Source organism: Lysinibacillus sp. EB106-09-02-XG168 (genome assembly GCF_058791475.1).
This window is the reverse complement of record NZ_JBYTDN010000003.1, coordinates 230686-288356: the sequence shown is the minus strand read 5'-3', so window position 1 is coordinate 288356 and position 57671 is coordinate 230686. Positions and strand designations below refer to the sequence as shown.

Here is a 57671-nt window from a genome sequence, read left to right as displayed (position 1 = left end):
TTAGGGAGCTATATTCAATCAGGTGGGCAATACTTAATTAATGAACAGGCTCTGTTACAGAAAATCCGCAACAATTCTTCGTTTCATAATATTTTTGCTATATCTGATATAGGACAAATCCCTTTGGAGGATATGATTGCTCTAAGTGACAAACTTCAAAATGAACGCGTAAAATTAGCAACAGTACAAGGTGCTTCTACCGGCTTTGGTGGTATCTTTACACTGGCTATAGACATTCCTTTTATTTTAGGAATGGCTTTAAAAACATTGCAAGAGATTGCGATCATTCACGGCTATAATCCAAACGATAAAATGGAACGAATTTTCATCGTTAAATGTCTCCAATTCTCCACTGCTGATATTGTCGGCAAAGAAGCTATATTGAAGGAGCTTTCTTCTATGCATACGACGAATCATGCAGCGGAGGATATGATTTCACAACTGCAAGGCTGGCAGGAAGTATTTTTTACGTATCGCGATCAATTCGGCTGGAAAAAGCTGTTTCAAATGATTCCGGTAGCTGGGATGATTTTCGGTGCCTATGCAAATAAAGGAATGATTCAGGATGTTGCTGAGGCAGGAATTATGCTCTATCGTAAGCGGCGTATATACGAAAAAATCGATGAACTAGACAAGCAGTAACGCTAACTATATAAAAAAAGATGACTCTGCCCATATCAGAGTCTCTTTTCATCGCTTATTTTATATTTATCCCGCATTAACAGGCAATAATTTTTCTATACCGTATGCGAAGCTACAGGTTCAAGGCGCATAGTTCAGTGAAGACTAAATAATCAGTGGGAATAAATTAAAATTTCACTTTATATCTACTACCACATTTTTAAGGTACTTATCAAGATTCCCTTTATTTACAGCCTGCATAATAGCTGATGGTTCTTCCCTGTTTTCTAACGATTTAATTACTATATCCCCAACGTTTGGATAATAATGCAACCAATCAAAAAAGTTGTCCTCATTTGCCGTTATTTCATTCACACTATGGAAGCTATAAACGGTACCAAACACATCTACCATATCGTTCATCCATCTACCATAAGCAGCGTAACGATTATCATTATGCAAAATTGTTTGAAGCCGTTTTGCCGGCATCAATTCTGTAAAGACTACTAATTCTGTATTTGGGAATGCATCTTTTATAGCATGTAGCCTTTTTTTGTAGTCAGTATCGTACATAAAAGGCTTGGCTGACTCTGCTTTAAAATTGTTCTTAAATTTTTGCCATTCCTGCTCCATAGCATCGTTTGAATATGTAGTTTGTGCAATATTTTTACGTGTGTAACTACGAGCACCTTCGTAATGATTTGCTTTTGAAATAGCATAATTAAAAAGAGCATAATGCATCGTGCTTTCTGAAAATAAGGACTTTATTGCATAAAAAGGTGCCTCAGACGTCTCAATATAGGTTTGGGGCGGATTCAATGTACTAGTTTTTCCAGCATTCGCTGAATCAAAATACAACTCAATAAAAATTCTCTGAAACGGCTTACCATTTTTCTTTTCAGCATACTTCATATAAGGTAAATATTCTTTTATATGCAGCCCGCTCAATGAAAAGTTATAAACACTTTCTTTTTTAAAGACCCTCTCATTAAGATACGTTATCCTGCTCGTCCCAATTAACAAACTATCATAGTTGAAATCATGGCTATTAATATAGTTTGTTTTCAATTGTCTTTCATCAAAGCCAAGCTGATAGTCGTTAAAGTCATTCGCATGTGTGTAATTCCAAAGAGGATCAATATAATAATTGAATCCCATAATTCCGAAAACAGGTAATCCTATTACAATAAAAGATGTGGCAAATAATTTTACTAACCATTTTTTCGGATCCAAGTTCATTCACACCTTTATTTAGAAATTAAAATATAAGAATATACTATTTTTTTGCATATAGTAAATCGATACTAGAACTAACGCAATCATCAATTGCGTATAAATGATAGCCCCCCAATTAAATTTCATTTTATTCATTAATTGAATAGAATTTAAGGCCCTAAATGCAATAACAAGTGTGATTAACAGTCCCACAACAATCACTATTGGATTACTTAATGTTAATCCTACAATAGTAAATGCTTCCGCTTGAGCAAAATTCGTGTAAGGCTCCGTAAAGAAATTAGTTATAGATGTCATGTTTGGCGCAAACATTTTCGCTATAATGGTATTCGCTTGCTCAATACTTGTTGCGCGGAAATATACCCAAGCGATATTCACAAATTGGAAAGTCATAAACCACGAAAGTAAATACGGAAGCTTCATTCCTGTTTTACTAAAAAGTCTCACCACAACAGACGCAAAGCCATGCAGAAGTCCCCATAAAATAAAATTCCATCCTGCACCATGCCAAAATCCACTGATGAAGAAAATAATTAATATATTAATATAGGTTCTAAATGCCCCTTTACGACTACCACCTAATGGAAAATAGACATATGTAGTTAAAAACCGGTTCAACGTCATATGCCACTTTTTCCAAAACTCCTGAATATTACGTGCTTTATAAGGAGAGTAGAAATTTACTGGCAGTTTAATATTAAATAATAATGCTAATCCGATCGCCATATCAGAATATCCACTAAAATCATAATAAAGTTGCACTGTATACGATAATGAGGTAATCCAAGCTTCTATAAAGCTTAAGTTACTATAATTGGCAAAGCCTTCATTCGCCCATATACCCACCGTATCAGCAATAACAACCTTCTTGACTAAACCAATTGCAAAAATAAATAAACCTCGTGCAACATGTTCATGAATAACTTTACGATTTCCCTTCGCATCATACTGCGGAAGCATTTCATCATGCTGAACAATTGGTCCTGCAATTAACTGCGGGAAAAACAAGATGAACAGCGCATAATGACTAAATTTATAATGAGCTGTCCCATCACGATAACTATCAACAATAAAAGCAATTTGTTGGAATGTAATAAAACTAAGTCCTAATGGAAGCAATAAGTGCCACAGTGCAAAATTGGTACCAAATAAACTATTTATATTACCAATAAAGAAATCTGTATATTTATAGTAACAGAGAATTATAATATTGAAGATGACTCCAATTATCATATACGTTTTTCTCCAACGACTATTGGTATTACTAATCACTCTACTTAAAGCAAAGTTCACAACAATTGAGATTGTGATGATTGCTAAATAAGTTAACTTAAAATAGCCGTAAAAAAGCAAAGAGCTCAGTACCAACCAATAAATCGCATATTGCTGGTTTCTGAAACGATTTAATAAAAAATAGATAATAAATGTTATAGGTAAAAACAAGAAAATAAATTCAAAGGAATTAAAAAGCATTGCACCACTCCCCTAATAGCCATTCCTTTATATTCAAAATTTAAGACTCCTTATCACAACATTTCCGTTCGACTAGACGCTTACCTGAAGGCGTTCTCTTGCGCTCCAGGGATCTCATCTTTGACGCATTTTCAAAGGCCTTACAATCAACCTAAAACACGACATACGTTTGAAAAATATTTAGTGAATAGCCTATGTTTTACTATTATATTTACATCACTTAAATTAACCAATAACTCGTAAAATCTAAATGAAAATAATACATAGTTATATTCAGTATGTATTTAAAGAGGCCAAATATAATATTGTACTAAAAAGTTAACCTAAAACAAATAACGATATCAAAATAAGGTAGAGAAAGACAAAAATCTATATAATAATACCTCATTTTAACAATTGTTTAAAGGAAATTCCTGTTTGTTGTCGAAAAGTGAAGGGAGTTTTAATTAGGATTATACCTATAAATAAAGTGGTAATTCTTAGAAACAAATATAAGAATTTTTACTAGTTTGATTTGGGATCATCCACTCACAACAATGCTTTCGAGCTACAGGCTTTAAAATAAAAGTAACCTCTGTATAACGTGTTGGTCACTATACAGAGGTTACTTTTATTTTATATTTTAATTAAAATTTTCCCTTGATGCTGACGACTTTCCATCAAATCATGCGCTTTCCGCATGTCTTCTAATGCAAATATATTTGCAATTGGTACTTGGAATTTTTCATCCTTCAATAATGCAAATATCTCCTGTGCAACTTGTTGTAGCATTTCAGGCTTAGAAGCTCGAGTCGTTCCAAGGCTAAAGCCTTTCACATTGCGGCAGCTACTATGTAAATCAGATGTTTTTATATTCCCAGCTTTACCACCGCTATTTCCAAATTGCACGAGCGTACCAAACGGAGCTAAACAGTTAAAACTCTCTTCCGTAACACTACCGGCAATGGAGTCAAAAATAATGTTAACACCATGACCATCCGTATATTCATTGACTTGCGCATTAAAATTATCGTATGTCAGTACATGATGTGCACCTAGTTCATAGGCAATTGTCGCTTTTTTCATATCACTGACTGTGCCAATAATATTTTTAGCACCTAGCTTTTTCGCCATTTGAATAAGCATTGTCCCTGCCCCGCCAGATGCAGCATGAATTAGTACGCTATCGTTTGTACGAATTGGAGCAATTTGATGTGTTAAGAGGTAGGATAAAAACAAAACCGTTGGCACAGCGGCTGCCTTCTCCAAAGAGACATCATTTGGAACTTTGAAGACAAGCTGCTCTTTCGCTACCACATATTCTGCATATGCTCCATCTTTCGGGAATGCAATAACGACATCACCAGCTTTTAATGCACTATTTTCATCGAAAACCTCTTCAACTACACCAGCTACATCTAAACCGAGTATCATTGGAAAATTTGCTTTTGCTTTATTACCTGTTCTATTTTTAATATCGGCAAAATTCACACTCGTATATGTCGTACGTATTAATACTTCCCCTGCTGAAATAGTCGGCTTTGGACATTCTACGTACTTTAAAACATCAGAAGTACCAAACTCATTAATAATCACAGCCTTCATAAATTTCTCCCCCCTTGTTATAGTTAGATTATAAAATAAAAAAGTAATAAGTGGATGTATTTCCATGAAAATCAAACTAAAAAAAGAACAATACAAACAATATTCCATACAATTACTGTGATAAAGAAAGTGATAGGGTGTGCTTCATGTTCTCTGACACTGGCTATACGTATGAAAAACCACTTCTATATTATTCTACTGAGCTGATGCTGGAGCTTGGCTATGATGTAGTACAAGTATGCTATACGTTTGATTCGCAATAACTTGAACAGGAGCATAGGAAAATCACTCGGAACATTACCGATCAAGGTTTTTATTTACAGCGGGTGTCATCTGTTCCTTCTCGTTATGTACTTTTGACACCCCTATTGTCACTTGATCATGTGATGAAAAATTTGCTTGGAAAGCAGGCATTTTTAGCAATCGGTACTGCTGACCCTCATTTTTCTAAAGAAAGATTAGGACTACTTTCTTCATTTGAGCTTACTATTGTAGAGAATGCTGACCATTCTCTTGAAATAAAAAATACAGTAGAGTCAGTGATTCTTTGCCAATCACTTTTAACAGAGCTTACAACCTATCTTCAATAAGAATATCGGAATCATTTCTTAATTTATCGTAACGTTTTGAAAATTACCAAAAATACTTTACCATAATTAGAAACATATGCTACACTATCAAAAATACATTGAAGAGAAGAGTAAATAAGGCTGTTCTTCCCAGAGAGCTCGGAGTTGCTGAAAACGAGTAAGAACGAATTATTGAAACAAGCCTCGGAGTAGCGCATTGGATTTCTGTTTGAATGATGGTGCGACGGGAACTCCCGTTACAGAGAAACAGTATAAGCATACATATTTATGCCGTACTGAAAAGGCTATTATGGTGACATAGTAGTGAACTAGGGTGGCACCACGTGAGTATAAATTCCACAATCTCGTCCCTAAGACAAATCGTCTTGGGGGTGGGATTTTTTTGTTTTAGTTACTTGTCATAACTACAAGGGGAGGAATTTATATGGGCGTGAATAAATTAATTGAAACGTGGCGTTATCCGGTTATATTATTGTTTAGTATTGGTGTTTCCAGCGTCGGAAGCTGGATATATTTTATAGCTTTAAATCTAATTGTTTTAAACCTTACAGGATCCGCTATCGCTGTGTCTGGCTTATATATCGTTAGGGCTTTATCCAAACTTTTCACCAGTTTTTGGTCAGGTAGTTTGATAGATCGTTTAAATAAAAAACATCTCATGATTGTTCTCAACCTTTTCGAATCTTTACTAATTGTCACACTACCTTTCTTCTCTACTTTGACTTGGATATATTTCATGGTCTTTGTTATCACAATAGCTAGCTCTATGTATCATCCGACTTCCATGACCTACATTACGAAATTGATACCAGCGAAACAAAGAAAACGTTTTAACTCGCTTCGTAGCTTACTTGATTCCGGCGCATTCGTAACTGGTCCAGCTATTGCAGGACTGCTATTTACGATTGGATCGCCTAATATGGCAATTTACTTGAATGCTATTGCTTTATTTTTATCAGCTTGTATTACATTTAAAATGCCTAATATTGAGGCTAATCAACAATTGGCAAATAAAGCTGATGCGAAATTTTCCTACAAGGTTTTATTCAGTGATTGGAAGCTTGTTATAAGATTTAGCCTTAAAAACCCTTATATTATGACGGTCTATCTTTTATTTAGTGCAATGATTGTCATGATGACAGCGACAGATTCTTTAGAAGCTGCTTTTGCTACTCAAGTACTATCACTATCCGAAGGTGAATACGGAGTTTTGGTGGGCATAGCAGGTGCTGGAGTATTAGTTGGTTCTTTAATGAATACAGCCATCGTTGAAAAAATACCAACTGCTTGGCTTATAGGTTTGGGGTCATTAATAACAGCATTAGGCTATTTAATTTTCACCTCCTCTTATACATTTCTTATCGCTTCTTTAGGATGCTTTACTTTGTCCTTTGCGATGGCCTTTGCCAATACGGGCTTCTATACGTTTTATCAAAATAATATTCCTGTCGATAGCATGGGGAGAATAGGCAGTATTTATGGTTTTGCAGAAGCCTTGTTCATTATTATCATCACTGCCGTCATTGGGGTTGCCGCTGAAATTATATCTATACGATATGTTGTTGTATGTGCAGCCATTATTATGTTTGTGGTAGCGTTTGTACTGCTAATTTTTAATGTTCAACCTTCAAAAGCAAGATTCTATTCAAATATTTCTAAGCTTTAGAGAAGCACCTTGATAATAGTTCGGAAAAAACCCTTCTTCGCCCATGAATTTGATACGCAAATCAGCACACTAAGAATAGATAAAGACAACTTCTTGTTTGTATACAAGAAGTTGTTTTTTTGAAGTTTCAACAATAAAAATCATATGTTGTAACGTTCGTCTACCATTAATAAGTAGTTGGAAAGCATTTTACTTTATCTACTGCTTCCAATAATTTTTGTGTCACAACTTCCGATTCATCTATATGATCTGTCAGTACTTTATTTGTCTCGTCAAATAAAATCGTTGTAGTATTAAATTTATTCATAACATCTTCATTTGAAATTTTTTGACTTTTGATAAAATCAAGCAGTTCACTCACCTCACCTTGAACATTTGTAATCATCAGCAATAATGCATTTATTTGTTCAGAGGTTTCGGTACTCTTTTTTATGCCTTCTGTAACTAACTGCATATTGATCTTATTATCTTCATAGGCTTCTGAAATTTGCTCTTCTATTTTTTTCGTAAGATTGGTTATATCCTCTGTGCTAGTTTTTGTATTTTCTGCTAGTTTTCTTACTTCCTCGGCAACAACTGAAAACCCTTTTCCATGCTCGCCCGCTCTAGCTGCTTCTATTGACGCATTTAACGCAAGTAAATTGGTTTGATTGGAAATATCACTAATAACTTTCACAATTTCTGTAATTTGTTTAGAACGATCACTTAATTGGTTCATACTCGATGAAGTTTTTTGGGATTGTTCACCTAGAGAATCGATTAAATACTCCACTTCTTGGACAGCTTGTTTACTTTCAATTGAAAGTGTCACCATCTCATCTGATGAAGTAATTAGAGAATTACCTTTTTCAAGTGCATTTTCAGATATCGTGTTAGAGTGAATTGTGCTATCTTCTACTTTATTAAATTCCTCTAGAATTTTGGAAACCATTTTCCCTAAAACTACATGTTGATTATTGACTATATCATGTTGTTCAATAGTCGAAATAAGTTCTTTATGTAAGTCATTTAAAAATATTTGGAATTCATGATCCTTTTTATCAAGCTTTGCATTAAGCTCATCTATTTTTATCTTAAATTGCTCTATATCCTCTTTTTTTGATTGAAACATCGTTAACATAACTTATCACCTCTAGATAAATTTTCTTATATAACATGTATAAATTTTACTTGTTTTATAACGATTAATAAAGCAAATAACAAATTTATCCGGTTTTGTTTAAGAGATATTGCTACTTTCTTCACAATTCCACAGAAATACCTCAAATATAAAACCACCCTCACAGCAGACATTGTCCATTGCAAAAGTGGTTTTAATTGGAAAAAATATAAATTAATATGCTAAGCCGAATAGCGCTTTAATGTGTGTAAGATAGCGAATGTTAGACGCTTCTTTCATAAGTGTTGCAGGAAGGCCTTTAAGTTGTGTGTTGCTAGCACCGATCGTCGCAACAGCATCTTTACGACCTAAGCTTGCAAGTGTACCTGAGTTAATTGCAGAGAAAGGCTTCATTTCTTGGTTTTTGTATTGTGCGAATAAGTTGTATCCAGCGCACTCACCCATTTGCCATGCAACTTGTGCAGTTGGTGCGTATAGCGGACGTCCGCCATCAGCTGGTAATGCTACAGATGCATCACCGATTACGAATACATCATCATGAGATGTAGATTGTAAGAATTCGTTAATCGTAGCTTTACCGCGGTCTGCTGCAAGACCAGACTCGCCTACGATTGGAAGTGGAGCTACCCCACCTGTCCAAATAAGCGTATTGGCAACGATTGGTTCGCGATCTTTAAGAGAGATGACATTACCATCAACACCTGTTACAGGCGTGCTAGTAATGAATTCAACGCCACGTTTTGTTAAGCTTTCAGTAGCGCGTTGGATAAGTACATCCGGAAGTACTGGTAAGATCTTTGGACCAGCTTCAACAAGTTTAATTTTAAGGTCAGCAAAGTTAACACCGTGTTTTGCTGCGATTTTCGGGAAGTTGTCCACGATTTCACCAACAAGCTCTACACCTGTTAAACCGCCACCACCGATAACGATTGTTGCATCTGCTTCGTCTTTTGTTTGTGCATATGCTTTAATACGATCTTCGATATGTTTGTTAATTTTGTTTGCTTCGTTCACTGATTTAAGTACCATTGAGTTTTCTTCTAATCCTGGGATACCGAAGAATCCAGTTTGGCTACCTAAAGATACTACTAAAGTATCGTAATTTAAAGTATAACCAGTATCTAGGTCAACTTTTTTACTGTCTACGTTGAATTTTGTAACTTTAGCGATTTGTAAATCGATATCTAAACCTTTAAAGATTTTTTTAAGTGGTAAAGCAACAGCACCTTCAGCAATAGTACCACCAGCTAAACGGTGAAGTTCAGTGATGATTTGGTGTGTTGGGAATTGGTTTACTACAGTAATTTTAGCTTCATCAGCTGATAGATACTTACGTGCTGTTAATGCAGTTAAAACGCCAGCGTAACCAGCACCTAAGATGACGATTTCTTTTGACATGATTAATTAATCCTCCGTCCGTACGTTTTGAATATATCTCGAGTCGAGTCTTATTTAGCTTTACGTTCAGCGCTTACTTGTAAGAAAGCATTAACAAAACGGAAAACACCTTGAACTTGTGGGTCTTTTAACATTTTCATAAGACCGAATAAACCAATTACTTCTTGGCTTTCAGACGCACGGTCTTTCGCTTCAATTGCAGTAGCTGCAAGATTTTTAGCTGAGCCTACTACTGGGCCTGCCATTTCTGTTACCGCACCAACAGTATCATTTTTCAGTACTTCGTCAGTTGCAACAGCTTGAGCAAACTCATATGATTTTGTTAATAGCGTCATCATTTCAGTTAACTTTGGTAATTGTTCAACTAAAGTTGTAAGTGATTCCTGAACCTCAGGCTTTAATAATTGATCTAGCACATCCAATTGTTCTTGACTCACAGTTAATTGTTCAGACTGTGTTTGGTTATTCGTTTCTGACATTTTGAACTCTCCTTTGCCATCACTATCACTATTTTAATTTTTATTGCTTCCATGTAAAAAAGACCATTAAGGCACTTCTTAACAGTCGTTACAGCGCTTATATCTTACAAATCACCAGTCTCAAGAACTGGATAGCAATTCGTATAATTTGTTATTACAATGTTAACTTTATTTTGCAAAAAGCGCATCATAATTCCATCCTATCTTGTCTTGGTGGTGACGTTACAACCTCCATTATAAGGTTGTTTGTATATTATTTCAATGAGCTAAATCACAATTTCGACAATCTTTTCAAAATTCATTGATTTGTAACTATATATTTGTAATTAAGTTTGCTTTGTATCCCAAATACAACATTTTTAATCTCAAATTTATTAAAATACCTCTGATCTAAGCTTCCCCTAAATTGATTGTGTAATACTTATTTTATTTTCAGCATTAATACTACATAAAATGAAAGAAATCATTTTTCAACAGATTTCCAGAAAAAGTCTATAATTTCTCTCGCGGCCATAGCTTCTGATTGAAATATCCTTTTCCCTTCCCCATCTTTAACGTAGCCTACTGACATTAAAGCCATAAACGAATGGGCAAAAAAAGTAGCATTCCCCTTTCGAATCGTGCCTAGTTGCATTTCTAACTGCATCGCATGCTCTATCGTTTTATACATATTATTTTCTGATGCTTGCACTTCTTTTAACTGAGATTTCGATAAATTAATTGTCGCTTCTCTCATAAAATTTTTCATATCAATATCTACAGTGGCCGATAAATGAATTTCAACAAGCTTCTCCAACCGATCTTTAAATGATATTGACTCCTCCAATATCTGTAAAATAGAAAGTTTGATTTGATCCATCATTGCCAGCAACGCTGATGTATATAAATCCCCTTTAGTCGGGTAATAGTAATAGATAGTAGCCTTTGTAACGTTACAAGCTTTTGCTACATCAGCCATCGAAATATTTTTATAGCCTTCTTTGATAAAAAGCCTTGTTGCCGTTTCAAGAACAATATCTTTTTTTGGTTTCGCATTCTCATCATGGCGAGGTCTTCCGAGAACACGCGGTGACTGCTTCAACAAGTTCGCCCCCTTATAAAGGATTCATTTTAGACATAGTATAGCATATAATTTTTTTACAATTGATTAATTAACCTTCCGGTATATATAATTAAAATTACTTACATGAAACGGAGGAGGTCTTTAAATGAAAAAGCACCCACTAGAGCAATGGGGCTCAATGGTAACAAGTAAAAAAGGGCGTTTTTTAGCCCTTGCCCTTTGGATTTCACTTGTTGTTGTACTGTCATTTACCTGGCCACAGATTAATAGTATCAAGAGTGAATCTAGTAAAAATTTACCCGAAAGTGAAATGTCTCAGCAGGCAGCAACTATTATTGCAGAACAATTTCCGAATGATGCAGGTACACCATTATTACTCGTCTGGCATCGAGATAGCGGGCTAACTACTGATGATTTTGTTGCTATCCAAAGAGTTTATGGAGAGCTTAAAGCTAAACCTTTAGCAAATCAAACTGTTATTCCACCATATGATAACATGCCACCTCAAGCCTTTTTAGCGTCTGCATCTGACAATGGCACAACAATTGTAACTCCTGTTTTCTTTGAAAAAGGCGTGACTACGGATGCGTTGCGAGAGAGTTTAAAGACATTAACAAAAACAATGGATAAGTATAATATCCAACTAGATAAAGACTTAGTTAGTGACAATCTTCATGTGCGTTATTCTGGACCGGTTGGTATCGCTACGGATGCTGTTGGCTTATTCTCCCAAGCTGATGTTAAATTACTAATTGCGACAGTGCTCCTTGTTTTAGTATTACTAATTATTATTTATCGTTCACCGTTATTAGCCATTATTCCATTAATTGTTGTTGCTCTTGCCTACGTCGTTATAAGTCCAACGCTCGGTTTTTTCGCTGATCATGGATGGGTCGATAAGGACTCGCAAGCTGTCTCTATTATGACTGTATTACTCTTTGGAGCAGGTACAGACTATTGTTTATTTTTAATATCAAAGTATCGAGAGATATTATTTCATATTGAAGATAAGACTACTGCCATGAAGCTTACTATAAAGGAGTCTGGCGGTGCGATTATGATGAGTGCATTAACGGTTGTTATCGGTTTAGCTACTCTTAGCCTTGCCCATTATGGTGCATTCCAACGCTTTGCAATTCCGTTTAGCTTTGGTGTACTGGTGATGGGTGTTGCAGCGTTAGTTGTACTTCCAGCAATTCTTGTTATTATAGGTCGCGTTGCCTTCTTCCCATTCATACCACGAACAGAGGATATGGCTAATAAAAAAGGAAAAAAACAGCACAAACCAACACATAAAATAAGCCGCACAATCGGGCGCACTGTAACGCATAAACCATGGGTGGTCATTGTTGTCACTTTACTGTTCCTTGGTGGGTTAGCAGCATTCGTACCACGTATTCAGTATACTTTTGATCTATTATCATCATTTCCTGAGAATATGCCATCCCGCGAAGGCTTTAATTTAATAGAAGAAAATTTTTCACCTGGGGAATTAGCTCCAGTTCAGCTCGTCATTGATACTGAGGGTATAGATATCCGCTTGCAGCAGCAATTAGCTGAAATCTCTTATATTGATAGTGTTGCAGATCGCCGAATTGGAGAGAAAAATAATACTATCCAATTGTACGAGATTTCTTTAAACGCGAATCCTTATGCTAAGGAATCGTTAGCTCATATTCCAGAGCTTAAAGCAGCGGTTATAAAAATGCTTGAGGATGAAGGTATAAAAGATGCAGATAAACATATTTGGATTGGCGGCGAAACAGCTAGTCAATATGATACACAGCAATTAACTGTACGCGATGAAACTGTTATTATGCCAACAATGATTGCTTTAATTGCTTTATTATTATTCATTTATCTACGTTCCATAACAGCTACTGTTTACTTATTAGCAACAGTTATTATTTCTTATTTCGGGGCACTTGGTGCAGGTTGGCTAATTTTACACCATGTAATGGGGGCAGATGCCATTTCAGGAGCAATTCCACTCTATGCATTTGTATTTTTAGTGGCTCTTGGGGAAGATTATAACATCTTTATGATTTCGGAAATTTGGAAAAAACGCAGAACAGTGGATCATTTAACAGCTATTGAGGAAGGTGTCGTACGAACAGGAAGCGTTATTACATCTGCTGGTCTAATTTTAGCTGGAACATTCGCTGTCCTTGCTACCTTACCTATTCAAGTACTTGTTCAGTTCGGTGTCGTTACGGCAATTGGCGTGTTGCTTGATACATTCATTGTACGTCCATTGCTGGTACCTGCTATTACTACTGTTCTCGGTAAATATGCGTTTTGGCCAGGAGCATTATTTAAAAACAATGATTAGAATAATTGGCACGGACATTAGCGCAAAAAGTTAGGATATTTTAAAATATCCATCCACCCTTTAACTTTTGCTAATATCCGTGCTATTTTGATTCCCATACAACGATACGTATTGCTATAATGCATCAAAAAAACTCCCCTTCGATAAACAGATATTTTTCATCCGTCTACCTTAGGGAGCATATCAACTCATTATTATTTAGTTGTTTTTTTCAAATCCATTGAAGCCGCTGCGCTTTCAACTTTAACGCGTTTTAAGAAGAACGCAAGTACAAGTGCAAGAACGGTAATACAAGCCGCAATGAAGAATGAGTGTGTAATACCATCTAATAAAGCCGTTTGTTTAATCTGATCCAGCATTTGTTGCATTTGTTCTGGTGTTGATGCAACACCTGATTGCGCTGCATTGGCTTTTGCTTCTGCAATTAATTCTTCAGCTTTTGCTTTTGTACGGTTATTCATGAACGTTACCATCACGGCACTACCAATTGCCCCTGCTACTTGCTGTACAGTGTTATTAATTGCTGTACCGTGCGGGTTCATCATTTGTGGTAATTGGTTTAAACCGTTTGTCATAATTGGCATCATAACCATTGACAAACCAAACATACGAATTGTGTACAATGACACAATAAATGTATAGCTTGAATCTATTTCTAACTTTGTTAAACCGAATGACGCAATCGTTGTAATCGTTAAACCGATAATCGCTAGTACACGCGGTCCAAATTTATCGAATAGTTTCCCTGTAATCGGCGACATAATGCCCATTGCAAGTGCCCCAGGAAGCATCATTAAGCCCGCCTCGAATGGTTCAATCCCACGAATTGATTGTACGTAAGCAGGTGTTAAAATCATCCCAGAAAACATAGCCATTGAGACGATAACCGAGATAGCTGATCCCAACGCAAACATTGGATATTTATATATACGTAATTCTAGCAAAGGCTGTTCCATACGTAATTGTTTAAATATGAAGATGATTAAAGCAAGTAGACCAACTGAAATTGTGCCATATACCCAAGGACTTGACCAGCCTTTATCCCCTGCCGTACTGAAACCATATAGAATACCACCGAATGCAATTGTAGATAATAGCACTGATGGGACATCTAAATGTACTTCACGTGTATCCATCACGTTTTCTAATTTCCAAATACCAAATAATAAACTAATGACAGCAAATGGAATAATCATTTGGAATAGCATACGCCAATCGTGATGCTCAACAATATATCCTGATAATGTAGGCCCGATCGCTGGTGCAGAAATCATCACTAAACCGAAAATACCCATTGCTGCTCCGCGTTTTTCTTTTGGGAAACTAATGAGCATTACATTCATTAGAAGTGGTGACATACTTGCAGCCCCTGCTGCTTGCACCATACGACCTGCTAAAAGTGTACCGAAGTTAGGTGCAAATCCAGCCATAGCCGTACCAATTGTAAAGACTGACATCGCTACAATAAATAAATGTCTATTTTTAAAGCGCGTTACAAAGAATGCTGAAGCAGGTACTAAAATACCACTTACAAGCATATAGCCTGTTGCGAGCCATTGTACGGATGAATACGTTATACCAAAATCTTTCATGATTGTTGGTAATGCAACATTTAACAATGTGTTGTTTAGAAAAGCAACAAAAGCACCCACAAATAAAATACTAATCATGCCATAGGGGGGCTTTTTCAATGTTTGCTCACTATTCATTTATATCCCTCAATTCTTTCTTGTTATTTTCGATAAAACTTATTTTATACTCGCAGTCTATTTTTTTCAACAATTAAGTCTATAAAATTTAAAAAACATTGATATATAAGCGTTTTCAATATAGAATAAGAGTATAATATTTTTTAAAAAGGTGAGGTTATGAACAAAAGAAAAAGACAAATTATCACTGCTGCCCGTGCTCTTTTTATCGAAAAAGGATTCGTGGATGCATCGATGAACGACATCATTAGTGCAGCAAAAATTTCAAAGGGCACATTTTATAATCATTTTTCTTCTAAAAATGAATGTTTAATCGCCATATTAGACGAAGGACGCGAAGAGGCAAGTAATCGCCGCCACGAACTTCTTTATGGTAAAGATCCTACTGATTTAGAAGTATTAACACAGCAAGTTGCAGTACTCATGTATGTCAATCGAGAACATAATTTAATTCAAATTTTTGAATCGATTTTTCACTCCAAGGATATCGAATTAAAAAAAATAATTTTAAACTATTATTTACAAGAGTTGGAGTGGCTCGCCAATCGACTTGTGCAAGTTTTTGGAGAAGAAATTAGTCCAATTAGCTATGAATGCGCCGTGCAGACACTTGGTATGATTAACCTTACATTACGCGCAGTCTTAATTGCTGACTATAAATATATAAATCGAGAAGCCATTGTACGTGTAGCATTACGCAATATTAGCGTAATTATACCTGTTATGCTCGAATCAAAAGAAATCATCATTAGTACAGAAATGATCAATACGATTCAAAATGTCGCGAATTTTAAAACAGTTAATAAGGAAATGGTTATCGAGCAATTAACAGGCTTTAAAAAAGGATTAGCTAAGAACGAAACAGTTGAAGGGTTAGAATACGTGGAATTCTTATTAGAGGAATTACAGCGTGAGAAACCAAAGCTCTTTATTATCGAATCACTTCTTACACCTTTCCGTAAAGCATTCGTTGGAACCGTACACGCCGAAGAGGCACGTGACATCGCTAATAGCTTGTGGCGCTATGTAAAAATTGAGCGACCATCTGAGCGGTGCTTAAAATAACCACATAAACAAAAGGAGCTATATAGAAAGTCAAACATTCATGACTTTCCATCTAGCTCTTTTTTCCAGGCTTTTATGCTATTAAATTAATTTATTATGCGCATTTGATAAATCTATAAGGTAATCTTCGTTACGACTGGGCGACTCCTATGGGATTAGCGATAGAGGAACGGAAATCAACACACATACAATGATGAATACATTTATCACTTAATTTGACGATCTTTCGGTCCTATCCAAAAGCCAACCGCAATGCTAATAGCTACTACAAGAAAAGGTGCATACAAAATAATAAATTGATTCATTATAATTCCCCCTATGCATGGTGATCATGTTTACCGCAAGCATAATCACGATCAAACACAAACCATTTCATTACTAAATATAGTGAAGGGATGAGTAGAACTAATCCTCCAACAAACGCTATCACTAACGCAATTGCCATTGTTTCATTTGTAAAGCTATCATAGACCGACAAATACGGATACAGTAAATACGGATAATGTGAAATACCATAGCCGAAAAATGCAAATCCAAACTGGGCAACCATTAAAAAGACGGCTATGCCATAGTTTTTCTTTTTAAATAAAAGAACTAGTGTTAAAAGAAATAGCACACCTGAAATGGCGAAAAACCACCAAAGACTTAACATATTTTCATAATGCTCAGGCACATGTCCCTTTAACTCCACCATAATCCCTATTACACTTATTACGAGCGGCAAAGACCAACAGAGAGCATATTTTCTCATTAAATTAGAGGCATGTTCATCCCGCGCTCTTTTCCCATACCATGTTAAGAAAACGGCCGAAATATACAAAACTGCCACTATACTTAATAGCACAATAGACCAAGTTAATGGATTCGTGAAAAGTTTAGCAATTTGTAAATGCGGTTCTTCATTTATAATTTTTACAAATCCCCCCTCAGATATCGTTAACACAATAGATAGGGATGCAGGTATAAATAAACCAGTAATTCCGTACATCATTGTATAACCAATATGTCCACCTTTTTCACTGTAGGATTCAAATGCATAATAACTCCCTCTAATTGCTATTAATATTAATGAGATACTGACAGGCACTAGCAAAATTGTGCCGTAATAATAAGCTGTTTGAGGAAAGAAACCTACCATTCCAACAAAGAAAAATACAAGGAAGACATTTGTAATTTCCCACACCGGAGATAAATAGCGTTTAATAACATTGGCAAGTATTTGGTCTTTTCCAATCAAGACACTATACGCATTAAAGAAGCCCGCTCCAAAGTCTATGGACGCAACAATGACATAGCCGAATAGAAATAACCACAGTACTGAAATTCCTAATATTTCCAAACTCATTGCCCTGCACATCCTTCCACTTGCTTATGTTCTTCAATTTCACGTTCAATCGGATTGTTACGGAACATACGAATAAGTACAAGGATACTTCCTACCGCTAATACAATATACAGCCCCGCAAATAGTATTAGCATCGTATCGACTTGGCCACTTGTTGTAGCACCTTCCGCCGTTTTCATATATCCACGAAGTATCCAAGGCTGACGCCCTACTTCCGCAAACCACCAGCCCGCCTCAACAGCAATAAGCGATAGCGGACCACCTGCCACTACTATTCTCTTAAAACTTTTTGAAGAAACTATCATCCATCCTCGCCACTTACCTAGCACATAAATAGCTGCAACGACAATTAGTAAAGTTCCGATGACTACCATGATGTCAAACAAATAATGGATATAGAGTGGCGGCTGTTCATCCTCAGGAAATTGATCTAAACCTTTTACTTCCGCAAAAGGATTATTATGCGCCAATACACTCAATACATACGGTACTTTAATGGCATATTTCACCTCTTTCCCATCTAATACTCCAAATAGCACAAGCGATGCATCCTCTTTTGTTTCAAAATGCCATTCAGCAGCAGCTAATTTTTCTGGTTGATATTCAGCTAAATACTTCCCAGAAAAATCACCTACAATCAGTGCTGCTAGCGAAAACACTAGTCCAAGTTTTAATAAAAGATATAATGCTTTTTTGTGGTACATATGCTTCGATCCTCGCAGCATACGATAAGCTGCAATAGAAGCTAATAAAAATGCTGACGTCATATAAGATGTTACTAATACATGCGCTACCTTCGTTGGCATTGCAGAATTTAGCATTGCTAGTACTGGTTGAATATTTACAAGCTCTCCATCTACAAGATCAAAGCCCTGCGGTGCATTCATAAATGCATTCACAATCGTAATAAAAACGGCCGACATAGAAGCACCAATAGCTACTGGGACCAATAATAATAGATGTCGCTTTGGATTTTTGAATCGATCCCATGTATATAAATAAAGCCCTAAGAATATCGCTTCAACAAAGAACGCGAATGTTTCCATAAACAATGGTAATGCGATTACCTGACCTGCCAACTCCATAAAGTTTGGCCATAGTAGTGATAGCTGTAATCCTATCGCAGTACCTGTGACAACACCAATTGCCACGGTAATCACAAATCCTCTTGCCCATCTTCTTGCGAGTAATAAATAGTGTTCGTCATTATTTTTCAATCCAACCCATTGAGCAATCATAATCATCAAAGGTATACCGACGCCAATTGTTGCGTAAACGATATGGAAAGACAATGTTAACTCTGTTAAGGCCCGACTCCACATTACAGCTGAATCATTCATTTCATTTCATCTCCTAGGCACCAAAAAATCTTCCAATAATTGAAAGAAACATTATCCCTGCTACTAAAAAACTTATAATTATTAGTTTTTTTTCATGTGATTTATAGGCAGCCACTTTTTGTTTTTTCATCATAATAGATCAACCCAAATTTTAATCGCTGTCGCTAAGATGAGTACGGCTAAAATACTTTGCAAAATTTTTGTATTCATTTTTTTACCTACTTTTGCCCCAAGAGGAGCCGCCAGTAAACTTGCCACTATCATAATACCTGCGGAATAGTACTCGACTTGTCCTGTCATTAACTTACCGATTGTTCCACCGATGGATGAGATAAACGTAATGGCTAAACTAGTAGCTATCGTCATGCGTGTTGGAATCCCGAGTACTACAAGCATAATCGGAACAAGTAAGAAACCACCTGCAGCACCAACAATTCCTGAGCCAATCCCAACAATAAATGCTAAAATTGCTGCTAACGGCTTGTTGAAGGTTACTTCCTTCATCGGCTTATCATCAATTTGTTTCTTAGGAATAAACATCATCACAGCTGCAATCAAGGCTAAAATCCCGTATACGACATTCACACCACTTTCAGATAAAAACTGTGATCCGTAGCTCCCGACAAAGCTACCAGCTAAAATGGCTCCTCCCATATATAGAATAAGGGGCTTATTAAGATAGCCACCCTTTCGATATGCCCAAACGCCTGCAATCGAAGCAAAAAACACTTGTACCGCACTAATACCTGAAACTTCATGTGCAGAAAATGCCACTAAGCCAAAAAGTGGTGGAATATATAGTAGCATTGGGTATTTAATGATTGAACCGCCTATCCCCAACATACCGGACACAAAAGATCCAACGAATCCAATCAGGAAAATCACAATTATAAATGTTATATCCACTGTGCTTGCATCTCCTTTTATTTATGTGCTTTCAGTATAGTCCCGCTGTAATTCCAGACATATAGGGGTTTTCCACTATTAGCTTTACTCACTGTGACAATATTGAAAATTATTTTTAAAAAGTAAAAAAGATCACTCATCATTCGAGTGATCCCAACTTGCTGATAAAAATAAATTTAAAATGATGTGTATCAATAAACAAAGGTTGATTTTTACTCCGAGCTGGCCCTTCCCGCGGACTTGGCTTCAATCTATCCCGCAGGAGTCGCCACTCAGCAGCTCCAAGAAAGCGCTAGTAGGAACGTAAATCAACCCATTATTTTATCAAATAGACATATATTACTATAATCGTATTGCACCAAATCCTGACCGCAATACGCTGTTACATATAGTTATTTGCAAGCCCATACTGTATAAGCTCTGCTTTATTACTTAAATCGAGTTTTTGCATAATATTTGATTTATGATTTTCAACCGTTTTACTACTAATATATAGTTGCCCAGCAATTTGGACATTCGTATATCCTAGAACTGTTAACCTCATTATTTCCTGCTCACGCACAGTTAAAATGCATTGTTCTTCATGCCCTTTATGTTCAAACAATTTATTTAGCTGCTCCTGTGGAATACCCACGTCATAATATATACGGCCACTATATACAGCGCGGATAGCCTCATAGAGAACTCCACCTTGACTATTTTTTAAAATATAGCCATGAGCTTCAACAGCAATCGCTTTTTGAATATAAGCAACTTCATTATGCATTGTTAACATAATAATTTTCACGTTAGGCATTTGCTTATGAATCTCTTGAGTAGCCGTAAACCCATCTAACCCATTCGGAATAGATACGTCCATTAAAATGACATCCGGATTTAATGATATTGCCTGAGTGATTGCTTCCGCTCCATCACCCGCTTCACCTACAACCTGCACATCTTTATAATTTTCCAATAAAAGTACAATCCCTTTACGGATTAGCACATGATCATCTACTACTAAAACACGAATCATCTATAGTCATCCTTCCAATTAGGTACTTGAATGCTAATTTTAGTACCTTTATTGTGAGCCGAATTAATATTAAATGATCCCCCTAATAGTGTAATTCGCTCCTCCATATGTTTTAAACCGAGCCCTTCTTTTTTCACGTACTGCAAATCAAACCCTATGCCATTATCTTCTATATAAAGTGATAAATTTGTAGCTTTCTTTTCGAGGCGAATGACGACTTTAGTGGCCTTTGCATATTTAGTAATATTGTGTAAAGCCTCCTGCACGACGCGATAAATATTGATTTCTACAGATGGATGGCACCGTTCTTCAAAATCTGTTTCTAACGATATAGCAATATCAGGATGTACCTTTTGCACTGAATCGACAAGGGTGCTTAACGTAGGTGTAATTCCTAACTGATCTATACTATGGGGGCGAAGCTGATAGGAGTACAATTTAATATCATTCATTACTTGCTCTAGCTCATTGCGTACTTCTTCGATATACGTATTTAGTTTTTCATTGTCTTTGACATAAGATTCAACCGCCTGCAATGCAACAGATATTGTATATAATGATTGGCCAACGCCATCATGTAATTCTTGCGCAAGCCTTTTATGTTCTTCCTCTTTTGCCTCAATCAACTTTTTAATAATCAGCTTTGAAATCCGAGCCTCTTCTTCCTTTAACTGAAGGGTCTGATCGCGCAACACAAGAAGAAACGCTTGCTCGTTACTATCTGTATACATCAGTGCCGTGCTCATTTCAACATCTATCTTACTCCCATGATACGTCGGCATTTTCGATAAAAAATAAGGAACCTCATTATGCTCTATTAAATAACATGTATGTTCTTTTGGAGATTTTTGACGATTTTCGCAAAATGAACAAAAGGGCACTCGATCTCCTAATTCCCATCCCGATAACCGCTTCGCAGAGGGATTCATCATTAAAATTTCACGGTTTTGATTCATTATGATGATGCCATCTTGAATATATTGAAATATTTGCTGTAAATATTTATTTTTCAGTTGTTCTTTCTCCAATCTAAACACACTCCTAGATCAATTATACCTCCATAATTGCGTCCGGAATCGGTTTTGTGCTTAGGCCTGCGTGAAGGCCGACACGATGTCGGTCATTTCGGTAATGCCACAGGACGTGGCGTTTTTACCGATGCAGGTCAGATAGCCGTTATCGCATGAATGCGATGATTTTAGGCTAGCATCCTATGCGAACTCCTCTCCGATTCCATGACATCCGCCGGAGGCTTTAGGCCAATACGATGGTGGTCACTCAGTTGTGTGTTGCTGTCGCACAGATAAATTGCCACAGGACGTGGCGTTCTTAGACTGAGTTCCTATATTTCAGCGGATGTTTGGACACCCGCTGAAAGAAGTTAAAAAAGGCATAAAGCCCCCCTTTAGTTTACTTGTTACCCCAGCATAATTGACCCTATACTTTTTCTTCTATTAAGCTATAACTCCTCACTTCATGCCCTGCTTTCCGAATGATGCGAACACTCATATTTTTTTCTAGCTGTGTTGATGCAATGATATGAAGTGGTTTTTTGGGTAGTTCATGCATGTGACGTACTAAATAAGCAATTGGTAAATTTAATGCATTTGGTGTAGGTGATTTATAAGAGTCATTATAATCACGTACATCCACTATAGCCATTCCCACATGCAACTCTTGTAGTAAACACTCTTGTATTTGCCGTACCGGGATATGCCGTTTATAAATAATTCTACCAATAATAAGAAGGAATATACTCAAATTTACAATAATCATTTTTTAACCCCTTTTATCGAGAAAAAAGGTTGTCTAAATTCGTTTAGCATTTCATCGACGAATCTCATAACGCCTTACTAAACCTTATAAGCAAAGAAAAATAGCAGACTAGGATCCCTAGTATGCTATTTTTCTTTTAGAACAACCTCATTTATTTAGTCACTACCTCTTGTTGCCAAGCCATATAGCCACCTGTTAAATTTACAACGTCGTGAATGCCGTTTGCTTTTAGCACACTTACAGCAATTGCAGAACGAGCACCACCTTGGCATTGAACAACAATTTTTTTATTAGTTTGCAATTCATCTAAACGTCTAGCTAATGTACCAACCATAATATGTTGAGCATTTTCAATATGCCCTGCATCATATTCTGTTTGATTGCGCACATCAAGCACATGAACTTTTTCACTTTCAATGAACGACTTTGCTTCTAAAGGAGTTATATTTTCATAACTATCTAGAGAAGTAGCCTCTTCCAATACTTTCGTCACATCTCCATAACCAACAACATTGTCGATACCAATAGAACGTAATGCTATTAAAACATCATCTAGTTGGGAAGGATTAATTAATAAATATAACGGTTTTGTATAATCTACTAACCAACCAGCCCAATTGGTCAATGAATTATTGTAAGGGATATTTAGTGTACCTGCGATAAATCCTTGTGAGAAATCTCCCGCCAATCTAGTATCAATCACTTGCTTCCCATCCGCAAGAAGTTGAGTAATCTCTTCATAATTTGACACTGCCTTTACTGGTGGTAAGTTCTTAAGAAGTTCTATCCCTACTTTATTGACACGCTTCATAACAGCGAAATAATAAGGAGGTTCCGGCTGACCATTTAGTAATGCGTCAACAAATTTTTGTTCATCATCAAACTGCATAGCCCAGTTGAATTGCTTCTCATACCCAACTGTTGAAGATGGCACAGCGCCTAATGCTTTACCACAAGCACTACCTGCTCCATGAGCTGGCCATATCTGCATATAATCTGGTAAAGCCTTAAAGCGTTCTAATGATGTAAACATCGCTTTTGCACCAGATAGTGATGTACCTTGAATACCAGCAGCCTTTTCTAATAAATCAGGGCGTCCAATATCACCTACAAAAACAAAGTCACCTGTAAAAATCCCCATCGGCTTATCTGCTACACCGCCACGATCCGTTAATAAGAAGGAGATACTTTCTGGCGTATGTCCTGGTGTGTGCATGACTTTAAAAATAAGATTACCTATAGTAAATTCATCACCATCTTTTAATAATTGATGCGGAATTCCTTCAAGATTTTGATACTTCCAATCAGCATCCCCTTCGTCAGAAATATACATCGTTGTTCCAACACGGTCTGCTAACTCACGAGACCCAGCTACAAAATCGGCATGAATATGCGTTTCTAACGCGCCAACAATTTGCATCTTTTCTTTTTCTGCTAACGCAAGATATGGCTCAATATTACGCATCGGGTCAACAATGACCATTTCACCTTTCGCCTGACATCCCACAGCATAAGAAGCGTGCGCTAATTTTTCATCGTAAAAATATCGTAATAACATGTGTAAAACTCCCCTTTACTCAGTTTTTTTCTTTTAAAATATCTAGTGCAGATTGAACATAATTAAGTATTTTTTGAACAGAAGGATCTTTCGTCCATTTAATAATTGAAAAAACATTGATATGTTGAGGCTTCTCTTCTACTCTTTGCTGTACCATTCTGAAGAACTCCATACCCGTCTTACCTTTTTCAACGTAGGAATCGGTATAGCTCTTTAAGTTATTCATTGTATATTCTGTCGTTTGTTTATCCTGAAGTACCGCTGTACCAAAATCAATGATGTTTTCTAACTGATGAATGATTTGAACAAGCTTTGGCAACTTCTCCATCAGCTGAACAATAGCTATTATCGTTTCTGAGCCTACATTATAAGTAGAGACATATTGCTCGTATCTATCTATCGTCTTGTCATCAGTTAGTACTGCTTTTCCAAAACCCACAACATTTTCTGCTGATTCTATCGTTTGCTCTACATTCGGTAATTTTTCCAACAAGCGCTGTAAAGAGTCTCGAACTTCTGGCTTCTCAAGCGTTTCGATTATTTGATATAATTCCTTGCTCATACTTACCGTAGCATTAGCCATGCTTGTCGCCTCCCTTCATTCGTAATTACATAGTGCCTTTCAACATCCCATCCCAGTACATAATAGGTAGTAAATCCTTTTTCATAAAATACATACTGGATCTTTCCACCGCCTGGTTGAAGGGCATAGATTCAACAGGTTCTTTATTGTAATCAAACTCCGCCAATATCAGTTTGTTGTAGCCTGTTACAATTGGGCAAGAGGAGTAGCCATCATACGTTTGCGTCATTGGCTGTCGTCTCATTAAAGCAATAAGATTTTGTGCAACGACAGGAGCTTGCTTGCGTATAGCTGCACCCGTTTTCGATGTTGGTAGATTAGCGTTATCGCCTATTCCAAACACATTGCTATACTTTTTATGTTGCAAAGTAAACTTGTCGACATCTACCCAGCCACATTCGTCTGCTAATGCACTCGTCCGTATAAATTCGGGTGAACACATATAAGGTGTCACGTGAATCATGTCGTATTTAATCTCTTCTAATGTGCCTGTATCTAAATTTTCAAAAATAGCTATTTTTTCTTCAGCCTTAATTTCAATTAAATTACGACGGAATCGAGCATCAATCTTTTTCCGCTCTATGACCTTTTCCAGTGCATCACGATATTTCAAAACATCGAAAATCGCCGGATTGGCCGAACCAAAAATAACGTTAATATTGTCACGAACATTGACTCTATTAAAATGGTCTTCTGCTAAATGCATAATTTTTTGTGGAGCACCGCCACATTTTACCGGTGAGTTTGGATGTGTAAATAACGCTGTCCCTTCTTTAAAATTACGGATCGTTTCCCACGTATAATCAACATGCTTAAAAGAATAATTACTACATACATTTTTAGTCCCCAATGCCTCTTTCAGCCCTTTAATAGCACCCCAGTTAATTTCTATCCCACCAGCAACTACTAAAAAGTCATACGTGTATGTTGTACCGCCTAGTGTTATTACCTGGTTTTGACTAGGGTCAAAACTACTAACAGCCTCTTTTAACCAAACAGCTCCTTCAGGGATAACAGAAAGCATCTCACGTTCAGAGTCCCACTTATTTGCCGCACCCCCTCCCACCAATGTCCAGAGTGGTTGATAATAATGTTTTTCCGCAGGATCTATGATGGCAATCTCCCCTTGAAGTGAATGAGATTGACGAAGTAAGCGTGCCGCTACTGAAATACCAGCAGTTCCTCCTCCAACGATGACTACTTTAAAAGAAGTCTTCATGTGTGCATCCTCCTTATCATGCTGTCTTTCGTATACAACTTTTACACCTTAATAATAGTTTTAAGAGAGAGCCGTTCATATAGGGGTAATCCCCTAAAAAATTACACTCTAATGTTCAATATCACAAAAAGGGCAGTACAAGGTGAATGTTTCATCACTTGTACTGCCCTAAATAACAGTGTTTTACTTTACCTCTTCAATCAAAAACTAGCCATCTCCATAATGTGGCGTTGATTTCCGTTCCGACTGGGCGCTTTGTAGCTGCCGCTTCGCTTTCGCACAGAGCAGAGCTTCCTGGGGCGTCCGATGAGCCGCTTCGCTGCGCTGCAGGGTCTAGATGTCTTTTGCGCGAAAGCGTGAGTGCAATGTAGCGACAGCAACGTGTTTGTATGTACGAAAGCGAAGCGACAGCAAAAGATTTTGGACTGCGTGAAAGCGAAGCGGCAGCAACAATAGCACGATGTTGGTCACGAAGGCGTCGCCCAGCCTCCACTCCAACCAACTTATATACTGACATTCATTTTCACAAACGCCCCCAACTTTGAGGCCGAAAACTACTACTTACATGTAAACTTCAATATAAAAACTGTACCTTCCGCTCCTGATTGGACACTAATCGTACCTCCATGCAAATCAATTAACTGCTTAGTAATAGCCAATCCTAGACCTGTACCCGTTGTATCGTCTGTAGTATTTGTACCTCGATAATATCGCTCAAAGAGGTTATCAAGCTCCGCTTGGGGAATTCCCGGACCTTGGTCGGCAATTGTCAGCATAATTTCCTTGCCTATATTTTGCGCTTCTACGTTCACCTTTGTACCGTCAGGCGTATACTTTTTAGCATTGGTTATAAGATTATCCAAAATACGCTTTAATAAAAGCTCGTCAGCTTCAAGCACGACATCACCATAAACCTTTACAGACACTTGCTCATCTGCAAATTGAGGTAACCAGACAGCGAGTGGTATCAACACTTTTTCAAGCTGGATCGCTCTATTTTTTAATTGGTACGTATATGTTAAGTCTCGTATAAGGGCATCCATGTACGTTGCCTTTTCCTGCATCGTAGTTGCAAAGACGCGCATTTCTTCCTTCGTCCACTCATAGTCCTCAGAAGCAAGCATTGTTGAATAACCATAAATAGAGCTTAACGGTGTCTTTAAATCATGCGATAAGCCCGTTATCCATTCCTCACGTAATTGCTCCGCATGTTTAATCTGTCTTTCATTGGAGGAAAGGCGCTTTGATAAATTATTAATCGATTCATCAACTGGCTCAAATAGTTTAAATTTCCTTTTTAACTTCCCTGTCTTCAGATGGTGGATACTTTTATCTATTACTTTACTGTAGTCGAATTGTGCTAATAGCTCGATTCGAGATATTACATAAACAAGCGGGCGAACAAACTGACGGGAAATGCTAACCGATAAAAAAATAATCCCTATTAGCAATATAATATGTCCGCCAAAGAAGATGGAGATAAATAAAAGCATCGCTTTATTAAAAGGCTCGTCAAACGGCTTATACGCTGGATTGGGCATACGTACAACTAGTGTCGATCCATCCTCTAATAAAGCATTTCCCGTAAGCTCTTTGTACTCAAAAATATCGTAGTTTTCTTCGAGCAATTGAGGCTTATGAAGTTTTTTATAGCGCTCACCAATGACTTCTACACGATCCCACTGCTCATTATAGATTTCAACTGATACCTTCTTATCCTGTAAACGCTGGAGCAGTTCAGAAGGAATCTCTCCTTTATCTTTCCACTCCTGAACTACTTCCTCAAAAAACGGTTGGACAGGTAAAGCCGGGAGGAATAATAAATGGTATTTTGGAATCTCCCACGTGTGCATTCCTGGCCGTTTAAGAGTCGTTATTTCGTTATCTGGCATTCCACATAGTTCACAAGTTTCTCCCGTGTAATCAACAATGTCCATCGATCGATTGAACAAATATAATTGCCCTAAGTTCTCCTCGGCTCGCTTCACTAAATAATCCGCAATCTTAATGGAATCCCCTTTTTCTACGACAGCATCATCTTTAATTTCAGAGGAAGACATTATATGAATATCGTCACCGACATGAAGATTAATAAAGATTACAAAAAACACCAAACTTATAATAAAGCCTGTAATGATTAGTAAATAAAAAATGATGAAATAAGACACAAAACGAAGCGTTAATCTTCTAGCTGGCTTCATGAATGAACATCTCCAACAAGCTTATAACCAATCCCCCTCACTGTAATAATGCAGGTTGGTTTACCAGGTTTCTTCTCTATTTTTTCACGGAGTTTTCGAATATGTACCATCACGGTATTATCATCAAACAAACAGTCACCCCATACACGCTCGTAAATTTGTTCCTTCGATAATACTTGCCCCGCATTTTCACATAAGTATTTCAATAGGTGAAATAACCTACCACTAATAATTTCCTTTGTGCCATTTACTGTTACCTCTGCTGCATCGATATCGAATGTAAACCGACTACATGAAAATATATGACTTTCTGGCACATCTTTTTTCTTTATATATCTTGTCAGTTGCACCTTAACCCTCGCAACAAGCTCTAGCGGGTTAAATGGTTTCGTAATATAATCGTCTGCGCCATTCATAAAACCACGAAGCTTATCTGCATCACTACCTTTTGCAGTTAAAAAGAATATAGGTGCTTCACTTTGCTCTCGAATTATATTCGCCATATCCAGTCCACTACCATCTGGAAGCATAATATCTAATAGATAAAAATCAAAAACCTTCATTTCCATTTTCTTTTTTGCTTCTTGAACAGTGTCGCAGAGTGTAATGTTTAAAAAACCTTCTTTTCTTAATATAATTTCAATCATTTCTGCAATTGCCCGTTCGTCCTCTAATACTAAAATTGACACGTCTTGCATGCTATCACCTTCTTTTAAGAATACTTTAAGGTAGCCATCATTTCACCATAAGCTTTACCAACTACACTATGTATAAGATAACCAATTAAGGAGATAAAACGCAATGACAAAAAAACGTGTTACCTTCATAGATACAATGCGTGGGTTTAGCTTATTCGGCATCTTAATGGCAAATTTGTTGATTTTCCAATTTGGCATGTATGGCAAAGATGAACTAAAAGATCTTTCCACCCTCGATAACGGAGCCCTATATTTTGTAAAAATCTTTATAGAAGGTTCATTTATGCCGATCTTCACCATTTTATTTGGCTTTTCTCTTATTAAACTTATAGAGTCTATTCGTAGAAAAAAAGATAAGAGTCGATGGTCCATTTTACGCCGCGCAACGGGGCTTATGGCCTTAGGTTTGTTACACTCAATGTTTTTATGGGACGGGGATATTCTATTTTCCTACGGTTTCATGATATTGTTTTTAATCCCATTTATTAATCGTAAACCAAAAACTTTATTTATTTGGGCTGGCTTCTTCTTATTACTTATGACAGCCTTATCATTTGGTTCCTTAGAAGAAACTAAAAAAGAACAAAAAGAAATGGCAACCTATATAGAGAAAGCCGACAATGTATACGCAAATGGAAGCTACTTAGACATTTATGATTTCCGTGCAAATGATGTACCTCCAGGCATGGATGATAAAGGTTTAGTCTTTCTCTTATTAATTTTTCTCGCACCATTGTATACCACTTCATTGACCCTTTTCGGCATGGGGCTCGCTAAAAAGCAAGCTTTTGTGAATATGGACGACGAAAAGAAATGGTATAAACTTGGCGCACTGCTTGTTCCAATAGGTCTCACTTGTAAGAGTCTAAGTTTTATAGAAACCAATTTTTCCGGAATGTTATTAATAGGCGGATCTGAATTATTAGCAGTTGGCTATGTCTGCCTTGCAGCTTTACTTTATAAAACTCGCCCTGTACAACGTCTCGCTCCTGCTTTTGAAAGTGTCGGTAAACTATCTTTAACCAATTATCTAATGCAAACCATTATTTGTACAACAGTATTTTATGGATATGGTTTAGGCTTATACGGCAAGTTAGGCGTATTTGGCGGTATTTTATTTGGAATCGTCGTGTATAGCTTGCAATGCGTTTTCAGCCTTGCCTATTTCAAGAAGTTTAAACGCGGACCATTCGAAACCGTACTGCGTGTATGGACGAATTGGTCTTGGAACGGACAGATAAAAACAAAACAGAAAGGGAGTACTTTACATGAATAGCGACTATAAAGAGGATTTTACTGATACATGGTGGTTTTTAGGAATCTGTACTGCCGTTGCTGTAGTTTTAACACTGTTTGCATTTTAATATAGTAAGGCATTAAGTAGTACTGTTTCTTTCCCCTCCACACATTTTTAACAATCGGTCCTTCCGAGCTGTTAATAGATCAATTAACTATCAACTTTTACAACAACATATAGAAATTCGTTTTCAAATGCCTCCTACTGTATACTATGATTACACATACTATACAGCTTAGGGGGCGTTTTTTTGCTAGAGCGAATTATTATTACTGGCTATAGACCACATGAATTAGGCATCTTTAATGACAAGCACCCTGGCATTGCCATCATAAAAAAAGCACTCGAAAATCGTCTTCGTCTATTGATAGACGAAGGTTTAGAATGGGTCATTATTAGTGGTCAACAAGGTGTCGAAACTTGGGCTGCTGAGGTTGTTCTTACGTTAAAAAGGGAATTTCCTCATTTAAAATACTCTATTATCACTCCTTTTTTGGAGCAGGAGAAAAATTGGCAGGACCATAAAAAAGAAAAATATCAAGCATTAGTAGCGCAAGCAGACTTTGTGACAAGCGTTACGAAAAAGCCATACGAGGCGCCATGGCAATTTATCGAAAAAGATAAATTCATTATCCAAAATACAGATGGTCTGCTGCTAATTTATGACGAAGAAAACGAAGGCTCCCCGAAGTATATGAAACGTCTAGCAGAAAAATATATGGAGACACACGATTATTCACTTTTAATGATTACCGCTTATGATTTACAAGTAGTTGCAGAAGAAATACAGCAACAAGATTGGTAGAAAAGATATTGCTATAATTTTCTGATAATTATATACTGAAATAAATAAGTTTACCTATATTAATCATAAAACTTGTCACCTAAGTTAGAGATGAAATTCGTTAAAAGGAATACCATTTTTATATAAGTTGATTGAAATGGAGGCTCGGCGACTCCTCGAGGCTCATAGGACGCCCCAGGAAGCTCTGCTCTGTGCGCAGCTACAAAGCGCCCAGTCGGAACGAAAATCAACCACGCGCTATTGTGATGACCCTATCAGAATTAGGTCAATGCTTTTTAAATAAACGTCTTCTTTATTACCCTTCTGTTAATTTCTAAAAAGGAGCTGCTAACATTTGAGTAAAAAAATCGAAATGGTTCTTGAGTCGTCGCCGGTAAATGTTTCTCATGATACGTACCGCAGGGAATGCAAATATACACGTGGGATTCATATTGAAGCGCAAGAATTTAAAGCAATTTTGGATGCAATGTGCGACAATTCTCGCTTGTATTTTGATTTCCATAATCCACGCAAAGAGATTAAAAAGGGAACATATTTAAATGGACACTCTGGGTTAGCACGTAATATTTATACTTACTATAAAACAAATCACAACATTGAACTAACCGAGCTTATTAACGGTAAAGATTTTTATGTAAAAATCATATAAAGAGATAAATGGATTTCCCATCATTAAAGTGGGCTGTTATTTACATAACACTCCACTTTTTTTCGGATATAAAAAGAGCTACTCTTAATTGAGAGTAGCTCTTTTTCCTTCATTCAGCAATTTTTTTCTGTAGTGAAATTGACTTTTTATAAATCCGACACTTGAGCACCTAGTTCTTTATCATTGTACATTTCAGTGTCCAATTCTTTTGTAATACGTGCAGTTGTAACACCTGCAGTCATTGAACCACTTACATTAAGAGCTGTACGGCCCATGTCGATTAATGGCTCAACAGAAATTAATATACCCGCAAGTGCAATTGGTAAATCAAGTGCTGATAATACAAGAATGGCTGCGAATGTCGCACCACCACCGACACCAGCTACACCAAATGAGCTGACTGCTACTACTGCAATTACAGTAATGATAAACATCGGATCAAGTGGATTAATCCCAACTGTCGGTGCAATCATAATCGCTAGCATTGCAGGATAAACACCAGCACAGCCATTTTGACCAATAGATAAACCAAATGAGCCTGAGAAGTTCGCAATACCTTCTGGTACGCCAAGACGGCCTGTTTGTGTTTTAATGTTCATCGGTAAGGCACCTGCACTTGAACGTGAAGTGAAGGCAAACAATAATGTTTCTGCAGATTTTTTTAAATACGTAAATGGATTTAAACCACTTAAAGTAAGAATTAATAAGTGTACTAATAACACGATAAATAACGCTACATACGACGCAATAACAAACTTACCTAGATTATAGATTGCTCCGAAATCAGATGTTGCAACTGTACGCGCCATAATTGCTAAAATACCATATGGTGTTAAACGTAAGACAATTGTTACAACGCCCATTACCAGTGCATAGATTGCATCTAAGCCTTTTTTAATAGTCGCTGCAGTGTCTTCATCTTTACGTGCTACACGTAAGTAAGCAAAACCTAAAAACGCTGAAAAAATAACAACAGCGATTGTTGATGTAGAACGAGCACCTGTTAGATCTAAGAATGGGTTTGCTGGGAATAGCTCAATAATTTGTGTTGGTAAATCCGGTGCAGTTAATCCAGAAGTTTTCTCCTCTAGATATGCCCCACGCTCTGCCTCTGCAGCACCTTGCATAATATGAGAAGCATCTAAATCAAACACTGTTGCTGAAAAAATACCGACAGCAGCTGAAACAGCAGTTGTACCGATTAAAATGACTAAAATAAGAGCAGCCATTTTCCCGAAGTTTTTACCAACCTTCATTTTTGTAAAGGCTATTAAGATGGAAATAAAAATTAATGGCATTGCAACCATTTGTAGCAATTTAACGTAGCCAGTACCAATAATATTGTACCAACTTGTTGTTTTTGCTAAAACATCAGAATCAATACCATATATTAAATGCAATCCAAGACCAAGTACAATACCTAAGCCTAGCGCAGTAAATACACGATTTGAAAACTTAACGTGCTTTTTATTCATATAAAGTAAAATTCCAACGAACACGAGTAACACGGCAACGTTAAGAATAATTTGTAATGTAGACAATGGACAGCCTCCTAAGAAGTTTAATTATAATGTAAATCGAATTATATACCTATAATCCCTATAATTCAAGTATGTTTTATTCAGATTGATAATTTCCTAAAGTAAAAGCAGATTATTTCTTTTTGATTATGCCCCGAAAATTGAATTTAATAATAATTACTTTAAATCGCATACCCTTGTGCGTAGTGGATACCGATATTACATAAATAATGTAGCTTTTCCCGGCGTTCAATACCTCAGCAATAATACGAGGTTTTAAGCTATTGTAGCCTGAATCCACATCATCAACATGTAAAAAGAGGTGGCTCTAGCACTAGATTTCATTTTCGATAGTTGACATTCCTCTATTAAAAGTAATCTTAATTTCTTAATAGCGTAGTAAATATTTCGCAATATACAATATATTCAATTAATTCATTGATATAAATTGTATATAGTGTATGCTTGGATTAATAGTATTTCATTACCTTTTATAAAAATTTGAGATTTATATAGTGAAACAATAATTCATCGCCATAAGTTAGGGGTGACGTTTGTAAAAACGTATTCCATGTATCTAAGTTGATTGGATTGAAGGTCAGGCGGCTCATCGGACGCGGCCCAGAAAAACGCCCAGTCGGAACGGACATCAACCCCACGTATGGCGATAAAAAGATTTGTTCTTTATAGGGAAACCTATTTAGATAAAAACTATTTTCAAGGGAGGATCCTGTTAATGAGTTTGTCGATTCAACAATTATTGGAGAACAACGGAATTACACCGAAATCTGAACACCTTGAACTTCTAAAAGCACGTTGGGAAGGTATGCAATCTCTTCGTGGTAATTTAGAAGGCATCGCTATTGATGACGCTGATATCGCTATCCGCTGTATTCCTGGAGGTGACCACATTGACAACTGATTTACACTTAAAATCTGTTGAAGAGTTAGCACCTTTACTTGAAACTAAAAAACTATCTCCTGTAGAGTTAACGAAGGCAATTTTAGATTTTGCCGAAGAAAGTCAACCTAAAATTAATTCATATATGACTTTTTATCATGAAGAAGCCCTAGCACAAGCACAAATGGTAGAAAGGGAAATTTTGAATGGACAGTATCGAGGAATGTATCACGGGATTCCTATGGCATTAAAAGATAATTTGTACTTTAAAGATAAGATAACAACGATGTCATCAAAGATTCATAAGGACTTCGTTTCAAATTATGACGCAACGGTCGTAGAAAAACTTCGTAATGCCGGTGTTATTTTCACGGGTAAATTGAGCATGCATGAATACGCATGGGGCATCACAAATAATAACCCTCATTACGGACCCGTTCGCAACCCATGGGATTTAGATAAAATCCCTGGCGGTTCTAGTGGCGGCTCTGGCGCAGCAGTTGCCGCAGGTGCAAGTGTTGCATCATTAGGTACAGATACTGCCGGCTCTATTCGAATTCCTTCATCAGCCTGTGGGATTGTCGGCTTAAAGCCTACTCATGGTCGTGTAAGTAAATATGGCTGCTACCCTCTCGCTTGGAGCTTAGACCATATTGGTCCAATGACAAAGACAGTTAAAGATGCTGCCGGCTTACTTGAGATTATTTCTGGATTTGACCATAGAGACCCTACTTGTACAGACGTCCCGACAGAGAATTATGTACAGCAAATCTCAGGTAATGTGAAGGATTTAGTCATTGGCATCAACGAAGAATACTTCTTTAACCACGTAGATTCAGATGTAGAAAAAGCTGTTCGGGCAAGTATTCAAAGCTTAGTGGATCAAGGGGCCAAGGTTGAAGTCGTTCGTATCCCATCCTTACAATATGCAGAATGGGCAGAGCTCATTACTTCCCTTTCGGAGGCAGCCACAATTCACCACTCTGATTTACAGAAGAGACCACAAGATTTCGGAGATGATATTCGTCTGTTATTTGAACTCGGTGAATTACCGTCTGCCGTTGATTACCTACAGGCTCAACAAGTACGACGACAAATAAAACAAGAGTTTTCACAAATTTTCAATAAGGTTAATGTGCTTATTACACCTACATTACCTGTAGTGGCAAGTACTATCGGTGATGACTTTGCTTATTTAAATGGTGAAAAAGTTGATTTAATTGATAATATCATTCGATTTACCGGTCCAAGTAACTTAACAGGCTTACCTGCCCTTTCCGTTCCTTGTGGCTTTAAAGATAATTTACCAGTAGGCCTTCAAATCATTGGTCCTGCCTTTAAAGAAGGTCGTATTCTTAACGTTGGTTATGCCATTGAACAAATGAATCCAATGAAAAATAGAAAACCTAATATTTTCGCTAACATCTAATTTTGATCATGTAAAAGAATCTGCTGACTTTGTCTGTAAAAGTCAGCAGATTTTTTTCATTGGTTGTTTTATAGGAGATTTTTTTGGTTTATCAACGATTTTAACTAATCTATCAACCATTACTAATGGTATTTTACTGACAAGTACTTTTAAAATAATTAATAGAAGTTTAATCACAAGAAAGGTTGCTTGATATCCTAATGAACGTAGAGAACTTTTTACAACTGCCTATTACAAAAGAATTTACAGTCGTTGCCGGTCGTAATGGTTTACATAAACCCGTTCAAAATGTTGAAATTCTAGACTTTGAATTTTCACCCGATATTCAAACGGTGAGAGAAGCGATTTTCACACCAAATAGTGTTGTGTTAAGTAGTTTATTATTCGCAAAGCACAAGCCAGAGTATTTAATGAATGCCGTGAAAAGCCTTATTGAGCTAGGGGCAAGTGCTTTAGCTTATAAACCTGTCATCTATGAAGATTTACCAGAGGAAGTATTAATCTATGCAGAGGAACAAAATTTCCCTATATTGCGATTTGGCGGAGATGAGTTTTTTGAAAAGATTATTTTAGAAACAATGGCCTATGCAAAAACAAAGGACTATTCATTCTTTTTAGAAACGATTGTACGACGTCTACTGGAGGAAGACGTAACAGATGAACAAATAAAGTCTATTTTACAGCAAATCAATAAGCCCTTCGACAAGTATATATTCGTTGCTAATATTCAATCGCAAGATCATGAAAATAGCCAATGGATGCACTCTCTTTTTCAATTAGAGCCTCTATTGAAATTTGGTATGATTTGTACCTATAAAAAGAGTATCTTTATTGTAATGACCCATTCATCAGAGCAATTTCAATTTAAAAAACTTCTCAATGAATGGTTAACAATGTACGCCATCTCGACGAATTCATTGACCTTTGGCTATAGTCGTTGTCACATAACACAATCAGAATTCCCTATTGCTGTTCGTGAAGCCTTTTATGCACGTATTATGGCTGAAATTGAATCGGCTTCTATATGTCATTATGAGAACCTCGCTTCCGATTGGTTATTAATTGAATTGCATCGTAAGGATGCTACATTTGCTATGGACTATGTAAATAGCTATCTTGGTCCCCTACTTGAGGAAAAGATTGATCCGGATTTAATGAAAACAGCAATCACCTATGTCGTAAAACAAGGAAATATTAAAGAAGTAGCCGTTGCTCATTTCTGCCATCCAAACACAATCCGTTATCGCATGTCTAAAATTCGTCAGCTGGTAGCACCTTTAGAAAATGATTATGTTTTTTATGAGCGTATAGCAGCAGCCGTTAAATTGTACTTATTACATAGCAAAGTGAATGTCGAATGATAGCTTTGGAATAAGTACAAAAAAACGCCTGAATTTTTAGAATTAAAATCAAACTATTTTCTTCCATCTCATGCTATTCTATTGAAGTTAGGAGGGAGAATGATGAAACAATACATAGCTGACGGTATGCTATTAGTCACTGCAATCGTTTGGGGTAGCGGATTTGTAATAACGGCAATTGCATTAGAATATTTAACAGCCTATCAAGTAATGGCTGGTAGATTTTTATTAGCCTCGATTATACTGACAGTCTTATTTGGATCTAGATTAAAAAAAGCTTCTAAATCTGTTATTTGGAAAGGTATTTTGTTAGGGACCATTTTGTATATTGCCTTCGCACTTCAAACAGTAGGGCTCCAATATACAACACCCTCTAAAAATGCATTTTTAACTGCTGTCAATGTCATTATTGTTCCATTAATTGCGTTTGCGGTTTACAAGCGTCGTATAGATGGCTATGAAATTATCGGATCGATAATAGCTATTGTCGGTATCGGTTTTCTATCTCTTCAAGGCTCACTAACAATGAATATCGGAGATGCGCTTTCCTTAGCTTGCGCTGTCGCCTTTGCCTTTGATATTTTTTGTACAAACCTATTTGTCCAAAAAGAAGATGCCATTACCCTTACGATTATTCAATTTCTCACAGCATCATTTTTAGGTGTTTTGGTCGTTGTCGGTCAAGGCGATATCCCAACTACTCTTGAAAAGGAAGCCATTTATTCGATTATTTATTTAGCCATTTTTTCAACGACTCTTGCCTATCTTTTTCAAAATGTGGCGAATCAATATACGTCTGCTACAAAAGCAGCTATTATCCTATCTACAGAATCCTTCTTCGGCATGGTACTATCCGTTATATTCTTACATGAAGTATTAACAAGCCGTATGGTTATAGGGGCTGTCATGATTTTACTCGCCATATTAATAGCAGAAGTAAAGCCTGCTCATCCTAAAAAACGAATGATGAAGAGCTCACGATAACGAATTTCAAAATAGTTTCAGTGCTACTGAAGCTATTTTTTCATTAAACACGACTAGTCATGATACTTGTAGTAATCCCTACTACTAAAATTGTAATAATGGAAAGCCATAATGTACTAGTAGATAAAAGCAATCCCCCTACGACAATGACTACGGAATCGATTATAAAAATAAGGATTCCGACGTTGACTCCAGTCTTTTCACTTAAAAACTGTGCAATCAAATCTGTACCACCAGTGCTTGTCTGAAATCTAAGCATCAAACCAACACCAAAACCCATAAGTACCCCTCCAAAAATGGCGCTATAGAGGGCATCTACTTGAATAAAATTCCGAACGGATTTTAGCAAATCAATACTAAGAGAAGATGCTAATAATCCATGTATACTATTGTAAAAATACGCTCTATATTTATACCAAGAAATAATAAAAATAGGGATGCTAATAATGATAATCATTAAACCTATTTTAAGGTTATATAAATAATGTAAAATAAGCGCTATCCCTACAACACCTCCATCTAAAATTTGATAGGGCGTTAAGAATAGATTAATCCCTAATGATATCGCGACACTTCCTATAAGAATGACTAAGCCTTTCGTAAAAAAATACATACAACACCCCTTCAAGACTTGCATGTTTTTATAGTATGAAAAAATCGATTTGAACATGTTATTGTTCACGTCTGTCGGTGTAATCGTATTAATATTTTTTATCGAGCTCAGTCGCTAAATTCCTCTATAAATTGTGTGAATACAAAAAATGGATCGTCATCAAAACGTGTGTTGCTGAACCAAAAAACCCTTCTGCATATACACAGAGGGCCAGGAAAAGACTATTTATTTTTTGCCTTCATTCGTTTCAGTAAAAATCCACCTTTAAATGATTTAGGCTCATAGGAAATAATAAAAGCATTTGGTTCATAATGCTCCACAATTTGAAACAATTCTGTCTCACGATTTCTCTTTGTTAATATTTCATATTTATAGCGGTTACTATCTCTACCTTCACCAATATAAATCGTCACAGCAAAGCCTTCATTACGGAGAAAATTCACGAGCTCTTCGTTCTTATTTTGCGTATTGATTGTCGCATAGACATAGCCAATCGCCAGTTTTCGCTCTATTTTAGCGCCTAGAAAAATGCCTAAACCAAAACCCGCGGCATAAACAACCATCGCTAAAATACTTTGGTCTCCATTAAAGACAAGCGAAAGGCCAAATACATACACTAACATTTCCAGCATACCAAATATGGCCGCAAGGAAAGTAATATTCTTCACTAAAAATATGGTACGTAACGTTAAAAAAGGTACATAGATTAATTGAAGTATTATAATCAGAATTATACTTTGCATTTATAAGAGACCTTTCAATTTTATATACTATAAGTGCCTTGCATTAACTTTCCACGCTGACTTCTGCTGGCGAAAGTAGAGCGTCCCCCCTACAAATAACACCCACACGTCAGTTATCTATAAATATATGCTCAGACATTACCTTGCATTCTTCTAATCAATTATGCCTCGGCATAATTGGCTTGCACAAAAAACTCCCCTCCTCTCCTGCTCCCTAGATTCCCTAACAATTAAAATTTAAACATTTCATTTCCATAAAAAAATGCCACCTACTATAGAAGTAGATGACACTTTGTTTAATATCGATGACTAGCAATCCGAATTCATCGACACTTTCCTTTTTATTAGTTCGTCTATGTAGTACTCTTTAAGCCAAACTTCCAATTTCATTTTTTCTTCTGAAGACATATGTGACTCCATAGTTACTTGTAGTTCTTCAATAACTTCTTTAGCAGTTTTTAAAATCATTTATACCCAACCTTTCCACAAGGTTCATAATATTCCATATCCAATTACATTACAATAGCCAATTTTACCTTTATATAGGATAACCTTATGAGACTCGAGACTGTCCACCAACTAATGCTGGTGGACTTTTTTAGGTTGAAAAGGTTTTAGGAATTAATAACTACCGATAAATGCCAACGCTACAGATAATAGTTGTATTCAAATTCTTTTTGTTTATACCATTTAGCTTGCATATTAAATAGTTCTGTATATTCGCCATTTAATAATATCAATTCATCATGTGTTCCTTGCTCAACGAGTTCGCTATTTTCATACTATTAAATACATTTGTACAAGCCCAGCCATTATTATTGCAGACCAGTTTGTAAGTCAACCCCTTGTTCATTACCTCTACAATACTAACAAAGTGCATATAATAAATTAACTGGATAGAAACAGGTTAAAGATACTTGAGTATATAAAGAATAACAAATTTTCTTCTTCGACTAATTCGTACCATTAGTAATATACTTTATCCATTTTCTTAACCCTTTTCTGTTTCTGTGAAAATGTTCTACATACGTGACAAGTGTTTTTTCTCAAGTATTATCAGCCTTTCTTCCACATAAAAAAATGCCACCTCCTCAAATCTATATCAATAGATGAAAGTAGGTGACAACATGCTTTTCATAAAAATATATGGGGTATTTAGATGAAAGTTATTTAATTTTTTCTTTTAAGCTTCTCCATGCATCGGGTCTTCCTTATGCTTTGGCCCAATCATGTTGAATAAAATATTAAGGATAATCGCTGTAACCGAACCACAGACGATACCGTTAGATGTTAGAAGAGAAACGCTTTCTGGTAGAGATTCGAAAATTCCCGGAACAACCGATACTCCGACACCTAGGCTGACTGCAATTGCAGCAATCATGGCGTTTTCCGCTGATTCATTCATAACAGGTACTAGCATGCCCATACCTTGCGTAATTACCATACCGAACATCGCTAGCATTGCCGCACCAAGTACTGGTGTTGGAATGATCGTTGTTAATGCTGCGATTTTTGGTAGGAAACCAAGTGCTACTAGTAATCCACCTGTAATGTAAATGACTTTACGATCTTTGACGCCTGACATACGTGTAAGTCCCACGTTTTGTGAGAATGTTGTATATGGGAAAGCGTTGAAAATACCGCCGATCACAGAAGCAAAACCTTCCGAACGATACCCTCGTGCTAAATCTTTTGAATCTAATTTTTTCTTACAAATATCACTTAGTGCAAAATAAACTCCTGTTGATTCTACTAAAGAAACCATTCCTACAAGCGTCATTGTAATAATCGCAGATGCATTAAATGTTGGCATTCCGAAGTAAAATGGCTGAACCATGTGTAATACGTCAGCATCTGAAACTGGGCTAAAATCAACCTTCCCCATAAATACGCCTAGGATTGTCCCCGCAACTAATCCAACTAAAATGGAAATTGCACGAATGAAACCAGTAGAAAAACGATAAACGACTAAAATAATGACCAATGTAATAAACGCTAAAGTTACATTCGAACCCGATGCAAAATCTTCTGCACCTTGTCCACCTGCCATATTATTTAAAGCTACTGGTAATAAAGAGATACCGATAATCGACACGACTGAGCCTGTAACAACTGGCGGGAAGAACTTTACTAACTTACCAAAAAAGCCTGCAATAATCATGATGATTACACCTGATGCAATAATAGATCCATAAATATCAGTAATACCTTGTTCAGGATTAGTACCAATTGCAATAATCGGACTAACCGCTGTAAATGTACAGCCTAGTACTACCGGCAAACCAATACCGATAAATTTACCTGAATACACTTGTAAAAGCGTTGCGACCCCACACATCATAATGTCAATCGCTACTAAATACGTCATTTGTGTTGAATCAAAGCCAATTGCCCCACCGATAATCAGTGGCACTAAAATGGCACCTGCATACATCGCAAGTAAATGTTGAATAGCTAGCGTCGTCGATTTAACGGTATTCATTACGCATTAGCCTCCGGAGCAAATGTTACTTTACCATCCTCAAGAGAATCTACAATTGCTAATGATTCCACGCGAACCCCTTGCTGGCGTAATAATTTCCCGCCGTCTTGGAAGCCTTTTTCAATAACAATGCCTACGCCCACAACATTTGCACCAGCTTGCGCTGCGATATCAAGCAAACCTTTAACAGCTTCGCCATTCGCTAAGAAATCGTCAACAATTAGAATGTTATCATCTTCATTTAAGAAACTACGGGATACTGAAATATCATTTGTTTCATTTTTTGTGAAAGAATGTACTTTTGAATTATAAAGATTATCTGATAGTGTTAATGATTTACGTTTACGTGCAAACACTACAGGAGCACCGATTTCAAGACCTAGCATAACAGATGGTGCGATACCTGAAGATTCGATCGTTAATATTTTTGTAATCACTTGATCAGAGAATCGTGTGGCAAACTCATGGCCAATTTCTTTCATAAGCATTGGGTCAATTTGGTGGTTTAAAAACGAGTCTACTTTTAATACAGATGAAGATAGAACTTTACCTTCTTGCACAATTTTGTCGTGTAATAACTTCATTTCCTTTATATCCTTCTTTCTTATAGTAATAAATTTTTATGAGCAAATAACCGAAAGCGCCGTGCTAACTCAGCGTCAGTAACACGATGCCGTTGTCACAAGGGAGTTATTATAGAAGAAATACTCATTCCAAATAACAAAAAACGCTGAATACTTTGATTCCAGTCATCTACGAGTGGAGCAAAGCATTCAGCGTAAAAACGTCGAAACGAATAGAAAACATCTTATATAAAGTCTTCTAAAGCATTGCTACCCATAGTCGATTTTTTTACGGAAAATCGGTAGAGACTTGCGAGCCATATTCTCGCTATTATATGAGTGAAATATTATTCAATTATGTCTTGGCATTTTTTCCAAAAATGGCACTTTATTCGGTATGTGCTTGTATCTTACACTGAATAAAGTCTGTTTTTTCGGAATTTACTATTATTTTACTAACTTTCAATTGCAAACGTTCGTGTTTTACAATCAACGTAATGATTATATCAGACAATTTTCGAGCTTGCTAGTCATTATTTTGATAAATGGAAGGGCACAGTCATAATAACGATATTTTTGTGAAATAACAGCGACGTGCGAATTAATAGACTCGACTGATTGTGTAACATATGATGCCACCCTTTTTTTGGTAAAAATTGCGGAATGATGACTGTTACTTGATGGCCTGTTTTCGCACATTGATGTTCAACTTTATCAATAAATTTCATTAACGGCTGTGTAATACTTCGATAAGGTGAATAGTATGTGACAAGCCGTACATTTGGCTGCCAAGCTTTCCACTTCTCTTCAAACGCTTTTGCATCCGCTTGATCGAAGGCTACATAAAAGGCAATAACTTTATCAACATTTAATGACTGCACGTAATGCAAGGTGTTTTCGACTACTTTCGTAATACCAGCGACAGGTACAATGAAGACATTCCCCTCTACATTCGGTAATTCCTCATGATCTAATCTTAGTTGTTCACCAACTGTTTGGTAATGCTGCTTAATCCGGTGGAACGTCCAAATAATTATTGGTAAAAAGATAAACACTGGCCATACTTGAGGCAATTTTGTCACAAAAAACATCATCGCTACAACGAAGGAAATGACCGCTCCAATCGTATTGATTGAAAATTTAGCCACCCAACCTTTTGGCTTTTCACGCCACCATTTTCGCATCATTCCAGCCTGCGCTAAAGTAAACGGAATAAATACACCAACTGCATAAAGTGGAATCAAATGCTCTGTTGTGCCATCAAATAAAATGATTAAAACAATGGCCGCTAAACCAAGCATTATGATGCCATTTGAATAACCAAGTCGATCCCCACGAATCTGGAATATTCTTGGGATAAAGCCATCCTTTGATAAATTGACAGCTAATAAAGGAAACGCTGAATAACCCGTATTTGCAGCAAGTACTAATATCATGGCTGTTGTTCCTTGTACTATATAATAAAAGATATGACGACCTACACTCGCCTCGGCAATTTGCGAAACAACCGTTTCTTTCGCATTGGGAGCAACTCCATAAAAATAAGCTAAGCTCACAATACCAATAAATAAAACTGCTAAAATACCACCCATAGCTAATAATGTTTTAGACGCATTTTTCGGCGCTGGGTCTCTAAAATTAGGAATAGCATTCGAGATTGCTTCAACACCAGTCAAAGCTGAACTTCCGGATGCAAATGCCTTTAATAATATAAATAGACTGATACCTGCAACTGGTGTACCGATCTTTGGATGCAACTCTGCTGGAACTTGCCCTGTCATTACGTTAAAAATCCCTACTCCGATTAACACCAGCATCACTACTACAAACAAATAAACGGGGTACGCTAAAATGGATGCAGATTCTGTGACACCACGTAGGTTTAAAAGTGTTAAACAGATAACAAAAAACACAGCGATTATCACATTATAGGGATGCAAACTTGGAAAAGCCGAAGTAATGGCATCCGTTCCAGCCGATACACTTACCGCAACAGTTAAAATATAATCAACAAGCAATGACCCACCAGCGACTAGACCAGCATTAATACCTAAATTTTCACGAGAAACTACATAAGCTCCCCCACCATGTGGATACGCGAAAATAACCTGACGATACGAGAAAATAAGTGCAGTCAGTAACACAACTACCCCAGCAGCAATCGGTAGAGAGTACCAAAAGGCAACAGTACTTACTGCCATAAGTACGATTAAAATTTGCTCAGGTCCATACGCAACTGATGACAACGCATCGGACGATAGTATGGCTAGTGCTTTTGTTTTACTAAGCTTTTGTTCCCCTAACGCTTCAGATCTCAATGGTTTACCGATAATATAACGCTTTAATGAGGATTTCATATTCGACACCTTCTAGTTTCATAGAATGTGTTTCGCATTTCTAAATCGATTACACTTTAGCATAATCGGTTTTGTGCCGTTCACTGGGGCCTTGTTTCATTTTTAGAATGAAGACAAAAAAGCCTACAAGTCATCACTAAAAAAGACTTGTAGACGCTCATTCGTCTGCCAAGCTCCACTTTTCTGCTCTTAACGCTTACGAGGTTAGCTGTCGGATTCGGGCCTGAGTAGCCCTACCCTTCAAAAATGAAGAGATTCACCCCAAGGATTACTTATATAATCCGTAAAAATTGGTTCCCCCGCGTCTAATTGCTTCAGCGATTTAGAAATTTGAAACTTTTATAATGATGTCATATTACGCCTGTAATTAAAAAAAGTAAAGAAGAAAATATTTCATTGTCAGGTGGTAAAAACATAGACATATCGATAGTTTAATTACCTACATTGTGCCGCTCATAATATCAATAAAATAAAAAGCTATCTTAAAAGTATTCCTCTACTTTTAAGATAGCTTTAGCATATTAGTCTTCCTTATCTTGTTCGAAGCTTACAATTTCTCCTGTAGATGCATCAACATCAACTTCGTATTCATACTGACCATTCTTAATTTCGATTTCATAAATACCATCATCAAGCTTAATTTTAGTTACTGTGCCATTTGCTTTTGTTAATGCCTTTTCGATAGCTTGCTCTTTTGTGATTTTAGTTGTTAGAGTGGCAGCAGTTACATGAACATCCAGATCATCGTCATCTCGACGTTCCTTCTTTTGCTTTAGCAGCTTCCCTGTATAGGCATCAAATTTCAAGTCATATTCTTCTGTATCTGTATGAACTTCTACCTCATAGACAGAACGATAACGATTCTGGTCTAGCTCAATATCAGCTACCGTTCCATTGACAACCGCTAGCGCCTTTTTCTCAATTTCCTGCATTGTTACAATCTTCTTCTCTTGAGCATTACCTGTTAATAATGTTGTTGAGCCAATAACAGCTCCAACACCAAGTGCACCGACTAACACTGGGATTAAAATCACTTTTTTCATGTTCATATGTCCATCTCTCCTTTGTTTTATCCCGCACACATCTGGCAGTAAAATCCAGTAAATGTCCGGTTGGTTCAGAGCAACAGATGTTGGTCACACAAGCTGCACCATGAAGTAATAGCTTGTGTTCCCCCTTATCTTCGAAGATGAAGAAAGCCACTCTGAACGAATTTCGCTTTAACTATTTTTAGCTTATCAAGCGAAGATGAAAGGACGATAAGAGAAACATTAAAATTTCATGAGAAGGCCTTAATGATCGTCATCCCAAGTAACAGACATAACCTTTCCTGAAACTGCATGTATTTGAAAGACAGCTTCGTCATCCTTCGTTTCAATTTCAACTAAATAGTAGCCACCATCCGCCGTTTCCTCATACTCAACTGAATCCACTTCCCCATTTAGTTGTTGGAGGGCAATCTTTATTGCTTGCGGTTCAGAAATAATTTTTTCTACTTCAGGTCGCTCAATTGGTTGAACATTTTTTTCAGATAACAACTCACCTGTAAAAGCATCGAGGGCCAACTCTTTTTGCCTATCCTCTTTTTCAACCCTGACGGTGTAAACATGTTCTGTTAACTTAACACTTTCTACACGCCCATATTCTTTTTTAACAAATTGACGTATTTGCGATTCTGTTAACAATAATTTACTTTCTGCCTCTATCAGTTTTAACGCTTTAATTTGTTGAGTAGTAGGATCTAGTATCGCTGTGTAAGTGGCTCTATCTCGCGTAAATATCATTTTATAGTCGTTTCCTTGCTTTTTAGCCTTTGTTACATGACCATTGTAGATTGTTTCAATATGGTCAATGGCCTCAGCTTCACTTAGAGGCTCGGCATGAAAAAAGCGATTTTGAGCATACCATAGTGTTACACTACAAAGAATGATGATGGCAACAATTATCAATAGCCATTTTTTCATTGTTGCCCCTCCTTTGGTACTCGTAATGTAAAGCTTGAGCCCTCACCAAGTGTACTTTCAACATCGATTATAATGCCCAATTGCCCTGCAAGCTCATGGGCAATAGCCAACCCTAAGCCAGACCCTCCAGTTTTACGATTACGGTCCTCATTCACACGATAAAAACGTTCAAACAAATGGGGAATATGCTCATTTGGAATCCCTGCTCCAAAATCTTGAATCGTAATAAGAACATGAGTGGTAGTTTCTTTAGCATGTATGAGGACTTCATCTTCACTATATTTACGGGCATTATCAAGTAAAATGAACAACAGTTGCCTCAACATTTTTTCGTCACTATAAATAGTATTTAGCATTTTAACCTCGACAATGAATGAGCGATGATAGGCTTGTTGCATTTGTAAAGCAATCTTATTTAAAAAGGGTGCAAGTTCTATCTGCATGCAGTGTACTTCAAAATGCTCGTTATTTTTGGCAAGCTCAAGTAATTGCAACACCATTTCATGCATACGTGCTGATTCATTCACAATGGCTTGTAGTGATTCCTGTGCTACCTCTTTATTTTCAAAACCTCTACGTACTAGCAATTTTGCATAGCTTTCAATTACAGTAATGGGCGTTTTTAATTCGTGGGAAGCATTCGATACAAATTGCTGTTGCTTTTGATAATGCCGCTCAAGCTTCTCCATCATCATGTTAAAAGTACGATGAATGTTTGTTAACTCGTCCCCACCCTGATCGGGTATTTCAATTTTTTCATACTTACCCGTCGTAGCACTTTTAAGCATCGTTTCATTTAACCGATTGAGTGGCAATAAAATAAGGCGACCGAGCGCTAAACTCGCTAAAAATATAGGAATTGTCGCAACGATTGATACGACTACCAATATCGCTTTTAGCAAACCTAATGTGCTCGCCACTTCTTCCATTGACTGTTGTAATTTTATTTGGACAACGGTTCCGTCCATCCAAATAGCTGGCATCGTAAAAGTAATGTACGGAACATCAGGCATCTCAAGCGTTGCCTGAACTTTCAATTTTAAGTGCTGTCCATCATCAATATAGACTGCGCCATCTGTTGGCATATAGGCTCTTAAGACTTGTTGTAAATCGGTTTGCTCGTTTAACTGACTTAATGTCGAGCTTAGTTCATTTGCTCTTGCTTGGAGCTGTTTATATTCGGTATTATAAGCAAACTTCTCATACAAAAAGTAAATACCACTATTTGTAGCTACTAATAAAACGAGCATTAATAATGTTGTTAGCAGATGAATTTTTGTTTTAAGTCTCATGTTTGTGCTCCTTTAGCACATACCCTACGCCACGCACCGTTTGGATAATTGGTGTATCGTTAGCAGCTTCAAGCTTTTGTCGTACATAGCGAATATAAACATCCACAACATTCGTATCACCGTAATAATCATAACCCCATACAGCCTCTAAAATTTGCTCTCTGGCCAGTACTTGCTTTGGATGCTTTAGTAAATATAAAAGCAAATCATATTCACGAGGTGTCAATTGAAGTTCTTTTCCATAATAAATTACCTCGCGTGTTTGTTCATTAATGGACAATTGTCCGAATGTCGGCTGAGTGTGTTGTAGATTTCCTTTTTGGGAGAATCTTAAAGCAGTCCGAATGCGAGCAAGTAATTCTTCAATATCAAACGGCTTCGTTATATAATCATTTGCTCCAAGATCCAGACCCTTTATCTTATCTTCCACTTCACTCTTTGCAGTTAGCATAATTACAGGCGTCTGTGATTCTGTTGCACGAATCCGTTTTAGTACATCAATCCCGCTCATCTCGGGTAGCATCACATCGAGTAAAATTAAATCCCATTGCTGCTCACGATATTTAAGCAAACCATCTGTCCCTGTATGTGCCATATCAGTTTTATAACCCTCAAATTGAAGCTCTAACTGTAGAACTCTTGCGATATTCTCTTCATCCTCTATTATTAAAATTCGATTGGTCATGTCGAATCAGTCCTCATCATTTTCTTTTCATGGTAAACGATATTAAGGGTGGAAGTCTAATTAGAAAATGATGAGAAGAACAATAAATTAAGCTCGACAACTAACGCAATCTCAGTACGGCAGTCTTCCAAATTTAAAAATCCAAATCTTATGACCTTATCAAGTGACACATTATTCTAATACTCCATATTTAATTTGCACATACTTTAACTACATTACTGAGCAAAAAATATAATGGGCAAAAATCTTCACATTTTTTTCCTAAAGCTATAGAATAGTAATATATCGTTTTCCTCTAGGAAACTTTATTTCATTAATGATACTTTTCGAAATGAGGGAACAACATGGTTTACAAACGAATGACAAAATCGTCTGCTGAGGCAGTTTTAGATGGAGATATTACAGGTTGGCGACGAATCTTACCGTTTCTTGGTCCAGCCTTCATCGCAGCAGTTGCCTATATTGATCCAGGCAACTTCGCAACAAATATTACAGCAGGTTCACAATATGGCTATCTATTGCTTTGGGTTATCGCTTTTTCTAATTTAATGGCAGTGTTAATTCAATCCTTGTCAGCAAAGCTTGGCATTGCTACAGGTAAAAATTTACCCGAAGTATCACGTGAACATTTTTCTAAAAAAACGTCTATCTTTTTATGGATACAGGCTGAATTGGTCATTATTGCAACAGACCTTGCAGAATTTATTGGTGCTGCATTAGGGCTGTACTTGTTATTCAATATTCCAATGTTGCCTGCAGCGCTTATTACAGCAGTTGGCTCATTTGCTATTTTAGAATTGCAGCGCAGAGGCTTTAGAGCATTTGAAGCAGGCATTTCTGGCATGGTGCTTATTGTCGTATTAGCATTTGCATTCCAAACATTTTTAGCACAGCCAAATTGGGGCGAAGTAACAATGGGCATGTTCACACCGCGCTTTGAGGGAGTAGATTCTATCTTACTCGCAACGGGTATTTTAGGAGCAACTGTCATGCCACACGCTATTTACTTGCATTCTTCATTAACCCAAAGTCGCATCGTTGGTCGAAACGATAACGAGAAGAAACGGATTTTCCGTTTTGAGTTTATTGATATTATTATCGCAATGATTATTGCCGGTGCCATCAATATGAGTATGCTTGTTATTGCTGCGGCAGTATTTCATACACAAGGCGTCGTAGTTGAAGATTTAGATATCGCTTATAACGGATTAAAAGAGGCGCTTGGTCCGATGGCAGCAGTGTCCTTTGGTCTTGGCCTTCTCATTGCAGGTCTTGCAAGTTCTTCAGTCGGTACACTGGCAGGTGACGTTGTGATGCAGGGCTTTATTAGAAAAAAAATACCGCTCTATTTACGCCGCGCTGTTACAATGTTACCGCCTCTAGTCATCATTGCATCCGGTGTGAATGCGACTTATGCGCTTGTCCTAAGTCAGGTTATTCTATCCTTTGGTATCGCATTTGCTCTTGTACCACTTGTACTGTTTACGAGTAAGCGTGACATCATGGGGAGCCTAGTCAACCATCGTATTACTACTATATTAGGATGGATCGTCGTGGTGATTGTAGTTACTTTAAATGTTTATTTATTATGGCAAACAATATTTGGTTAAAAAAATGCCAGACACAAAGACCTTAATTTGGTTTTGTGTCTGGCATTTCTACATGTAAGAGGAAAAAATATCTCATTGTAGTAGGCGTGACAATTGATAAAACTTATGACATATATATAGTTGATTGGAGTGGAGACTGGGCGACTCATTGGGATCAGCGATAGAGGAACGGAGGCTAAAAGCATCACATCCTGTGATAACGCCTCCGTGACCAACATCGGTGCCGCTGCCGCTTCGTTAGCACTACGCTTTCGCGCAAAAAACATCTGTTGGCCCGAGACCCTGGAGCGAGCAACGCGAGTGAAGCGGCTCATCGGACGCCCCCAGGAAGCTCTGCGCGAAAGCGTAGCTGCAGCGTCAAAGCGCCCAGTCGGAACGGAAATCAACCATACGCCCTTAAATATCTATCTTCTCAATGTTCCGAAATGATACGTAAGCCACGCTTATACCGATAATCGCTAAAGTGATAGGAATAAAAATAATATCATATAAGGTGAAGCTACCCGAATTTGATGATACGACCGATACAATTAATATTGATGATACAATCGTTGCCGGAATAGAGTATTTTCTCATACCGAAATACAATGGTATTAAAGCGATGCATGATGCTGAAACTGCATTCATGATCAAAGCGGGAATTCGTTGGATGATGATAGATACCGATAACGTATCTGGGAGCAATTGAAAACTCTCACTAACAGCACAAAAAATTGCTGTGACAAATATAGTCGATAAAACAATTGCACTAAAGGTAAAAAGAACAACTATGGCTAGCTTTGAAGCAATTAGTTTTTTTCTATTGATTGGGTACATAAAGGCTACAGTGATCGTTTTATATTTAAATTCCCCAATAATAAACTTGGCGATTAACACACTAGCAAAAATAATAAATACTGCTCTTACAAATGAATCTATCATGCCTAATGCCGTCTGATAAGTTCTAAAATCTACATCTCCTTCTACTTTAGTGATAAATATAAGCATAAATATAACAGCTAGTATTACAAAATTTGCGAAGACAGCTCGTTTTATATATAAACCAATATGATATTTTTTCATTTCTAAACGCATTAAATTAAGCACTAGTGACACCTCCATTGATTAACTTCAAGAAATAATCCTCTAATGAGCTTGTTTTTTTGCTAATGCCCTCAATTTCAATATCATGCTCAATCAATGTTTTAGATAGCACCTTTTGCGAAGCTGTCAATTCATAAATTCGAATACAATTGTCATCCACTAGTTTGAAATTAGTAATATTTAATGTACTTTCTAAAATAAAGGCAGCCTTTTTCCCATCATTAACAATCAATTCTATATAATTTGACTGACTACGATTGACAGCGTCCATAGATACTTCCTTCATTAATCTCCCATCCTTAATAACTCCAACTGTATCTGCCAACTGTTCAATTTCACCCAAAATGTGGCTAGAAATCATAATAGTAATGCCATACTCTTTACAAAGCATCTTGAATAACTCCCGAAGCTCTTTAATGCCGACTGGATCTAGCCCATTAATCGGTTCATCTAAAATAAGTAGTTCCGGCTTCGTAATAATTGCACGTGCAATACCCAAGCGTTGTTTCATTCCAAGTGAAAAGTCTTTTACACGTTTATTTTCCGTGTTTGTTAGTTTTACTAAATCTAGAACATGCGCGATTTCTTTCTTGTCATAATAGCCCATATATTCGCAATGTAATTCTAAAGTTTCCTTTGCCGTTAAATTTTCATAAAAAATTGGGTATTCAATAATTGTCCCCATCCTTTTCAGCACTTCGTATGAGCGGTCATTTAATTTCTCACCAAAGATTTCAATATCTCCACTCGTTGGCTTCGTAAGGTTTGTCAGCATTTTCATGACTGTCGTTTTTCCGGCACCATTAGGACCTAAAAAACCGTAGATCTCTCCTTTTTTCACATGCATAGTAACAGCAGAAACGACTTCTTTCCCCTCAAACACTTTCGTAAGCTGATTTGTCTTCACAATATATGTCATGTAAATCTCTCCCTTACTTTTAACTATCCTTATTATAAAAAATGAAACTCTCTAATTTATTAATGGATTCTTACAAATTTCTTAAGCGCAGAAGAAAAGCCTGTAAAGCATTTTAAATGCTCTACAAGCACGGCTGTTCAATACATCATTCGTTTTAAAGAAATTGTAAAAATGGTCTTCTCATATGGAATACTGGAAAGCTGGATAGAGCCATCCATTAATTCTACAAGACGTTTTGTAATCGTTAAGCCAAGTCCACTCCCTTGGAAGGATTTATTTCTAGAATCCTCAAGCGTATACATTCTTTCAAAAACATTATCGATATGATATTCGTCAATCCCTTTACCACGATCCCATACATCAATATAAATATTCGTATCATCAGTTCTTACTGTGAGTCCAATGATGTTTCCTGCCGCCCCATAGGCAATCGCATTTGACAATAAATTATTCAAAACTCTATCTAATGCTTCTTCATTACCAAGTGCATATACAGATATCTCCGGTATTGTTATATCAATCTCTAATCCCAATGACATGACCATATCGTAAAATGATAAAATGTTTTTACGGCAAATTTCATTTACGTTAATTTTTGTCATTGGGTAATCTGTATCTCCAGCCTCCAATTTTGCCAAATCAAAAAATGTATGGATTATTTTTAATACTTCCAATGTTTTCGAATGAACGCCAGTGAGCAAGCGCTGCCGCTCTTCGTCACTAAGTGATGGCTGTAGCTGCAGCATTTCCGTATAACCTAGCACAACAGTTAAAGGTGTTTTAAGATCATGCGAAATATTGGCCAACATTTTTTTCATGGAATCTTCCATTTTTAGATGTGTTGCTTGCACTTTTTGGTTGTGGTCTAACAATGCATTCATCGCGATTAGTAGCTGCTGTAATTCTTGATTAGCTGTCGATACTAAAATCTTTTCGTTCGATTGTTCATCAATGATTATTTGCAGCTTTTGATGCATGTATTGAATCTCAGCATCTTGTTGTTTCTTTGCCTTCATCTGAAAAATAATAATTCCTACTAGTAATACAATAATTAGCAATAGACATATAATCATGATGAATGTTTACCCTTCAAATTTGTAGCCGATCCCCCAAAGCGTTTTAATATACTTAGGGTTGGACGGATCGTCTTCAATTTTTTCTCGTAATCTTCTTATATGTACATTAATAATATTTTCATCTCCATAGTAAGCATCTTTCCAAATCAATTGATAAATTTGCTGTTTCGTAAAAACTCGATTACGATTTGTCACGAATAACGTTAAAATAGCAAATTCCTTTGACGTGAGCTTTACATTTTGTCCATTCCTCTCAACCGAAAAATTAACAAGGTCTATCGATAAGTTGTCTATCTTTACTATGTCTGCCTTATCCTCTACTTGACTGGAGTATTTTGTAGCTCTTCTTATTGCGGCTTTGACACGTGCCGAAAATTCCAGCATCGAAAACGGCTTGGCAATATAATCATCTGCCCCTAATCCTAACCCTAATGCTTTATCAACATCACTATCCTTGGCTGACATGATGATGATTGGAAGTGATGCTTGCTCTCTTATAATTTTTAAAACTTCTAATCCATTAAGCTTCGGTATCATAATATCCAAGATTACTAAATCAAAGGGATTGTTTAAACAATTTTGTAATGCTTCTTCCCCATTTACTGCAGAGGTGACAAGGAATCCCTCCATCGTTAAATAACTCTCTACCATTTCGCGAATGGCTTCGTCATCTTCTACTAATAAAATGTGCTTTTGCACTTCCATGCACCTCTATTCTAAAATGTAAAAATTTCATTTTATTGACTCATCACCATAACGATTATCTCAAGATGTGGTCCTTTATTAATTGAAGCGGTAATAAACTAGTTTCATACAAATCACCTGTGATAGTAATAACTAGTTCTTCCTTTGGCCAAATAAAAATATATTGCCCCCCAAAGCCTAATGCAAAGAAATATTGATTATCTTCCGAAAAAGCTTTAGTTTCATTCTGTTTATTTACCCACCAATGCATCCCGTAATAACCGATTTTTTCATAAGTCATTAAATTCGGCTTTATCGAATGATTAATCCAATCCTCTGAAACTATCCTTTTCTCGTTATATACGCCTTTCTTTAAAACTAAGAGCCCCACTTTCATCATATCTTCTACCTTTAATAAAAGACCATCTGCCCCTTTACTAATTTTCTTCTTATCCTCGTACCACTGATATTCTTGAATACCTAATGGTTGAAATAAATAACGATTGGCAAATTCTTTTGTTTTCATATTCGTAACTTGCTGCAATATAGCAGATAGTATATGGGAGCAACCCGAGTTATAATTCATATTCGTACCCACTGGATGTACCATCGGACGATTTATTATAAATTTTACTATATCAGAATGAAATACCATAGGAGCAAAATAATTCCATTCTCCGAATTCTGGGAAATCTAACCCTTCCGTCATTGTTAAAAGGTGATATATTGTCATATCCATTTTACGTTTGTCGTCTTGCCGTTCGAATAGTTCAGGAAAAAAAGAATGAACAGGTGTATGAACAGATTCCAAATATTTATGATCAATTGCAATACCAAATAGAATTGAAAGAATACTCTTTGTACAAGAATTAATTTTATGAAGCTTCTGTTGTTGTTTCTTGTTTTTATAGTATCGAAATGTCGTTTTACCGTGACTATTAATCAAAAAGGTATTAATCTTTTCTTTTTTTAATCTGTTTTGTAAAAATGGATAGTCTATCATCTTTCTCCCTCCTCTGATTATTTGTCTTCACCTATTAAGCTTTTACGTGTGGTTGATTTCCGTTCCGGCCGGGCGCTTTCCTGGGGGCACCCAGCCGGAACGGAAATCACCTAATATACAGAGCGTATATTTTTAAAAACGTCATCCACAACTTTCGGCTATAAACCTTAATTTACCATTTTTTCGTTTTCGTTTCATAGATATTTTGCGAAATAGTAAAAAAGCTGCTCCATAAACCATCATTCAATGGATTATAGAGCAGCTTTAATATTAGTCTTCCAGCTTTAAATCACATTGCTCAAGCGGAAGCATTTTCGTTTTATGCTTAATTTTATAGCCAAGCCATAACAGTAGGAACAGTGGAATACCGATATACGAGACAAGAACTCCGTACCAATCTACTGAACCACCCAAAAAGGCATTGTAGTTTTGTCCAATAACAACAATCATACAAACCGTAAAAGCAAATAGCGGACCGAATGGGAATAGTTTTGCTTTATACGGCAACAATTTCGGATCTAAGCCCTGTACGTCGAACGCTCGACGGAAACGGTAATGGCTAAATGCAATTCCTAGCCAAGCAATGAAGCCTGACATCCCAGAGGCATTTAGAAGCCACATGTAGACCACACCATCACCAAAGAATGAAGCTAAAAATGCTAGAGAGCCTACAGCTAAAGTCGCCAGTAATGCGTAAATTGGAATACCTCGACGGCTTAGTTTAGTGAAAAATTTCGGTGCATGTCCATCTACTGCTAATTGCCAAAGCATACGAGAAGATGCGTACAGCCCTGAATTCCCTGCTGACAGCATTGCCGTTAGAATGATAGCATTCATCAATGATGCGGCAAAGGCAATTCCTAAATTATCGAACACCAGTGTAAACGGTGAAACAGCGATATCTTCAGATAGCAAACGTGCGTCTGTAAACGGAATCAACAGACCAATTGCACCGATCGCTAAAATATAAAATAAAAGAATTCGCCAGAAAACGGACTTAACAGCTTTCGGAATATTTTTACCAGGATCATCTGTTTCACCTGCTGTTATTCCAAGTAATTCTGTTCCTTGGAACGAGAATCCCGCAGCTAAGAAAATACCAAATGTAGCAAGGAAACCACCGTGGAATGGTCCATCACTAACAAAGAAATTCGTAAAGCCTACCGGAGCGTTTCCTCCTAAAATACCAAATATCATTAAGAAACTGATGATAATAAAAATGATTACAGTTACAACCTTTATCATGGCAAACCAATATTCACTTTCACCATAGCTTTTTACCGATAATAGATTGAACGTTAAAACAACAACAATAAATAAAACAGTCCAAAGTGCTGATGAGCTATCTGGGAACCAATATTTCATAATCAATGATACAGCAGAAATTTCTGCCGCAATTGTAATTGCCCAGTTGTACCAATAGTTCCAACCAAGTGCAAAGCCTAGAGCTGGATCCACAAATTTTGTAGCATACGTACTAAATGAGCCCGATGATGGCATATAGGCTGCCATTTCGCCTAAGCTTGTCATTAAAAAATAAACCATGATACCGATTAATGCATAAGCAAGAAGCGCACCGCCAGGGCCTGCCTGTGCAATGGCACCACCACTAGCTAAAAACAATCCTGTACCGATTGTACCGCCTAATGAAATCATTGTAATGTGACGGCTTTTTAATTCTTTTTTCAACTTTGGCGCTTTATGGCCGAGCTGATTGACTTTAATTTCACTCACAATTTAACTTCCTTCCTTTTAAGAGGCGAAAAAAATGCCATCACATGAACGGCAGTGATGGCTAAGTAAATCCTCTGTTCTTTCAAAATGATAGCTCAACACGTTATCCAAACGTGACAGTTCTGTTCCTTTCGGAGACAGCCCCAGCATGAGGTTTTCAAGTCCCCTCACACTTCGGCAGTATTTCCTTTCAACTAATATCTTAAATGCTTGTCATTTCCATTAGCATACTCTTAAATACCGCGACCTCTACCTCAATATAAACATGAGGCATATTATTAAATTTATGATGAATATTATTCTAACATATGACTTATGGCATTTCAATAACTCGAATAACATTCTATATTTTGCGAATTTTCAACTATTTTTATTGTTGTGATAAAGTGGTATAGTGGTTCAATCATAATTGTTCTAACAGGGGGGGATTTATTTGACTACTCATGAACATACCGATACTTATCCTAGCAGGAAAATTAACTGGAAAGGTACAACCTTATTACTAGTGATCGGCGTAATTTGTATTGCCTCGACATTACGGATGCCGCTAACAGTTGTTGGACCTATTATTTCCTTTATCCGAGAAGACCTCGGCATATCCTATGCATTAGCGGGCTTTCTAACAACAATCCCATTGCTAGCATTTGCAATTATCTCACCTTTTGTACCAATTGTCGCACGTAAAATCGGGCTAGAACTAACATTATTTTTATCGACTATTCTTTTGGCATTAGGGATTGTACTACGCTCCCTCGGCACAACTAGTTTGCTCGTATTTGGCACTGCGCTAATTGGTATAGCCATTTCATTTGGTAACGTACTTATTCCAGGATTACTTAAATTGAAGTTTCCTTATCACGTAGGTTTGCTTATGGCATTTTTCACTATGTCGATGAATTTGACAGCTGGGCTCGGCGCTGGCATTAGCTATCCTGTTGCC

Annotated in this window: 50 protein-coding genes, 3 riboswitches and 1 other annotated feature (2 of these 54 only partly in view); of the genes, 14 read left to right on the top strand and 36 right to left on the bottom strand. The window is 36.9% G+C overall.

Translation table 11 applies throughout. The features are described 5' to 3' along the window. Positions 1–642 carry the 3' portion of an EcsC family protein gene (locus AC3WSO_RS02540; protein ID WP_492528442.1) on the top strand. The gene continues 168 nt to the left of window position 1, outside the view, so only the last 642 of its 810 coding nucleotides appear in the window; its start codon lies beyond the left edge, outside the window; it ends in the stop codon at positions 640–642. Positions 643–816: 174 nt separating this feature from the next. Here AC3WSO_RS02540 and AC3WSO_RS02535 read toward each other — a convergent pair whose 3' ends face one another. From AC3WSO_RS02535 to AC3WSO_RS02525, 3 genes are all read right to left on the bottom strand, one after another. Next, positions 817–1854: a hypothetical protein gene (locus tag AC3WSO_RS02535; RefSeq protein WP_492528440.1), complete on the bottom strand. Its 1038-nt coding sequence runs from the start codon at positions 1852–1854 to the stop codon at positions 817–819. Between the two features lie 18 nt (positions 1855–1872). After that, positions 1873–3330 carry an MBOAT family O-acyltransferase gene (locus AC3WSO_RS02530; protein WP_492528438.1) on the bottom strand — a complete coding sequence of 486 codons (1458 nt, stop codon included), beginning with the start codon at positions 3328–3330 and terminating at the stop codon, positions 1873–1875. A gap of 615 nt (positions 3331–3945) precedes the next feature. Further along, the gene (locus AC3WSO_RS02525) at positions 3946–4914 is read right to left on the bottom strand and encodes a quinone oxidoreductase family protein (RefSeq protein ID WP_492528436.1); all 969 of its coding nucleotides are present in this window, start codon (positions 4912–4914) and stop codon (positions 3946–3948) included. Between the two features lie 395 nt (positions 4915–5309). Here AC3WSO_RS02525 and AC3WSO_RS02520 point away from each other — a divergent pair, with 395 nt between their 5' ends. Together AC3WSO_RS02520 and AC3WSO_RS02515 are read left to right on the top strand one after the other, a co-directional pair. Then, the gene (locus AC3WSO_RS02520) at positions 5310–5504 is read left to right on the top strand and encodes a hypothetical protein (RefSeq protein ID WP_492528434.1); all 195 of its coding nucleotides are present in this window, start codon (positions 5310–5312) and stop codon (positions 5502–5504) included. Positions 5505–5593: 89 nt separating this feature from the next. Beyond that, positions 5594–5859, top strand: a binding site (T-box leader). A 69-nt stretch (positions 5860–5928) separates the two neighbouring features. Next, positions 5929–7170 carry an MFS transporter gene (locus AC3WSO_RS02515; RefSeq protein WP_492528432.1) on the top strand — a complete coding sequence of 414 codons (1242 nt, stop codon included), beginning with the start codon at positions 5929–5931 and terminating at the stop codon, positions 7168–7170. Between the two features lie 166 nt (positions 7171–7336). Here the strand turns inward: AC3WSO_RS02515 and AC3WSO_RS02510 are convergent, their stop codons facing one another. The 4 genes from AC3WSO_RS02510 to AC3WSO_RS02495 all read right to left on the bottom strand — a co-directional run bounded on the left by AC3WSO_RS02510 (position 7337) and on the right by AC3WSO_RS02495 (position 11248). Then, positions 7337–8290 carry a methyl-accepting chemotaxis protein gene (locus tag AC3WSO_RS02510; RefSeq protein ID WP_492528430.1) on the bottom strand — a complete coding sequence of 318 codons (954 nt, stop codon included), beginning with the start codon at positions 8288–8290 and terminating at the stop codon, positions 7337–7339. 213 nt (positions 8291–8503) lie between these two features. Beyond that, complete coding sequence (locus tag AC3WSO_RS02505; protein ID WP_349661596.1) at positions 8504–9688, bottom strand: NAD(P)/FAD-dependent oxidoreductase; 1185 nt, start codon at positions 9686–9688, stop codon at positions 8504–8506. 50 nt (positions 9689–9738) lie between these two features. Beyond that, positions 9739–10167, bottom strand: a complete 429-nt coding sequence (locus AC3WSO_RS02500; RefSeq protein ID WP_079563022.1) for a helical membrane plugin domain-containing protein — start codon at positions 10165–10167, stop codon at positions 9739–9741. 463 nt (positions 10168–10630) lie between these two features. After that, positions 10631–11248 (bottom strand): TetR/AcrR family transcriptional regulator, encoded by a 618-nt coding sequence (locus tag AC3WSO_RS02495; protein WP_492528428.1) that lies wholly within the window; start codon positions 11246–11248, stop codon positions 10631–10633. Positions 11249–11375: 127 nt separating this feature from the next. On the opposite strand from AC3WSO_RS02495, the gene AC3WSO_RS02490 reads away from it, so the two are divergent. Then, on the top strand, positions 11376–13562 hold the full coding sequence (locus AC3WSO_RS02490; RefSeq protein ID WP_492528426.1) for an MMPL family transporter: 2187 nt from the start codon (positions 11376–11378) through the stop codon (positions 13560–13562). A gap of 194 nt (positions 13563–13756) precedes the next feature. Here the strand turns inward: AC3WSO_RS02490 and AC3WSO_RS02485 are convergent, their stop codons facing one another. Continuing rightward, positions 13757–15271: a DHA2 family efflux MFS transporter permease subunit gene (locus tag AC3WSO_RS02485; RefSeq protein ID WP_492528424.1), complete on the bottom strand. Its 1515-nt coding sequence runs from the start codon at positions 15269–15271 to the stop codon at positions 13757–13759. Between the two features lie 159 nt (positions 15272–15430). Between AC3WSO_RS02485 and AC3WSO_RS02480 the strand changes: the two genes are divergently transcribed. Continuing rightward, positions 15431–16336 carry a TetR/AcrR family transcriptional regulator gene (locus AC3WSO_RS02480; RefSeq protein WP_492528422.1) on the top strand — a complete coding sequence of 302 codons (906 nt, stop codon included), beginning with the start codon at positions 15431–15433 and terminating at the stop codon, positions 16334–16336. Between the two features lie 206 nt (positions 16337–16542). Here AC3WSO_RS02480 and cydS read toward each other — a convergent pair whose 3' ends face one another. The 12 genes from cydS to AC3WSO_RS02420 all read right to left on the bottom strand — a co-directional run bounded on the left by cydS (position 16543) and on the right by AC3WSO_RS02420 (position 28977). Beyond that, positions 16543–16641 carry a cytochrome bd oxidase small subunit CydS family protein gene (gene cydS / locus AC3WSO_RS02475; protein WP_386829881.1) on the bottom strand — a complete coding sequence of 33 codons (99 nt, stop codon included), beginning with the start codon at positions 16639–16641 and terminating at the stop codon, positions 16543–16545. An 11-nt stretch (positions 16642–16652) separates the two neighbouring features. After that, on the bottom strand, positions 16653–17681 hold the full coding sequence (locus AC3WSO_RS02470; RefSeq protein WP_492528420.1) for a cytochrome d ubiquinol oxidase subunit II: 1029 nt from the start codon (positions 17679–17681) through the stop codon (positions 16653–16655). Continuing rightward, positions 17678–19021: a cytochrome ubiquinol oxidase subunit I gene (locus tag AC3WSO_RS02465; protein ID WP_492528418.1), complete on the bottom strand. Its 1344-nt coding sequence runs from the start codon at positions 19019–19021 to the stop codon at positions 17678–17680. Before AC3WSO_RS02465 ends, AC3WSO_RS02470 begins: the two co-directional genes overlap by 4 nt. 129 nt (positions 19022–19150) lie before the next feature. Next, the gene (locus AC3WSO_RS02460) at positions 19151–19927 is read right to left on the bottom strand and encodes a sulfite exporter TauE/SafE family protein (RefSeq protein ID WP_492528416.1); all 777 of its coding nucleotides are present in this window, start codon (positions 19925–19927) and stop codon (positions 19151–19153) included. Positions 19928–20309: 382 nt separating this feature from the next. Further along, entirely contained in the window at positions 20310–20942 is a 633-nt protein-coding gene (locus AC3WSO_RS02455; protein WP_492528414.1) for a response regulator, read from the bottom strand. Then, positions 20939–21970, bottom strand: coding sequence for a PAS domain-containing sensor histidine kinase (locus AC3WSO_RS02450; protein WP_492528412.1), 1032 nt, complete (start codon positions 21968–21970; stop codon positions 20939–20941). Before AC3WSO_RS02450 ends, AC3WSO_RS02455 begins: the two co-directional genes overlap by 4 nt. A 409-nt stretch (positions 21971–22379) precedes the next feature. Continuing rightward, on the bottom strand, positions 22380–22718 hold the full coding sequence (locus AC3WSO_RS02445; protein WP_492528410.1) for a rhodanese-like domain-containing protein: 339 nt from the start codon (positions 22716–22718) through the stop codon (positions 22380–22382). Between the two features lie 151 nt (positions 22719–22869). Further along, positions 22870–24276 (bottom strand): MBL fold metallo-hydrolase, encoded by a 1407-nt coding sequence (locus tag AC3WSO_RS02440; protein WP_492528408.1) that lies wholly within the window; start codon positions 24274–24276, stop codon positions 22870–22872. 19 nt (positions 24277–24295) lie between these two features. Further along, entirely contained in the window at positions 24296–24859 is a 564-nt protein-coding gene (locus AC3WSO_RS02435; RefSeq protein ID WP_492528406.1) for a hypothetical protein, read from the bottom strand. Between the two features lie 25 nt (positions 24860–24884). Beyond that, on the bottom strand, positions 24885–26078 hold the full coding sequence (locus tag AC3WSO_RS02430) for an NAD(P)/FAD-dependent oxidoreductase (RefSeq protein WP_492528404.1): 1194 nt from the start codon (positions 26076–26078) through the stop codon (positions 24885–24887). 557 nt (positions 26079–26635) lie between these two features. Beyond that, entirely contained in the window at positions 26636–28279 is a 1644-nt protein-coding gene (locus tag AC3WSO_RS02425; protein WP_492528402.1) for a sensor histidine kinase, read from the bottom strand. Next, positions 28276–28977 carry a response regulator transcription factor gene (locus tag AC3WSO_RS02420; protein ID WP_492528400.1) on the bottom strand — a complete coding sequence of 234 codons (702 nt, stop codon included), beginning with the start codon at positions 28975–28977 and terminating at the stop codon, positions 28276–28278. Before AC3WSO_RS02420 ends, AC3WSO_RS02425 begins: the two co-directional genes overlap by 4 nt. 103 nt (positions 28978–29080) lie before the next feature. On the opposite strand from AC3WSO_RS02420, the gene AC3WSO_RS02415 reads away from it, so the two are divergent. From AC3WSO_RS02415 to AC3WSO_RS02405, 3 genes are all read left to right on the top strand, one after another. Next, positions 29081–30253, top strand: a complete 1173-nt coding sequence (locus AC3WSO_RS02415; RefSeq protein WP_492528398.1) for a DUF418 domain-containing protein — start codon at positions 29081–29083, stop codon at positions 30251–30253. Positions 30254–30524: 271 nt separating this feature from the next. After that, positions 30525–31079, top strand: a complete 555-nt coding sequence (locus AC3WSO_RS02410; RefSeq protein ID WP_492528396.1) for an SLOG family protein — start codon at positions 30525–30527, stop codon at positions 31077–31079. A 334-nt stretch (positions 31080–31413) separates the two neighbouring features. Further along, positions 31414–31728 carry a hypothetical protein gene (locus AC3WSO_RS02405; RefSeq protein WP_492528394.1) on the top strand — a complete coding sequence of 105 codons (315 nt, stop codon included), beginning with the start codon at positions 31414–31416 and terminating at the stop codon, positions 31726–31728. Positions 31729–31874: 146 nt separating this feature from the next. On the opposite strand, the gene AC3WSO_RS02400 is transcribed toward AC3WSO_RS02405, so the two are convergent. Then, complete coding sequence (locus tag AC3WSO_RS02400; RefSeq protein ID WP_276207771.1) at positions 31875–33203, bottom strand: L-cystine transporter; 1329 nt, start codon at positions 33201–33203, stop codon at positions 31875–31877. A 781-nt stretch (positions 33204–33984) separates the two neighbouring features. Here AC3WSO_RS02400 and AC3WSO_RS02395 point away from each other — a divergent pair. The 4 genes from AC3WSO_RS02395 (at position 33985) to AC3WSO_RS02380 (ending at position 37923) form a co-directional block, all read left to right on the top strand. After that, positions 33985–34170, top strand: coding sequence for a hypothetical protein (locus AC3WSO_RS02395; RefSeq protein ID WP_492528392.1), 186 nt, complete (start codon positions 33985–33987; stop codon positions 34168–34170). Further along, the gene (locus tag AC3WSO_RS02390; RefSeq protein ID WP_492528390.1) at positions 34160–35578 is read left to right on the top strand and encodes an amidase; all 1419 of its coding nucleotides are present in this window, start codon (positions 34160–34162) and stop codon (positions 35576–35578) included. Before AC3WSO_RS02395 ends, AC3WSO_RS02390 begins: the two co-directional genes overlap by 11 nt. Before the next feature lie 200 nt (positions 35579–35778). Continuing rightward, positions 35779–36939 carry a PucR family transcriptional regulator gene (locus AC3WSO_RS02385; protein ID WP_492528388.1) on the top strand — a complete coding sequence of 387 codons (1161 nt, stop codon included), beginning with the start codon at positions 35779–35781 and terminating at the stop codon, positions 36937–36939. Between the two features lie 102 nt (positions 36940–37041). Next, on the top strand, positions 37042–37923 hold the full coding sequence (locus tag AC3WSO_RS02380; protein WP_492528386.1) for a DMT family transporter: 882 nt from the start codon (positions 37042–37044) through the stop codon (positions 37921–37923). A gap of 43 nt (positions 37924–37966) precedes the next feature. Here the strand turns inward: AC3WSO_RS02380 and AC3WSO_RS02375 are convergent, their stop codons facing one another. The 9 genes from AC3WSO_RS02375 to AC3WSO_RS02335 form a co-directional block, all read right to left on the bottom strand. Then, entirely contained in the window at positions 37967–38536 is a 570-nt protein-coding gene (locus tag AC3WSO_RS02375; RefSeq protein ID WP_492528384.1) for a YitT family protein, read from the bottom strand. A gap of 221 nt (positions 38537–38757) precedes the next feature. Then, entirely contained in the window at positions 38758–39279 is a 522-nt protein-coding gene (locus tag AC3WSO_RS02370) for a DUF2179 domain-containing protein (protein ID WP_492528382.1), read from the bottom strand. Positions 39280–40462: 1183 nt separating this feature from the next. Beyond that, on the bottom strand, positions 40463–41761 hold the full coding sequence (locus AC3WSO_RS02365) for a nucleobase:cation symporter-2 family protein (RefSeq protein ID WP_492528380.1): 1299 nt from the start codon (positions 41759–41761) through the stop codon (positions 40463–40465). Continuing rightward, complete coding sequence (locus AC3WSO_RS02360) at positions 41761–42345, bottom strand: xanthine phosphoribosyltransferase (RefSeq protein WP_079562994.1); 585 nt, start codon at positions 42343–42345, stop codon at positions 41761–41763. Before AC3WSO_RS02360 ends, AC3WSO_RS02365 begins: the two co-directional genes overlap by 1 nt. A gap of 236 nt (positions 42346–42581) precedes the next feature. After that, positions 42582–42683, bottom strand: a riboswitch (purine riboswitch). Positions 42684–42857: 174 nt separating this feature from the next. Next, the gene (locus AC3WSO_RS02355; RefSeq protein ID WP_492528378.1) at positions 42858–44681 is read right to left on the bottom strand and encodes an APC family permease; all 1824 of its coding nucleotides are present in this window, start codon (positions 44679–44681) and stop codon (positions 42858–42860) included. Positions 44682–44860: 179 nt separating this feature from the next. Continuing rightward, positions 44861–45011, bottom strand: a riboswitch (cyclic di-AMP (ydaO/yuaA leader). A gap of 191 nt (positions 45012–45202) precedes the next feature. Then, positions 45203–45730 carry a PepSY domain-containing protein gene (locus AC3WSO_RS02350; protein WP_492528376.1) on the bottom strand — a complete coding sequence of 176 codons (528 nt, stop codon included), beginning with the start codon at positions 45728–45730 and terminating at the stop codon, positions 45203–45205. 243 nt (positions 45731–45973) lie between these two features. Beyond that, positions 45974–46645 (bottom strand): PepSY domain-containing protein, encoded by a 672-nt coding sequence (locus AC3WSO_RS02345; protein WP_492528374.1) that lies wholly within the window; start codon positions 46643–46645, stop codon positions 45974–45976. Further along, positions 46642–47937 (bottom strand): sensor histidine kinase, encoded by a 1296-nt coding sequence (locus AC3WSO_RS02340; RefSeq protein ID WP_492528372.1) that lies wholly within the window; start codon positions 47935–47937, stop codon positions 46642–46644. The genes AC3WSO_RS02345 and AC3WSO_RS02340 overlap by 4 nt, the downstream gene beginning before the upstream one ends. Beyond that, positions 47927–48622, bottom strand: coding sequence for a response regulator transcription factor (locus AC3WSO_RS02335; RefSeq protein ID WP_492528370.1), 696 nt, complete (start codon positions 48620–48622; stop codon positions 47927–47929). Before AC3WSO_RS02335 ends, AC3WSO_RS02340 begins: the two co-directional genes overlap by 11 nt. Before the next feature lie 344 nt (positions 48623–48966). Here AC3WSO_RS02335 and AC3WSO_RS02330 point away from each other — a divergent pair, with 344 nt between their 5' ends. Further along, entirely contained in the window at positions 48967–50232 is a 1266-nt protein-coding gene (locus AC3WSO_RS02330) for an Nramp family divalent metal transporter (RefSeq protein WP_492528368.1), read from the top strand. Between the two features lie 396 nt (positions 50233–50628). On the opposite strand, the gene AC3WSO_RS02325 is transcribed toward AC3WSO_RS02330, so the two are convergent. The 6 genes from AC3WSO_RS02325 to AC3WSO_RS02300 form a co-directional block, all read right to left on the bottom strand. Continuing rightward, positions 50629–51318: an ABC transporter permease gene (locus tag AC3WSO_RS02325; protein ID WP_492528366.1), complete on the bottom strand. Its 690-nt coding sequence runs from the start codon at positions 51316–51318 to the stop codon at positions 50629–50631. Then, on the bottom strand, positions 51311–52234 hold the full coding sequence (locus AC3WSO_RS02320; protein ID WP_492528364.1) for an ABC transporter ATP-binding protein: 924 nt from the start codon (positions 52232–52234) through the stop codon (positions 51311–51313). Before AC3WSO_RS02320 ends, AC3WSO_RS02325 begins: the two co-directional genes overlap by 8 nt. A 137-nt stretch (positions 52235–52371) precedes the next feature. Next, positions 52372–53307, bottom strand: coding sequence for a sensor histidine kinase (locus tag AC3WSO_RS02315; protein ID WP_492528362.1), 936 nt, complete (start codon positions 53305–53307; stop codon positions 52372–52374). Between the two features lie 9 nt (positions 53308–53316). Beyond that, positions 53317–54009, bottom strand: coding sequence for a response regulator transcription factor (locus AC3WSO_RS02310; protein ID WP_492528361.1), 693 nt, complete (start codon positions 54007–54009; stop codon positions 53317–53319). A 61-nt stretch (positions 54010–54070) separates the two neighbouring features. After that, positions 54071–54997, bottom strand: a complete 927-nt coding sequence (locus AC3WSO_RS02305; RefSeq protein WP_492528359.1) for a serine hydrolase domain-containing protein — start codon at positions 54995–54997, stop codon at positions 54071–54073. Between the two features lie 270 nt (positions 54998–55267). After that, entirely contained in the window at positions 55268–56731 is a 1464-nt protein-coding gene (locus AC3WSO_RS02300; RefSeq protein ID WP_492528357.1) for an amino acid permease, read from the bottom strand. Between the two features lie 83 nt (positions 56732–56814). Continuing rightward, positions 56815–56991: riboswitch (Lysine riboswitch) on the bottom strand. Positions 56992–57164: 173 nt separating this feature from the next. Here AC3WSO_RS02300 and AC3WSO_RS02295 point away from each other — a divergent pair. Continuing rightward, positions 57165–57671, top strand: the beginning of a protein-coding gene (locus AC3WSO_RS02295; protein ID WP_492528355.1) for a CynX/NimT family MFS transporter. It continues 702 nt past the right edge of the window; 507 of the gene's 1209 nt are visible here — the first part of the coding sequence; its start codon is at positions 57165–57167; its stop codon lies beyond the right edge, outside the window.

Bases quoted from the DNA above. Each gene is read 5' to 3' on its own strand.
- AC3WSO_RS02345 (WP_492528374.1), bottom strand. From the start codon at position 46,645: ATGAAAAAATGGCTATTGATAATTGTTGCCATCATCATTCTTTGTAGT.
- AC3WSO_RS02530 (WP_492528438.1), bottom strand. From the start codon at position 3,330: ATGCTTTTTAATTCCTTTGAATTTATTTTCTTGTTTTTACCTATAACA.
- AC3WSO_RS02340 (WP_492528372.1), bottom strand. From the start codon at position 47,937: ATGAGACTTAAAACAAAAATTCATCTGCTAACAACATTATTAATGCTC.
- AC3WSO_RS02305 (WP_492528359.1), bottom strand. From the start codon at position 54,997: ATGATAGACTATCCATTTTTACAAAACAGATTAAAAAAAGAAAAGATT.
- AC3WSO_RS02435 (WP_492528406.1), bottom strand. From the start codon at position 24,859: ATGGCTAATGCTACGGTAAGTATGAGCAAGGAATTATATCAAATAATC.
- AC3WSO_RS02420 (WP_492528400.1), bottom strand. From the start codon at position 28,977: ATGCAAGACGTGTCAATTTTAGTATTAGAGGACGAACGGGCAATTGCA.
- AC3WSO_RS02375 (WP_492528384.1), bottom strand. From the start codon at position 38,536: ATGTATTTTTTTACGAAAGGCTTAGTCATTCTTATAGGAAGTGTCGCG.
- AC3WSO_RS02370 (WP_492528382.1), bottom strand. From the start codon at position 39,279: ATGCAAAGTATAATTCTGATTATAATACTTCAATTAATCTATGTACCT.
- AC3WSO_RS02415 (WP_492528398.1), top strand. From the start codon at position 29,081: ATGACAAAAAAACGTGTTACCTTCATAGATACAATGCGTGGGTTTAGC.
- AC3WSO_RS02490 (WP_492528426.1), top strand. From the start codon at position 11,376: ATGAAAAAGCACCCACTAGAGCAATGGGGCTCAATGGTAACAAGTAAA.
- AC3WSO_RS02510 (WP_492528430.1), bottom strand. From the start codon at position 8,290: ATGTTAACGATGTTTCAATCAAAAAAAGAGGATATAGAGCAATTTAAG.
- AC3WSO_RS02380 (WP_492528386.1), top strand. From the start codon at position 37,042: ATGAAACAATACATAGCTGACGGTATGCTATTAGTCACTGCAATCGTT.
- AC3WSO_RS02385 (WP_492528388.1), top strand. From the start codon at position 35,779: ATGAACGTAGAGAACTTTTTACAACTGCCTATTACAAAAGAATTTACA.
- cydS (WP_386829881.1), bottom strand. From the start codon at position 16,641: ATGAATCAATTTATTATTTTGTATGCACCTTTTCTTGTAGTAGCTATT.
- AC3WSO_RS02335 (WP_492528370.1), bottom strand. From the start codon at position 48,622: ATGACCAATCGAATTTTAATAATAGAGGATGAAGAGAATATCGCAAGA.
- AC3WSO_RS02355 (WP_492528378.1), bottom strand. From the start codon at position 44,681: ATGAAATCCTCATTAAAGCGTTATATTATCGGTAAACCATTGAGATCT.
- AC3WSO_RS02350 (WP_492528376.1), bottom strand. From the start codon at position 45,730: ATGAACATGAAAAAAGTGATTTTAATCCCAGTGTTAGTCGGTGCACTT.
- AC3WSO_RS02315 (WP_492528362.1), bottom strand. From the start codon at position 53,307: ATGATTATATGTCTATTGCTAATTATTGTATTACTAGTAGGAATTATT.
- AC3WSO_RS02515 (WP_492528432.1), top strand. From the start codon at position 5,929: ATGGGCGTGAATAAATTAATTGAAACGTGGCGTTATCCGGTTATATTA.
- AC3WSO_RS02445 (WP_492528410.1), bottom strand. From the start codon at position 22,718: ATGATTATTGTAAATTTGAGTATATTCCTTCTTATTATTGGTAGAATT.
- AC3WSO_RS02400 (WP_276207771.1), bottom strand. From the start codon at position 33,203: ATGAATAAAAAGCACGTTAAGTTTTCAAATCGTGTATTTACTGCGCTA.
- AC3WSO_RS02500 (WP_079563022.1), bottom strand. From the start codon at position 10,167: ATGTCAGAAACGAATAACCAAACACAGTCTGAACAATTAACTGTGAGT.
- AC3WSO_RS02470 (WP_492528420.1), bottom strand. From the start codon at position 17,681: ATGAGTTTGGAAATATTAGGAATTTCAGTACTGTGGTTATTTCTATTC.
- AC3WSO_RS02465 (WP_492528418.1), bottom strand. From the start codon at position 19,021: ATGAATGATTCAGCTGTAATGTGGAGTCGGGCCTTAACAGAGTTAACA.
- AC3WSO_RS02425 (WP_492528402.1), bottom strand. From the start codon at position 28,279: ATGAAGCCAGCTAGAAGATTAACGCTTCGTTTTGTGTCTTATTTCATC.
- AC3WSO_RS02525 (WP_492528436.1), bottom strand. From the start codon at position 4,914: ATGAAGGCTGTGATTATTAATGAGTTTGGTACTTCTGATGTTTTAAAG.
- AC3WSO_RS02480 (WP_492528422.1), top strand. From the start codon at position 15,431: ATGAACAAAAGAAAAAGACAAATTATCACTGCTGCCCGTGCTCTTTTT.
- AC3WSO_RS02395 (WP_492528392.1), top strand. From the start codon at position 33,985: ATGAGTTTGTCGATTCAACAATTATTGGAGAACAACGGAATTACACCG.
- AC3WSO_RS02365 (WP_492528380.1), bottom strand. From the start codon at position 41,761: ATGAATACCGTTAAATCGACGACGCTAGCTATTCAACATTTACTTGCG.
- AC3WSO_RS02330 (WP_492528368.1), top strand. From the start codon at position 48,967: ATGGTTTACAAACGAATGACAAAATCGTCTGCTGAGGCAGTTTTAGAT.
- AC3WSO_RS02485 (WP_492528424.1), bottom strand. From the start codon at position 15,271: ATGAATAGTGAGCAAACATTGAAAAAGCCCCCCTATGGCATGATTAGT.
- AC3WSO_RS02505 (WP_349661596.1), bottom strand. From the start codon at position 9,688: ATGTCAAAAGAAATCGTCATCTTAGGTGCTGGTTACGCTGGCGTTTTA.
- AC3WSO_RS02440 (WP_492528408.1), bottom strand. From the start codon at position 24,276: ATGTTATTACGATATTTTTACGATGAAAAATTAGCGCACGCTTCTTAT.
- AC3WSO_RS02430 (WP_492528404.1), bottom strand. From the start codon at position 26,078: ATGAAGACTTCTTTTAAAGTAGTCATCGTTGGAGGAGGAACTGCTGGT.
- AC3WSO_RS02320 (WP_492528364.1), bottom strand. From the start codon at position 52,234: ATGACATATATTGTGAAGACAAATCAGCTTACGAAAGTGTTTGAGGGG.
- AC3WSO_RS02455 (WP_492528414.1), bottom strand. From the start codon at position 20,942: ATGATTCGTGTTTTAGTAGTAGATGATCATGTGCTAATCCGTAAAGGG.
- AC3WSO_RS02360 (WP_079562994.1), bottom strand. From the start codon at position 42,345: ATGAAGTTATTACACGACAAAATTGTGCAAGAAGGTAAAGTTCTATCT.